The organism is Pseudarthrobacter polychromogenes (genome assembly GCF_014644495.1).
GTDB lineage: Bacteria > Actinomycetota > Actinomycetes > Actinomycetales > Micrococcaceae > Arthrobacter > Arthrobacter polychromogenes.
Map to the genome: position 1 here is coordinate 323,195 of NZ_BMKU01000005.1, position 53,397 is coordinate 376,591.

General features: G+C 66.9%; 50 protein-coding genes (1 of these 50 running past the window's edge). 25 read left to right on the forward strand and 25 right to left on the reverse strand.

Annotated features, from left to right (window positions below; genetic code table 11):
- The 6 genes from IEX43_RS10775 to IEX43_RS10800 all read left to right on the forward strand — a co-directional run.
- Positions 1 to 891, forward strand: partial view of a PTS mannitol transporter subunit IICBA gene (locus tag IEX43_RS10775; RefSeq protein ID WP_188810872.1) — the end only. Its footprint begins 1,218 nt before the window's first position; the window shows 891 of its 2,109 coding nt (coding positions 1,219-2,109); its start codon lies beyond the left edge, outside the window; its stop codon occupies positions 889 to 891.
- Positions 891 to 2,054, forward strand: coding sequence for a mannitol-1-phosphate 5-dehydrogenase (locus IEX43_RS10780; protein WP_188810873.1), 1,164 nt, complete (start codon positions 891 to 893; stop codon positions 2,052 to 2,054). Before IEX43_RS10775 ends, IEX43_RS10780 begins: the two co-directional genes overlap by 1 nt.
- 257 nt (positions 2,055 to 2,311) lie before the next feature.
- A complete protein-coding gene (locus IEX43_RS10785; protein WP_188810876.1) occupies positions 2,312 to 3,259 on the forward strand; it encodes a siderophore ABC transporter substrate-binding protein in 948 nt (315 codons plus the stop codon).
- Positions 3,260 to 3,285: 26 nt separating this feature from the next.
- Positions 3,286 to 4,293, forward strand: coding sequence for an ABC transporter permease (locus IEX43_RS10790; RefSeq protein WP_188810878.1), 1,008 nt, complete (start codon positions 3,286 to 3,288; stop codon positions 4,291 to 4,293).
- Positions 4,286 to 5,341: an iron chelate uptake ABC transporter family permease subunit gene (locus IEX43_RS10795; RefSeq protein WP_308422229.1), complete on the forward strand. Its 1,056-nt coding sequence runs from the start codon at positions 4,286 to 4,288 to the stop codon at positions 5,339 to 5,341. The genes IEX43_RS10790 and IEX43_RS10795 overlap by 8 nt, the downstream gene beginning before the upstream one ends.
- A gap of 40 nt (positions 5,342 to 5,381) precedes the next feature.
- Complete coding sequence (locus IEX43_RS10800) at positions 5,382 to 6,140, forward strand: iron ABC transporter ATP-binding protein (RefSeq protein WP_066272388.1); 759 nt, start codon at positions 5,382 to 5,384, stop codon at positions 6,138 to 6,140.
- On the opposite strand, the gene IEX43_RS10805 is transcribed toward IEX43_RS10800, so the two are convergent.
- Positions 6,128 to 6,412: a hypothetical protein gene (locus IEX43_RS10805; RefSeq protein WP_188810880.1), complete on the reverse strand. Its 285-nt coding sequence runs from the start codon at positions 6,410 to 6,412 to the stop codon at positions 6,128 to 6,130. The genes IEX43_RS10800 and IEX43_RS10805 overlap by 13 nt on opposite strands.
- Positions 6,413 to 6,561: 149 nt before the next feature.
- Between IEX43_RS10805 and IEX43_RS10810 the strand changes: the two genes are divergently transcribed.
- Positions 6,562 to 7,050 (forward strand): GNAT family N-acetyltransferase, encoded by a 489-nt coding sequence (locus IEX43_RS10810; RefSeq protein WP_188810882.1) that lies wholly within the window; start codon positions 6,562 to 6,564, stop codon positions 7,048 to 7,050.
- Between the two features lie 81 nt (positions 7,051 to 7,131).
- Here IEX43_RS10810 and IEX43_RS10815 read toward each other — a convergent pair whose 3' ends face one another.
- The 3 genes from IEX43_RS10815 to rraA all read right to left on the reverse strand — a co-directional run bounded on the left by IEX43_RS10815 (position 7,132) and on the right by rraA (position 11,035).
- Complete coding sequence (locus IEX43_RS10815) at positions 7,132 to 8,571, reverse strand: sugar porter family MFS transporter (RefSeq protein WP_188810884.1); 1,440 nt, start codon at positions 8,569 to 8,571, stop codon at positions 7,132 to 7,134.
- Positions 8,572 to 8,774: 203 nt separating this feature from the next.
- On the reverse strand, positions 8,775 to 10,427 hold the full coding sequence (locus IEX43_RS10820; RefSeq protein ID WP_188810886.1) for an MDR family MFS transporter: 1,653 nt from the start codon (positions 10,425 to 10,427) through the stop codon (positions 8,775 to 8,777).
- Between the two features lie 107 nt (positions 10,428 to 10,534).
- On the reverse strand, positions 10,535 to 11,035 hold the full coding sequence (rraA, locus tag IEX43_RS10825; protein WP_188810888.1) for a ribonuclease E activity regulator RraA: 501 nt from the start codon (positions 11,033 to 11,035) through the stop codon (positions 10,535 to 10,537).
- Between the two features lie 119 nt (positions 11,036 to 11,154).
- On the opposite strand from rraA, the gene IEX43_RS10830 reads away from it, so the two are divergent.
- The 6 genes from IEX43_RS10830 to IEX43_RS10855 all read left to right on the forward strand — a co-directional run bounded on the left by IEX43_RS10830 (position 11,155) and on the right by IEX43_RS10855 (position 16,718).
- Complete coding sequence (locus IEX43_RS10830) at positions 11,155 to 12,459, forward strand: MFS transporter (protein WP_188810890.1); 1,305 nt, start codon at positions 11,155 to 11,157, stop codon at positions 12,457 to 12,459.
- Between the two features lie 138 nt (positions 12,460 to 12,597).
- A complete protein-coding gene (locus IEX43_RS10835) occupies positions 12,598 to 13,206 on the forward strand; it encodes a TetR/AcrR family transcriptional regulator (protein WP_188811008.1) in 609 nt (202 codons plus the stop codon).
- A 279-nt stretch (positions 13,207 to 13,485) separates the two neighbouring features.
- Positions 13,486 to 14,685 carry an NAD(P)-dependent malic enzyme gene (locus IEX43_RS10840; RefSeq protein WP_188810892.1) on the forward strand — a complete coding sequence of 400 codons (1,200 nt, stop codon included), beginning with the start codon at positions 13,486 to 13,488 and terminating at the stop codon, positions 14,683 to 14,685.
- Positions 14,686 to 14,783: 98 nt separating this feature from the next.
- Positions 14,784 to 15,287 (forward strand): DUF456 domain-containing protein, encoded by a 504-nt coding sequence (locus IEX43_RS10845; RefSeq protein WP_188810894.1) that lies wholly within the window; start codon positions 14,784 to 14,786, stop codon positions 15,285 to 15,287.
- A 41-nt stretch (positions 15,288 to 15,328) separates the two neighbouring features.
- The gene (locus tag IEX43_RS10850) at positions 15,329 to 15,703 is read left to right on the forward strand and encodes a nuclear transport factor 2 family protein (RefSeq protein ID WP_188810896.1); all 375 of its coding nucleotides are present in this window, start codon (positions 15,329 to 15,331) and stop codon (positions 15,701 to 15,703) included.
- Positions 15,704 to 15,740: 37 nt separating this feature from the next.
- Positions 15,741 to 16,718 carry a hypothetical protein gene (locus IEX43_RS10855; protein WP_188810898.1) on the forward strand — a complete coding sequence of 326 codons (978 nt, stop codon included), beginning with the start codon at positions 15,741 to 15,743 and terminating at the stop codon, positions 16,716 to 16,718.
- Positions 16,719 to 16,724: 6 nt separating this feature from the next.
- On the opposite strand, the gene IEX43_RS10860 is transcribed toward IEX43_RS10855, so the two are convergent.
- Positions 16,725 to 17,381: a LysE family translocator gene (locus IEX43_RS10860; protein ID WP_188732457.1), complete on the reverse strand. Its 657-nt coding sequence runs from the start codon at positions 17,379 to 17,381 to the stop codon at positions 16,725 to 16,727.
- 105 nt (positions 17,382 to 17,486) lie between these two features.
- On the opposite strand from IEX43_RS10860, the gene IEX43_RS10865 reads away from it, so the two are divergent.
- Positions 17,487 to 17,942, forward strand: a complete 456-nt coding sequence (locus IEX43_RS10865; protein WP_188810900.1) for an Lrp/AsnC family transcriptional regulator — start codon at positions 17,487 to 17,489, stop codon at positions 17,940 to 17,942.
- Positions 17,943 to 17,992: 50 nt separating this feature from the next.
- Here IEX43_RS10865 and IEX43_RS10870 read toward each other — a convergent pair whose 3' ends face one another.
- Positions 17,993 to 18,451, reverse strand: coding sequence for an Lrp/AsnC family transcriptional regulator (locus tag IEX43_RS10870; RefSeq protein ID WP_188811010.1), 459 nt, complete (start codon positions 18,449 to 18,451; stop codon positions 17,993 to 17,995).
- Between the two features lie 340 nt (positions 18,452 to 18,791).
- Here IEX43_RS10870 and gluQRS point away from each other — a divergent pair, with 340 nt between their 5' ends.
- Both gluQRS and IEX43_RS10880 read left to right on the forward strand, forming a co-directional pair.
- Entirely contained in the window at positions 18,792 to 19,673 is an 882-nt protein-coding gene (gene gluQRS / locus IEX43_RS10875) for a tRNA glutamyl-Q(34) synthetase GluQRS (RefSeq protein ID WP_188810902.1), read from the forward strand.
- A gap of 9 nt (positions 19,674 to 19,682) precedes the next feature.
- Complete coding sequence (locus IEX43_RS10880) at positions 19,683 to 20,357, forward strand: HD domain-containing protein (RefSeq protein WP_188810904.1); 675 nt, start codon at positions 19,683 to 19,685, stop codon at positions 20,355 to 20,357.
- Here IEX43_RS10880 and IEX43_RS10885 read toward each other — a convergent pair.
- From IEX43_RS10885 to IEX43_RS10895, 3 genes are all read right to left on the reverse strand, one after another.
- Complete coding sequence (locus IEX43_RS10885) at positions 20,335 to 21,594, reverse strand: low temperature requirement protein A (protein ID WP_188810906.1); 1,260 nt, start codon at positions 21,592 to 21,594, stop codon at positions 20,335 to 20,337. The two genes, IEX43_RS10880 and IEX43_RS10885, sit on opposite strands and share 23 nt — an antisense overlap.
- Before the next feature lie 45 nt (positions 21,595 to 21,639).
- Positions 21,640 to 22,965 carry an ATP-binding protein gene (locus tag IEX43_RS10890; RefSeq protein WP_188810908.1) on the reverse strand — a complete coding sequence of 442 codons (1,326 nt, stop codon included), beginning with the start codon at positions 22,963 to 22,965 and terminating at the stop codon, positions 21,640 to 21,642.
- Between the two features lie 138 nt (positions 22,966 to 23,103).
- Positions 23,104 to 24,051: an L-lactate dehydrogenase gene (locus IEX43_RS10895; RefSeq protein ID WP_188810910.1), complete on the reverse strand. Its 948-nt coding sequence runs from the start codon at positions 24,049 to 24,051 to the stop codon at positions 23,104 to 23,106.
- Between the two features lie 166 nt (positions 24,052 to 24,217).
- Between IEX43_RS10895 and ggt the strand changes: the two genes are divergently transcribed.
- Positions 24,218 to 26,065, forward strand: coding sequence for a gamma-glutamyltransferase (gene ggt / locus IEX43_RS10900; protein ID WP_188810912.1), 1,848 nt, complete (start codon positions 24,218 to 24,220; stop codon positions 26,063 to 26,065).
- Positions 26,066 to 26,156: 91 nt separating this feature from the next.
- Here ggt and IEX43_RS10905 read toward each other — a convergent pair whose 3' ends face one another.
- The 5 genes from IEX43_RS10905 to IEX43_RS10925 all read right to left on the reverse strand — a co-directional run bounded on the left by IEX43_RS10905 (position 26,157) and on the right by IEX43_RS10925 (position 32,637).
- A complete protein-coding gene (locus IEX43_RS10905; RefSeq protein ID WP_188810914.1) occupies positions 26,157 to 27,671 on the reverse strand; it encodes an amino acid permease in 1,515 nt (504 codons plus the stop codon).
- A gap of 33 nt (positions 27,672 to 27,704) precedes the next feature.
- Positions 27,705 to 29,144, reverse strand: coding sequence for an aspartate ammonia-lyase (locus tag IEX43_RS10910; protein ID WP_188810916.1), 1,440 nt, complete (start codon positions 29,142 to 29,144; stop codon positions 27,705 to 27,707).
- 6 nt (positions 29,145 to 29,150) lie between these two features.
- Complete coding sequence (locus tag IEX43_RS10915) at positions 29,151 to 30,221, reverse strand: asparaginase (protein WP_188810918.1); 1,071 nt, start codon at positions 30,219 to 30,221, stop codon at positions 29,151 to 29,153.
- 27 nt (positions 30,222 to 30,248) lie between these two features.
- Positions 30,249 to 30,950: a FadR/GntR family transcriptional regulator gene (locus IEX43_RS10920; RefSeq protein ID WP_188810920.1), complete on the reverse strand. Its 702-nt coding sequence runs from the start codon at positions 30,948 to 30,950 to the stop codon at positions 30,249 to 30,251.
- Between the two features lie 130 nt (positions 30,951 to 31,080).
- Positions 31,081 to 32,637, reverse strand: coding sequence for an alanine/glycine:cation symporter family protein (locus IEX43_RS10925; protein ID WP_188810922.1), 1,557 nt, complete (start codon positions 32,635 to 32,637; stop codon positions 31,081 to 31,083).
- Between the two features lie 382 nt (positions 32,638 to 33,019).
- Here IEX43_RS10925 and IEX43_RS10930 point away from each other — a divergent pair, with 382 nt between their 5' ends.
- Positions 33,020 to 33,247 carry a type II toxin-antitoxin system Y4mF family antitoxin gene (locus IEX43_RS10930; RefSeq protein WP_229666406.1) on the forward strand — a complete coding sequence of 76 codons (228 nt, stop codon included), beginning with the start codon at positions 33,020 to 33,022 and terminating at the stop codon, positions 33,245 to 33,247.
- Positions 33,244 to 34,494, forward strand: coding sequence for a type II toxin-antitoxin system HipA family toxin (locus IEX43_RS10935; RefSeq protein ID WP_188810926.1), 1,251 nt, complete (start codon positions 33,244 to 33,246; stop codon positions 34,492 to 34,494). Before IEX43_RS10930 ends, IEX43_RS10935 begins: the two co-directional genes overlap by 4 nt.
- Before the next feature lie 21 nt (positions 34,495 to 34,515).
- Here the strand turns inward: IEX43_RS10935 and IEX43_RS10940 are convergent, their stop codons facing one another.
- Positions 34,516 to 35,448, reverse strand: a complete 933-nt coding sequence (locus tag IEX43_RS10940; RefSeq protein ID WP_188810927.1) for a hypothetical protein — start codon at positions 35,446 to 35,448, stop codon at positions 34,516 to 34,518.
- 18 nt (positions 35,449 to 35,466) lie between these two features.
- Positions 35,467 to 36,084, reverse strand: coding sequence for a uracil-DNA glycosylase family protein (locus IEX43_RS10945; protein ID WP_104189932.1), 618 nt, complete (start codon positions 36,082 to 36,084; stop codon positions 35,467 to 35,469).
- A 143-nt stretch (positions 36,085 to 36,227) separates the two neighbouring features.
- On the opposite strand from IEX43_RS10945, the gene IEX43_RS10950 reads away from it, so the two are divergent.
- On the forward strand, positions 36,228 to 36,734 hold the full coding sequence (locus tag IEX43_RS10950; RefSeq protein ID WP_188810929.1) for a hypothetical protein: 507 nt from the start codon (positions 36,228 to 36,230) through the stop codon (positions 36,732 to 36,734).
- A gap of 14 nt (positions 36,735 to 36,748) precedes the next feature.
- On the opposite strand, the gene IEX43_RS10955 is transcribed toward IEX43_RS10950, so the two are convergent.
- From IEX43_RS10955 to IEX43_RS10980, 6 genes are all read right to left on the reverse strand, one after another.
- Positions 36,749 to 38,155, reverse strand: coding sequence for an amidohydrolase (locus tag IEX43_RS10955; RefSeq protein WP_229666407.1), 1,407 nt, complete (start codon positions 38,153 to 38,155; stop codon positions 36,749 to 36,751).
- Between the two features lie 53 nt (positions 38,156 to 38,208).
- Entirely contained in the window at positions 38,209 to 38,592 is a 384-nt protein-coding gene (locus IEX43_RS10960; protein ID WP_188810934.1) for an RNA-binding S4 domain-containing protein, read from the reverse strand.
- 79 nt (positions 38,593 to 38,671) lie between these two features.
- Positions 38,672 to 39,799, reverse strand: a complete 1,128-nt coding sequence (locus tag IEX43_RS10965) for a sulfite oxidase (protein WP_188810936.1) — start codon at positions 39,797 to 39,799, stop codon at positions 38,672 to 38,674.
- Positions 39,800 to 39,960: 161 nt separating this feature from the next.
- The gene (locus IEX43_RS10970; protein ID WP_229666408.1) at positions 39,961 to 40,830 is read right to left on the reverse strand and encodes an SDR family oxidoreductase; all 870 of its coding nucleotides are present in this window, start codon (positions 40,828 to 40,830) and stop codon (positions 39,961 to 39,963) included.
- A gap of 9 nt (positions 40,831 to 40,839) precedes the next feature.
- A complete protein-coding gene (locus IEX43_RS10975; RefSeq protein ID WP_188810938.1) occupies positions 40,840 to 41,844 on the reverse strand; it encodes an aldo/keto reductase family protein in 1,005 nt (334 codons plus the stop codon).
- Between the two features lie 27 nt (positions 41,845 to 41,871).
- Positions 41,872 to 42,660, reverse strand: coding sequence for a hypothetical protein (locus IEX43_RS10980; protein WP_188810941.1), 789 nt, complete (start codon positions 42,658 to 42,660; stop codon positions 41,872 to 41,874).
- A gap of 132 nt (positions 42,661 to 42,792) precedes the next feature.
- On the opposite strand from IEX43_RS10980, the gene IEX43_RS10985 reads away from it, so the two are divergent.
- Positions 42,793 to 43,191 (forward strand): YchJ family protein, encoded by a 399-nt coding sequence (locus tag IEX43_RS10985; RefSeq protein ID WP_188810943.1) that lies wholly within the window; start codon positions 42,793 to 42,795, stop codon positions 43,189 to 43,191.
- On the opposite strand, the gene IEX43_RS10990 is transcribed toward IEX43_RS10985, so the two are convergent.
- The 3 genes from IEX43_RS10990 to IEX43_RS11000 all read right to left on the reverse strand — a co-directional run bounded on the left by IEX43_RS10990 (position 43,192) and on the right by IEX43_RS11000 (position 46,499).
- Complete coding sequence (locus IEX43_RS10990) at positions 43,192 to 44,028, reverse strand: TIGR04086 family membrane protein (RefSeq protein ID WP_188810945.1); 837 nt, start codon at positions 44,026 to 44,028, stop codon at positions 43,192 to 43,194.
- Positions 44,029 to 44,092: 64 nt separating this feature from the next.
- A complete protein-coding gene (locus IEX43_RS10995) occupies positions 44,093 to 46,135 on the reverse strand; it encodes an acyl-CoA dehydrogenase family protein (protein WP_229666409.1) in 2,043 nt (680 codons plus the stop codon).
- A gap of 61 nt (positions 46,136 to 46,196) precedes the next feature.
- Complete coding sequence (locus tag IEX43_RS11000) at positions 46,197 to 46,499, reverse strand: hypothetical protein (protein ID WP_188810946.1); 303 nt, start codon at positions 46,497 to 46,499, stop codon at positions 46,197 to 46,199.
- A gap of 240 nt (positions 46,500 to 46,739) precedes the next feature.
- Between IEX43_RS11000 and IEX43_RS11005 the strand changes: the two genes are divergently transcribed.
- The 4 genes from IEX43_RS11005 (at position 46,740) to IEX43_RS11020 (ending at position 53,321) form a co-directional block, all read left to right on the forward strand.
- Complete coding sequence (locus tag IEX43_RS11005) at positions 46,740 to 48,197, forward strand: DUF3375 family protein (RefSeq protein WP_188810947.1); 1,458 nt, start codon at positions 46,740 to 46,742, stop codon at positions 48,195 to 48,197.
- Positions 48,190 to 48,948: a DUF4194 domain-containing protein gene (locus IEX43_RS11010; protein WP_188810948.1), complete on the forward strand. Its 759-nt coding sequence runs from the start codon at positions 48,190 to 48,192 to the stop codon at positions 48,946 to 48,948. Before IEX43_RS11005 ends, IEX43_RS11010 begins: the two co-directional genes overlap by 8 nt.
- Positions 48,945 to 52,448, forward strand: coding sequence for an ATP-binding protein (locus tag IEX43_RS11015; protein WP_188810949.1), 3,504 nt, complete (start codon positions 48,945 to 48,947; stop codon positions 52,446 to 52,448). Before IEX43_RS11010 ends, IEX43_RS11015 begins: the two co-directional genes overlap by 4 nt.
- Positions 52,449 to 52,640: 192 nt before the next feature.
- Complete coding sequence (locus IEX43_RS11020) at positions 52,641 to 53,321, forward strand: hypothetical protein (RefSeq protein ID WP_188810950.1); 681 nt, start codon at positions 52,641 to 52,643, stop codon at positions 53,319 to 53,321.
- The last annotated feature ends 76 nt before the right edge of the window (positions 53,322 to 53,397 follow it).

Here is a 53,397-nt window from a genome sequence, read left to right on the forward strand (position 1 = left end):
AACATCGTGTTCGCGTGCGACGCCGGCATGGGCTCCAGTGCCATGGGCGCCTCGGTGCTGCGCAACAAGATCAAGGCGGCCGGCTTCCCGGACGTCAAGGTCACCAACGCGGCCATCGCCAACCTCAGCGACACCTACGACGTCGTGATCACCCACCAGGACCTGACGGAACGGGCCAAGCCCGCCACGTCCAGTGCCGTCCACTACTCCGTTGACAACTTCATGAGCAGCCCGCGCTACGACGAAATCGTGGAGCTGGTCAGGGAGAGCAATACCGAGGGTGCTGTGACAGCGGAAGGTCCGGACACCGGTGCCGGAACACCCGGCGGAGCATCCGCCTCCGGGCCCGCAACTGCCGCTGCAGCAGGGGCCGGGGCAGGGGCTGCCGCCGCCAGCCACGGCGCCCACGCGGCCGACGCCCCCGTGGACGCGGCTCCCGCCGCCGGAACCGCCGGCGCGCCGGAGATCCTGGCCCGTGAGAGCGTGGTGCTGGACGGTTCAGCCACAACCCGCGACGCCGCAATCGACGAGGCCGGCAGGCTGCTGCTGGCGCGCGGCGCCGTGGATGAGGGCTACATTGCCGCCATGCACGAGCGCGAGGAATCCGTGTCCACCTACATGGGCAGCTTCCTGGCCATCCCGCACGGCACCAACGCCGCCAAGGACCACATCCGGAAGTCCGCGGTGTCCGTGATCCGCTACCCCCAGGGCATCGACTGGAACGGTAAGCAGGTCAAGTTCGTGGTGGGCGTGGCAGGGGTCAACAACGAGCACCTGCACATCCTGTCCTCCATCGCGAAGGTCTTCACCAGCAAGGAGCAGGTTGCCCGGCTGGAGGCAGCCACCTCGGTGGATGAAGTCCTGGAACTCTTCGGAAAGGTCAACGCATAGTGAAGGCTGTTCATTTCGGGGCCGGGAACATCGGCCGTGGCTTTGTGGGCCTGCTCCTACATGATGCCGGGTACGAGGTGGTGTTCGCCGACGTGGCGGAGGAACTCATCGCCCAGCTGGCAGCGGCGGACGGCTACTCCGTGCACGAGGTGGGGGAGAACCCTGCAGTGCGGACGGTCAACAACTTCCGGGCGATGAACTCCACCACGCAGGAAGCGGAGCTCATCGCAGAGATTGCGACGGCGGACATCGTCACCACCGCCGTGGGCCCCCACATCCTGAAGTTCGTGGCCCCTGCCATCGCCAAAGGCATTGCGGCGAGGGACTCGGGCCTGGCCCCGCTGCAGGTCATGGCCTGCGAGAACGCCATCAACGCCACGGACATCCTGGCCAAGGAGGTGGCCTCCCAGCCGGGGGCTGCCGCCAGCGCGCTGGACGGGAAGGCTGTGTTCGCCAATACCGCCGTGGACCGGATCGTTCCCAACCAGGAAGCCGGGCAGGGCCTGGACGTCACCGTGGAGACCTTCTACGAGTGGGTCATCGACCGCACCGCCTTTGCAGGGGCGGCACCGGCCATCCCGGGTGCCACGTTCGTGGACGATCTCTCGCCGTACATCGAGCGGAAGCTGTTCACGGTGAACACCGGCCATGCCTCGGCAGCGTACTTCGGGTTCGAGGCGGGCCTGGAGAAGATCTCCGAGGCCATGGCCGACCAGGACGTGGCCGAGGATGTTCGGGCGGTGCTGGAGGAGACCAAGCAGCTGCTGGTCTCCAAGCACGGCTTCAGCAACGACGAGCAGGAGGCCTATGTCCAGAAGATCCTGGTCCGGTTCTCCAACCCCTACCTTCCTGACACGGTGAACCGGGTGGGCCGCGCTCCGCTGCGGAAGCTGAGCCGGCATGAACGGTTCATCGGTCCGGCCGCTGAACTGGCGGAACGGGGCATTGTGCCGGAGGCGCTCCTGGGCGCCATCGCCGCGGCCCTGCGCTTCACCGATCCGGCCGACGCCGAGGCAACGGAGCTGGCCGGCATCCTGGCCTCCTCCAGCCCGGCGGACGCCACTGCCCGCATCACCGGGCTGGAGCCCGGCCACCCACTGTTCAACGCGGTGGCAACCCTGGTGGAGGAGCGGCAGGCGGAGGCTGCCAAGGCCCCGGCCTAATCCTCCCGCACTGACTGCACCCTCTTGCACTTGCTGCAGCCTTTTCGGGAACCCTCTCGCAGTTGATGCGGTTTTTTCCCCAACCCTCCTGCAATCACGACGCCGGCACTCACCTGGGTGCCGGCGTCGTGCGTTGTGATGTCCCCCACTTGTGACGGAATACTGCCCCTCCCGCTTTGAAGTTAGCCTTCCCTTACTTATAGGCTCTGGGCTATTAGGCAACGAACTTGTGACGTATTATCCGAGCGGAGAACAAAGTGAAGAAGAGGCTGTCGAGCTACCTGGGGGCACTTGCGGCGGGAGCGGCGCTCCTGACCGTCACGGCGTGCGGCGGGAGCGCGACGGCGACGCCCGCTGGTGAGGCGGCCACCATCACCGTGGAGCACGCCCAGGGCAGCACCGCCAACGTTCCCGTCAACCCGGAGAGGGTCTTCACGTTCGACCTCGGCGTCCTGGACACCCTTGACGCGCTGGGCGTTGAGCCCGCCGGCGTGCCCGAGGCTGCCTACCCGGACGCGCTCAACAAGTACGCCGACGCGAAGTACACCAAGATCGGTTCCCTGAAGGAGCCCGACTTCGAAGCCGTCAGCGCCGGCGACCCCGACCTCATCATCATCTCCGGCCGGACCGCCGGAGCCTACGAGGAACTGAGCAAGATCGCCCCCACCATCGACCTGTCCATCGACGCCGCCGGGCCGATGGAAAGCTTCAAGGAGCAGGCCGGGAAGCTGGGAACCATCTTCGGCAAGTCCGCCGAGGTGGAGGAGAAGCTGGGCGCGGTGGACGCCACCATCGAAGAAACCAAAACCAAGGCGGCCGGCGCCGGCAAGGGTCTCATTGTCCTGACCTCCGGCGGCGAGGTCACCGCCTACGGCGCAGGCTCCAGGTTCGGCATCATCCACGACGTCCTGGGCGTCCCCACCGCGGCAGACGTCAAGGTTGAGGGCAGCCACGGCGAGGCTGTGTCCTTCGAGTACATCAAGCAGGTCAACCCGGACATCCTGTATGTCATCAACCGCGACACCGCGGTGGGCACCGAAGGCGCCGACGCCAACCCCATCCTGGACAACGAACTCGTCCGGTCCACCAACGCCGTCCAGAACAACAAGGTCATCAACCTTGACCCTGCCGGCTGGTACATCGTGGGCTACGGCCTCAACAACGTCGAAGCAATGGTGGACGCCGTTGCCGACTCCGTGGCCTAGAGCCTCCAACCGGGCTCCACACACCCATGACCGCCACCGCCGTGCGCCCGCTTGCGCCGGCAACCCGCAGCCGGGCCCGCCACAGTGCCGGCCTGGCTGCGGCCGCAACTTCCGTCCTTGCCCTTGCCATCGCCAGCATGTTCGTGGGCGTCAGCGACGTCTCCCTGCCGGGCCTTTTATCCGGCGATCCCGCGACGACTGACGTTTTCTGGATTTCCCGCGTTCCCAGGACACTTGCCGTGGTCCTGGCCGGGATGGCGGTGGCGGTTGCCGGGCTCATCATGCAGCTCATGGCCCGCAATCGCTTCGTGGAGCCTTCCACCGTAGGTACTGTCGAGTCCGCCACCCTGGGAATCCTGGTAGTGACGGTTTTCGCACCGCAGGCCCCGGTGCTGGCCAAAATGCTGGTGGCCAGCACCTTCGCGATGCTGGGGACGGCCCTTTTCCTGGCCATCCTGCGCCGCCTGCCGGCACGCAACACCCTCCTCATCCCGCTGGTGGGCATCATGCTGGGTGGGGTGATTGCCGCCGTCACCACCTTCTTTGCCTACCGCTATGACCTGCTGCAGACCTTGAGCAACTGGATGATCGGCGACTTCTCCGGTGTCCTCCGGGGCCGGTATGAGCTGCTGTGGATTGTCGCCCTCCTGATGCTCCTGGGGCTGCTGGCCGCGGACCGGTTCACCGTGGCCGGGATGGGCCAGGACTTCACCACCAACCTGGGACTGAACTACGGCAGGACCATGAGGCTGGGGCTCATCATCGTCTCGCTGATCTCTGCCGTGGTGGTCACCACCGTGGGGGCCGTACCCTTCCTGGGACTCGTGGTGCCCAACATCGTGTCCCTCATCTTCGGCGACAACCTCCGCCGCGCCGTTCCGTGGACAGCATTGTTCGGGGCCGCTTTCGTGCTGGTGTGCGACATCATCGGCCGCACCATCCGCTACCCCTACGAGGTCCCGGTGGGCATGGTGATGTCCGTGCTGGGCGCTGTCCTGTTCCTCGTCCTGATCCTGAGGAAACGCAATGCCTGACAGCACAACACTGCGGCCGCCGGAAGATCCTGCCGCCGCCCAGCTGCCGGCCGCAGTGCAGCGCCCGGTTCCCCGGAAACTCAAAGCCGCCATCCGCAATGCCCCGCCGCGCATGGTGGCAGGCATCCTGCTGGCGGTGGCTGCCGCCGTCGTCTGCTTCTTCCTGTTCTTCGACCTGAAGGGCAACGTGGGCTACATCCTGCCGCGCCGGGCCATCAAGCTGGCCGCCATGCTGCTGGTGGCCGTTGCCGTGGGCGTATCCACGCTCCTGTTCCAGACCGTCACGGCCAACCGCATCCTGACGCCGTCCATCATGGGCTTCGATTCGCTCTACATCCTGGTCCAGACGGTGCTGGCATTCACCCTCGGAGCCGCCGCAGTGGTGGCCGCCCCGCCCACGCTGCAGTTCGGCCTCGAAGTGCTGCTGATGGTGGCGTTCAGCGCGCTGCTGTACCGCTGGATGTTCACCGGTGCCACCCGTTCGCTGCATCTTCTCCTGCTGGTGGGGGTGGTCCTCGGCAGCCTCTTCCGCGGCCTGTCCTCCCTGCTGCAGCGGCTGATGGAACCCAGCGAGTTCATCATCCTCCAGGACCTGTTCTTCGCGAGCTTCAACAACGTGGATCCGGCACTGCTGGGTGTCTCGGCGGTGATCGTTGCGGCTGTCTGTGCTGTGGTGTGGCGGGCACGGCACACCCTGGACGTGCTGGCGCTGGGGCGGGACGTAGCCATCAACGTGGGCGTCGACCACCGGAAGGTGGTGATGCGCGTGCTGCTGGGATGCTCGCTGCTCGTGGCCGTGTCCACCGCGCTGGTGGGGCCCGTTACGTTCTTCGGCCTGCTGGTGGTGAGCCTGGGCTACCAGCTGTGCCGCGGGTTCAGCCATGCCTGGCTGCTGCCCATCGTGGTGCTGATCGGCGCTGTGGCCCTGGTGGGCGGGCAGCTGCTGCTGGAGCAGGTCTTCGGCTTCAGCACCGCCCTCAGCGTGGTCATCGAGTTCGCGGGCGGCATCCTGTTCCTCTACCTCCTTTTGAAAGGCTCCCTGAAATGACCCGCCCAACTCCTGACACCGTGGCCGGGGGAGTCCGGCCATGATCGACGTCCGGAACGTCTCCAAGAGCTACGGCAGCCAGGCCGTCCTGGACGGCGTCAGCTGCGTCATCCCCGCCGGCGGCATCACTTCCATCATCGGCCCCAACGGGGCCGGGAAATCCACGCTGCTCTCGCTCATCAGCAGGCTCCAGCCTCTTGAGTCCGGTTCCGTCTCCGTTGCCGGACTGGATGTCGCCGCCACGGACAGCCGGGAACTCGCCCGGACCATGGCCATCCTGCGGCAGGAGAACCACCTCACCATGCGCCTCACGGTCCGGGACCTCGTGGCCTTCGGCCGGTTCCCGCACTCCGGCGGCCGGCCCACCGTGGAGGACCTGGCCAAGGTGGAAGAGGCGATCGGCCACCTGGACCTGGCGGCCATGGCGGACAAGTTCGTGGACGAGCTCTCGGGCGGCCAGCGCCAGCGGGCCTTCATTGCCATGGTGCTCGCGCAGGACACCCGCTACCTGCTGCTCGATGAGCCGCTGAACAACCTGGACATGAAGCACTCCGTGGAGATGATGCGGCTCCTCCGGCGCCTGGCTGACGAGTTCGGGAAGACAATCGTCCTGGTGGTCCACGACATCAACTTCGCATCCTGCTATTCGGACACCATCCTGGCCATGAAGGACGGGCGGCTGGTCCATCAGGGCAGCCCCCGGCAGATCATGCAGCAGGCCATGCTCCGCGACGTCTACGACATCGACATCCGCATCGAGGACATCGACGGCAACCGGATCGGCGTCTACTTCGCCTGACCAGCCGCTGCGGCCCCGGTGAGCACTGAGCCCACGTACCGCATCACCAGGGATCCGGCGATCAGCGCCGCGGAGAACGGCAGGAAGAACAGGGTGACCAGCTGGAACACCACACTGAGGAGCGTGCCCACTGCCTGCGAGTAGGACGGCCCCAGCTGCAGTGACTGGAGGATCTGGGGAGCAAGGATGACCGCGACCGCGCCGGCCGCACCAATGATGATTCCTGCCCTCAGGGTTGTTTTAGGCAGGGCTGACAAAGTTTTCTGATCCATGGCGAACCTCCCCCAATCAGGTAATTCATTCCAACGCTCGTCCCCAAGCCAAACATGGGGCGCGGCTGAGGGCAGGGACGCAGGCGAGGCCGTGGAATGCTGGTTCCGTGACAACGCAACCCACTTCTTCCGGTACCCCGCCCTTTTTGATGACTGCCGACGTCGGCAGCGGAACCTTCCGCCTCCGCCCCGCCACACGCGGAGACCTGCCTGCCATCGTGGAGCTCCTTGCGGACGATTCCATGGGTGCCGCGCGCGAAAGTCATGGGGACATGGAACCGTATGAGCGGGCCTTTGAAGCGATCGACGCCGACCCCTGCCACCTGCTCGTCGTGGGGGAGTTGGTGCGTCAAGGGTCAGCGGACAGTCACGTGGTGGCCACCTTCCAGGTCAGCTTCCTGCCCGGCATTTCGCGGCGGGGCGCCTGGCGCTCGCAGATCGAGGGCGTTCGGGTGGCGGCCGGCGTCCGGGGCCAGGGCCTCGGCAACCTCATGGTGCAGTGGGCCATCGACGAGTCCCGGCGCCGCGGCTGCACACTGTTGCAGCTGACCACCCACAAATCGCGGACGGCGGCGCACCGTTTCTATGGGCGCCTCGGCTTCACGGCGGACCACGAAGGCATGAAGCTTCCGCTCTGACCGCTGCACCCACAAACGGGCACTGCACCCGGGAGTTCCGGGGTGCAATGCCCGTTGAAGGGTGCAGAACGGAGGCGGGCGCTAGGCCTTCTTCGAGCCCTTGGCCACGAACAGCGTTTCGGCCTGCTCCAGGGACATCCCGTTGGTCTCCGGCACCTTGAACATCACGAAGAAGAAGGACGCCGCGGCAAACAGGGCGTACATGGCGTAGGTGAGCGGCAGCGAGCCGGCGGCCATCACCGGGAAGCTGAGCGTGATCACAAAGTTGGCCACCCACTGGGCTGCCGCGGCCAGGCCCAGGGCCCGGGCACGGATCCGCGACGGGAAGATCTCACCCAGCAGGACCCACACCAGCGGACCCCACGAGGCGCCGAAGCTGACCACAAAGACGTTGGCCGCCACCAGTGCCACCGGACCCCACGCGCCGGGCAGGGAAATGTCCTCACCGGAGCCAACGGCGGTGGAGAAGGCTACGGCCATGGCTCCCAGGGACACGGCCATGCCCACGGAGCCGGCCAGCAGGATGGGCCGGCGCCCGATGCGGTCCACCAGGGCGATCGCCACCAGCGTGACCAGGATATTGGTGACGGACGTGGCCACGGAGATGGTGAGCGAGTCCTTCTCCTGGAAGCCCACGGCCTTCCAAAGGGTGGTGGAGTAGTAGAAGATCACGTTGATGCCCACGAACTGCTGCAGGACGGACAGGGTGATGCCCACCCACACCACTGCCTGCAGGCCGAACGTCTTGCCGCGCACGGAGCCTTTTTGGCCGGCCAGCTTGTCCTCTTCGATGGCGTCCTGGATTTCCCGGATGTGGCGGTCCGTTTCTCCGGCGGGGACGATGGAGTCGAAGACCTTCCGGGCTTCGTCTTCCTTGCCCTGGAACACCAGGAAGCGCGGGGATTCGGGAAGGGTGAAGGCGATCCAGCCGTACACCACTGCGGGCAGCGCTGCGGCCAGGAACATCCAGCGCCACGCCTCGATCCCCAGCCAGTAGGCCTGGTCGGCGCCGCCGGCGCTGGTTGCCAGGAGCGCGTCGGACAGCAGCGCGGCAAAGATGCCTGTGGTGATGGCCAGCTGCTGCAGCGAGGCCAGTCGGCCGCGGACGTGCCGCGGCGAAATCTCGGAGATGTAGGCGGGGGCGATAACCGAGGCGAGGCCGATCCCCAGGCCGCCCACCAGGCGCCAGAAGACCAGGTCCCAGACGCCGAAGGCGAAGCCCGTGCCCAGGGCGCTGACCAGGAAGAGCAGCGCACCCAGCTTCATGGCAGGGATGCGCCCGTAGTGGTCTGCCACCTTGCCAGCGAGGTAGGCGCCGGCAGCGCAGCCAAGCAGCGCGACGGCCACCGCGAAGCCGGTCACGGCCTCTGACAGCGCGAACTCGTCCTTCATGGCATCCACGGCGCCGTTGACCACCGACGAATCAAAGCCAAACAGGAATCCGCCCACCGCGCCCGCGAGCGCCAGCCAGATCACCCGCTGCGGTATTTGGGCGGTTGTCTGCTCCTGTGCAGTGGGCATGGGTCTCCCTAGGTCTGGGTTTTGGTGGATGCGGTGCGGACGTCGTCGGCTGCGGAACCGGCCCTGGGCCGGCGCACACGCGTTACACAGTGTTCCATGCCACGGAGCGCCGTTCCAGTCGGGCGGGACCGCTTGGCAGCAAACAGGGGACGACGACGGCGGGAGTCGCCGCCGTCGTCGTCCCCTGTTTGGAGCGGGCTGGCTTAGTGGGCCGGCACCGGCTCCTGGGAGGCCGCCTTGGAGTCCGTGAGCTTCTTGTTGGGCAGCGCGAAACTGATCAGGAACGCCAGTCCGGTGAGCACGGCCGCCGTGAGCATGACGGCGTCGATGGCGTACGCGAAGCCCTCCGTGATGGGGCGCGTCAGCGTGCTGTTGGCTGTGTGGAGCCAGCTGGTGTCATTGAGGGATTCGTTGGAGGCGCCGTTCTGGAAGAACTCGTACAGCTTGGCGTTGGCCGGGTCCGTTGCAACGGCCGGGTCCTGCAGGACGGCCTGGTACTCCGGGCTTCCCATCGCCGACTTCATGGTGTCGGCAATCCGGGCCGCCGCCAGGCTGAACAGCATGGAGATGAACACGGCCGTGCCCACGGCACCGCCCATGGAGCGGAAGAACGCAGCTGAGGAAGTGCCCACGCCCATGTCGCGGCGCGGCACGGACACCTGCATGGCCAGGGTGAGCGGCTGCATGCAGAAGCCCAGGCCCATTCCGAAGAACACCGCGATCACGCCGGGAACCCAGAGGCCCGTGTCCACGCCCAGGGAGAGCCCCATGGCGGTGGCGGCCGCCGTGAGGATGGCCGTGCCCATGATGGGGAAGATCCGGTACGTGCCGGACGCCGAGATGATGCGGCCCGCCGTGATGGAGCCGGTGAGGATGCCCACGGTGAAGGTGATCATCATCAGGCCCGCTTCCGTGGGCGTGAGGCCCTTCACCAGCTGCAGGTACAGCGGGAGCATGGCGATGGCCCCGAACATGCCGATGCCGATGATGAAGTTCAGCAGCGAGGACAGGCCGAACGTGACGTTCCGGAAGAGGCGCAGGGGAATGAGGGCGTAGTCGCCGGCACGTTTCTCGGCCAGCAGGAACCAGGCGATGCCCACCACGCCCAGGCCATAGCAGAGGAAGGAGTGGAAGGACGCCCAGCCCCAGCTGCGGCCCTGCTCCGCCACCAGCAGCAGCGGCACGATGGCCAGCGTGATGGCCGCCGCGCCAAAGTAGTCGATCTTCTGCTTCACGTGCTTGGCTGGCAGGTGCAGGAACAGGAACACTACGGTGAGCGCGGCCAGGCCGATGGGGAGGTTGATGAAGAACACCCATCGCCAGCCTTCAAAACCGAGGATGTTGGCGGAACCGGCAAACGCGCCGCCCACCACCGGGCCCAGCACGGAGGAGATACCGAACACGGACATGAAGTAGCCCTGGTACTTTGCCCGGTCCTTGAGCGATACGATGTCGCCGATGATGGTCAGCGCGAGGGCCAGCAGGCCGCCCGCCCCGAGCCCCTGGACGCCGCGGGCCAGCGCCAGTTCGGTCATGGAGTGCACCGACCCCGCATACAGCGAGCCCGCAAGGAAGATCACGATGGCGGTCAGGTACAGCGGGCGGCGGCCGAAAATGTCGCTCAGCTTGCCGTACAACGGGGTGCTGACCGTGGAGGTGATCAGGTAGGCAGTGGTTGCCCAGGCCTGGAGCGAGAGCCCGTCCAGGTCGTTGGCGATGGTGTAGATGGACGTGGACACGATGGTCTGGTCCAGCGATGCCAGGAACATGCCCAGCATCAGGCCCACCATGACGGTGACGATCTGGCGCTGTGTCAGGGTTTCTCCGGCAGGGCGCGCGGCAGGTGCTGTGGACATGGGTACTCCAGGGGGAAGGAAAGGGATCACGCGTTGATAGTTGCTTTCAGTAACTATCCTAGGTGCAGTCCTATTCCTCCCCCCGGAGAAATATTCCAGGCGGGGGACTACCGCTCCACGAGGATCCCGTCCGGGTCGCACCAGATCATGGACCCGGGGTGGATGGTCACGCCGTCGATTTCCACGTCAACATCCACCTCGCCGGCGCCGGCCTTGGCGCTCTTGCGGGGGTTGCTGCCCAGGGCCTTCACTCCGAGGTCCAGTGCGGCGATTGCCTCACGGTCGCGGATTGCGCCGTTGATGACGACGCCGGCCCAGCCGTTTGCCACGGCGCTTTCGGCGATCATGTCCCCCATCAGGGCGGTGTCCAGCGAGCCTGCGCCGTCCACCACCAGCACGTTGCCGTTGCCGGGCGTGGCCAGCGTGGACTTCACCAGGGCGTTGTCCTGGAAGCAGCGGATGGTCCGCACCTGTCCGCTGAAGTGGGAGCGGCCGCCCAGGGTCTGGAACTGCAGCGATACGGACGCCAGTTCGTCTCCGCGTTCGTCGTACAGGTCCGCCGTGTTGACGGCGGCGGTGCCCTCCGCCGGCGTTGGCGCTGCGCTCATGGTGTTCTCCTCGGTGCTGGTGGCCGTCCTGGTGACCGCGGCCGTCTTACAAGCCGGCACGGTACCGCCCACGATAGTCTGACTCCGTCGCCATTTAGCCGCAGCCGGGGGAACACGTCATGAGTCTGTCCGATACGCCCGCACCCCTTGGCCCCTCACCCCAGGGCCACAGTGCCGTTCCCCCGGACGGTCCGGCGGCGGCGCTCGCCGAACCAACGCGGCAGGTCAGCGCGCGGTGGGTGACCGGGCTGGTCCTGGTGAACGTGGGCATCAACGCCGCCTTCTTCGGCCCCATCAACGTCTTCATTGGGCAGCAGGCCATCAGTATCGACGAGCCCAGCAAGGAAGCCATCCTGTCCCTTGCCACGGCATGCGGGGCTGCGGTCTCGCTGGTGGCAAACCCCCTCTTCGGCGCCCTCTCGGACCGCACCACGTCCCGCTTTGGCCGCCGCTCGCCGTGGGTACTGGCGGGTGCCGTGCTGGCGGCTGTCGCCCTCCTGGCCATGTCCGGGGCGGGCACCGTGGCCCTCATGGTGCTGTTCTGGTGCCTGGTCCAGTTGGGGGCAAACGCGGCGTACGCTGCGATTACCGCCGCGGTCCCGGACAGGGTGCCCGTGCCCCAGCGCGGGAAGGTAGGCGGACTGGCCGCCATGGGCCAGACGCTGGGTATCCTCACGGGCGCTGTCTTCGGAGCCGTGGTATCCGGCAACTTCATGGTGGGCTACTGGCTCTGCGCCGCCGCCCTTCTTCTGTCCGTGCTGCCATACCTCTTCCACCGGGACGATCCCGTGCTCCACAGGGGCGTCCTGCCCCGCTTCCGTCCGGGGCTGTTCCTCCGGGGATTCTGGATCAGTCCGCGGCGGTACCCTGATTTCGCGTGGGCCTGGCTTACCCGCTTCCTCGTGAACGTGGGCAACCAACTGACCATCGTCTACCTGCTCTTCTTCCTCCGCGACATCCTGAAGCAGGAGGATCCCGCGGTGGGCGTGCTGGTCCTCACGGGCATCTACGCGGTGATGGTGATGATCACCGCGGTGGCTGCCGGCCCGTGGAGTGACAGGGTTGGCCGCCGCAAGCCGTTCGTGATCGGCTCCTCGGCCACCATTGCCATGGCGGCGCTGATCATGGCGTTCTTCCCCGTGTGGCCCGGAGCCCTGGCGGGCGCAGCCGTCCTGGGGATCGGGTTCGGCGCATACCTGGCGGTCGACTTCGCCCTGCTGACGCAGGTCCTGCCCCTGGCGGCGGACCGGGGCAAGGACATGGGCATCATCAACGTGGCCAACTCCCTTCCGCAGGTGGTGGCCCCGGCGCTGGCCCTGGCCGCCGTCACCTACTGGGGCGGGTACCGCTCCCTGTTCATCACCGCTGCCGTCATCGGCCTGCTGGGTGCCGTCTTTGTGGTGAAGATCAAGAGCGTCCGCTGACCTGCCGGGCGCCCGGAACTAAGGCCGCTGACTAATTACGCCACACTGCCGTGCCGTATAGTTGATCCGGATTTGGCGGCGGTCCGGCAGGGGACGATCGTGGCTGCTGCACCATTGGAACACAACCCCGGAACGCTGATGCCCGACACCATTTCAGACCATCCGCCCATGGCCCCGAGGCCCTCCGCACCGCGCCAGAGGCACCGGTATACCAAGATCCTGGAGGCTGCAGGAGGGGTTGCGCGCAAGGGGCTGGAGTCCGTGGACATGGCGGAAGTGGCGGCGAGGGCGGACGTGCCGCTGGGGACGCTCTACCGGTACTTTCCTTCCCTGGTGCACCTGATGCTCGCGCTCTACCGCCACCAGCTGGAGGAACTCCAAGGGACCGGACGGACCACGGCGGCCCGCTTCCGCGGCAGGGCCCTCGGGAACCTGGTGATGGAAATGTTCCATATGCGCGTGATGCAGCCTGCCGTGGAACAGTGCCTCAGCCGCGGCGTCTACCTCCCGGACCGGGACACCACCGTACTCCTGCGTGAAATCGACGCGCTGAGTGAAAAAGCGGTTGCTTCAGCCTCCGGTGACGCCACTGCCGCCCGTGTGCTGCTGCTGGCGATCACTGGTCTGGTCCAGTCCGTCCGGAATCGCCGGCTGTCCCTCTTCGAGGCGGAGGAAGACCTCAAAAAGGCGTGCGCGCGCCTCTCGCCGGCCAGCGAGCCCGGCTACACACTCCACCACAGCGCGTAACAGGTCTAGACCAATCCGGCCTTAAATCAGCCATAATGCCGTGACGTGGACCACATATCCGCACGGTAAAACGCTTAGGCAGCAGCTGGCCCGTGTCAAGCCGGAGGCTGTCCCGTGTGGCGGGCCCTACGATTGTCCAAATGGAGCAGCGGGGACCAATCCCCCAGGCTCCCACGGGCCCGCCACCCCTGGGTATCCGGCCGCACCCTAGCCACCGCCGAGCCATTGGCTCATGCCCCACGAGCCGTGCGCCCACGGCCAGCACCAGGAGACAACGACGTGTCCATTGACGCACTTGCAGCAACTGACAATTCCGCAGCCACCGCCCTGACCGAAGCCGAGATCTTTGACGCCCACCAGGGCGGCAAACTCTCCATCGCCAGCACCGTCCCGCTCTCCAACAAGCGGGATCTGTCCATCGCCTACACGCCGGGCGTAGCAGAGGTCAGCCGGGCCATCCACGCCAAGCCCGAGCTTGCCCGTACGCTCACCTGGGCCGAGCGGCTCGTCGTCGTGGTCAGTGATGGGACAGCTGTCCTGGGCCTGGGCAACATCGGAGCCAGCGCCTCGCTCCCCGTCATGGAGGGCAAGTCCGCCCTGTTCAAGACCTTCGGCGACCTCGACTCGATCCCCCTGGTCCTCAACACCACCGACGTGGACGAAATCGTGGAGACCCTGGTCCGCCTGCGCCCCAGCTTCGGCGCCGTCAACCTCGAGGACATCTCTGCGCCCCGCTGCTTCGAGCTGGAGGAAAAGCTGATCGAGGCGCTGGACTGCCCCGTCATGCACGATGACCAGCACGGCACCGCCGTCGTTGCCCTCGCCGCCTTGACCAACGCCGCCAAGGTGACCGGCCGCGGCCTGGAGGGCTTGCGTGTGGTGGTTTCCGGCGCGGGCGCCGCGGGCATCGCCGTCGCCGAGATCCTGCTCGCGGCCGGCATCACCGACGTCGTCCTGCTGGATTCCCGGGGCGTCATCAACAGTGCACGCGGGGATCTTGCCGCGGACACCGCCAGCAAGAAGGCGGACATCGCCGGACGCAGCAACCCCCGCGGCGTGGAAGGCGGCCCGGCCGAAGCCCTCGACGGCGCCGACGTCTTCATCGGCGTCTCCTCCTCCAAGCTGGACGAGGAGCACCTGAAGCTCATGAACCGGGACGCCATTGTGTTCGCGCTCTCCAACCCGGATCCCGAGGTGCTGCCCGAGGTCGCCGTGAAGTACGCCGCCGTGGTGGCCACCGGGCGCAGCGATTTCCCCAACCAGATCAACAACGTCCTGGCCTTCCCGGGAATCTTCCGCGGCGCCCTGGACGCCGGCGCCCGCCGCATCACCCCGGCCATGAAGCTCGCCGCAGCCTACGCCATCGCCGACCTTGCGGCGGAGGACCTGTCGGCGGACTACATCGTCCCCAGCCCCCTGGATCCGCGGGTTGCCCCCGCCGTGACGGCGGCAGTGGCGGCCGCGGTGGTAGCCGAGTAGCGCCCCTTCCCTCAAGGAACGTACGACGGCGGTGCCTCCCCTGCGCGGGAGGCGCCGCCGTCGGGGGTTAAGCGGGCGCCAACCATAGACTGGGACCCATGAACTCGGAAACCGTGGTGACCATCCTGTGCGGCCTGGCAATCCTTGTGGGCGTGGCGGGAACGGTGATTCCGGTCCTCCCGGGAAGCATACTCATCGGCGCGGGGCTGCTCGCCTGGGCCATCTGGGGCGGGGCCGGGACTGCGGGCTGGGTGGTGTTCGCGGTTGCCATGGTGTTCGTGGTGGCAGGCATGGCCGCCAGTGCAGTACTCACCGGCAGGAAGCTCAAGGAGCACGCCATTCCGAGCCGGAGCATCGCCGTTGCCCTGGTTGCGGGTGTGGTGGGCATGTTCATCATTCCCGTGGTGGGGCTCTTTGTGGGTTTTGCCGCGGGCCTGCTGCTGAGTGAATTCCTGCGCACCCGGAACATTGGCTCCGCAACAACCTCCAGTTGGGCCGCCCTCAAAGCCACCGGGCTTGGCATGCTTGCCGAGTTCGGCCTGGCCTGCCTGGCCGCCAGCACCTGGGTGATCGGCGTCTGGGTGGCCGCCTCCAACGGCTGAAAGTGCTTGCGCCTGCATGCCTCAGGGCGTACAACGGCACCATGACGGACCAACCTTCAGCCCGGGACCACGTGCACGCCTGGATGGAAAAATACCAGGCCGCCTGGGCCAGCAACCAGCCCGGGGACATCCGGGACCTCTTTACGGAGGACGCGCGGTACGAGAAGCGGCCGGGCGATCCGGAGGCGTGGATGGGCCAGGACGGCATCGTGGACGGCTGGCTTGCGGCCCGGGACGAACCGGCAGACTGGACCTTCATGTGGAAGCTCCTCGGAGCGGACGCGGACACCGCCTTCGTCCAGGGCGTGACCACCTACTCGGCCGGACGGCCCTCCTACGACAACCTGTGGGTTATCCGGTTCGACGGGGAAGGCCGTGCCGCCGCCTTCACCGAGTGGTTCATGGAGCGGGCCTAAGCCGGTCTGTGCTGCCGTGCACGGCTAGCATGGAAAGATGACCGCCGGGGACACTGCACCGATCTATTGGGACAGCCGCGACCTCACACCCTTCGGCCAGCCGCAGCTGCGTACGCCCGTCCATGACCTCGCCGGGGGAGTGGGCGAACTGCTCACCGGCGTGCTTGGCGGGCGCCACCCCTCGCTGCTCTCGGTGGACGGTGAGATCCCCCGCCTGAAGCGCATGATGCCCAAGCCGGCCAAGGCTGTGCACGACGCCGTGTTCACCAGCCGCCAGCCCGAGCAACTGATCACGCTCGCCAGGGCGTACCCGGGGTGGGCCGGGCTCTGCTACCTCATGTCCGGACTGCTGGTCTACAAGCAGGGCGGCTACCTCCGCGCATCGGAGCTTCTCCAGCGTGGCCTCACCACCAGGAACGAGGACGAAGCCAACCGCTACTCGTCCACTTACCTCACCAGGATCGTTACACGGATCGAGCTGGTCGAGCGAGTGGAAATCCCTGTCCTGTTCAGCGAGGAGTCGGTCTTTCTGGCACTGGCGCACTCGCTGCGGGAGACGGGGCGCACGGAAGCTGCACTGGACGCCCTCTCGGGACTGCCGCCGTCGCTTCCTATGGCCCTGGCGCGCTGTTCGCTGGCGCTGACCTTGGGCAGGAGCCGGACAGTCATCGACTGGACCGACGGGCTGCTCAACGCGGATGATCTCTCCGCCGCGCTGCTCCTGGTCCGGGCCCGGGCACTGCGGCGGGAAGGGCGCCTGGAGGCCGCGAACCAGACCCTCGCCGAGGTCCTGCGCCGGCGGAAGACGCACCTGACGCTGCGGAACGACGCCCTCACGGACAGGGCGCTGCTGCTCCTTGACTCCAGCCGGAGGTCGCTTAACCCACGGGACTGGGGACGGCGGCACGAGGACCCGGTGCCGCAGAGGGAGATCGCCGCGCCGGTGCCCATCCGCAAGGACGAGGAGATGCGCCGGATCTGGGAACAGGACTGGAAGAAGCTCAGCGACGACTAGGGTGGCCTACCCGGCTGCAGCGAAGTTGCTGGCCGTGAGGACCGGCAGCAGCTGCTCGGCAAGCAGCGCCAGCGCCAGGACCACCATGATGATACCGCTGGCCAGGGTCACCGTCCGGGCTGCGCCGGGGCGGGTCTGCAGCAGGGTGCGGGACAGCAGGGCGACGGCGGTGTACACGAGTCCCGCGAGCAGCACGAACGTCATGCCCAGCAGGCCCGACTGCACCGGGACCGGCAGGGAGGCATCCGCGCTGACGAACTGGGGAACGAGCGCCACGTAGAACAGCAGGCCCTTGGGATTAATGCCACTGGTGCCCATCCCCTGGAGGAAGGTGCGGAGCCCCGTGCTGCCGCCGCTGCCGTCCCCGGCCGTGAAGCTCGCCGCCCGCCAGGAGCGGAGGGTGCTGACACCGAGCCACATCAGGTACCCGGCGCCGGCCAGGGTGATCCAGCCGAGAACCCCCGGCGCGCCCGTGAGGACCGCAGCCAGTCCCGCCACCAGCAGGACCGTGTGCAGGACGTATCCGCCGCAGAGCCCCGCCACCGCCGGCACAAAGCTGCGCTGCCTGAGGCCGGCAGCGATGGAGTAGGCCCAGTCCACGCCGGGGGTGCAGGCAAGGGCGGCGGCCACCAGTACAAAGGCCAAAAAGAGCTCGGGGTTCATGGTTCCTCCTGCTGCGCGATCCAACAGGGGAAACACTAGATACTTTGGGTGCGGAAGTGCTGTCCTTTTTCGCTGGTCGGACACCCTGAACGGTAAGATTCTTGCGTGATTGACCATGTTGACAGAAATATCTTGCGGCACCTCAAAGAGGACGGCCGCATGACCGCCACTGCGCTCGCCGGAAAGGTGGGCCTGACGGTTGCTCCCTGCCACCGGCGGCTGCGCGAACTGGAACGGGCAGGCGTCATCCGGGGCTACAAGGCGGACATCGACCCCGCAGCCGTGGGCCTGGGGTTCGAGGCGATCGTTTTTGTCACGCTCCGCCAGGTGGACCAGGCAACCATGGAGATCTTCGAGAACCGCGTGGCGGACAATCCCAACATCGTGGAGGCCCAGCGGCTCTTCGGTTCCCCGGACTACCTGCTGAAGGTCATCGCCGAGGACCTGCCCGCCTACCAGCGCTTCTACGACGCCGAGCTTACGTCCCTGCCCGGCGTCGAGCGCCTGACGTCCACGCTGGTGATGAAGAACCTGAAGTCCAACGCGGGCCCTCCTGTCTAGGCCTGGGCCGGGATGTTGCCGGGGACCTGATGCGCAGCCGCTCCCGCGCCCTAATCCTTGAGCAGCCCCGTGGTGCGGTACGGAATGACCTCGCGCAGGAACATGCTGGTGGAGGTGCGCACGATGCCCGGGCAGAGCCTGATCTCCTCTGACACCCGGTAGAGGTCGTCAGGGCTGGTGGCCACCACACGGATCAGCAGGTCCGTGTCGCCGGCGGGAGCGTGGCATTCCAGGACCTCCGGGATCTCCCGGAGGGCGGCAATGGCCTCGTTGAGGTGGCTCTGGTCCAGTTCGGCGCTGACGGAAGCGGCTACCCCGCGTCCGAGCGCGGCGGGAAGCACCCTGCTGCTGTTGGGGCGGAGGGCGCCCGACGCCGTCATGCGTTCCAGCCGGGACTGGACGGTGCCGCGGGCCAGGCCCAGCCGCTGGGCCAGCACCATGATGGGAACCCGTGGATCCTCGTCCAGCGCCCCGAGGATCCGCTTGTCGGTGGGGTCCAGTTCCTGCAATATGATCACTTCCTGCCGTTCTGCGCCGTTCAGAGTAGTCAAACTGATCAACGGCGACTGCGCCTGTTGCACCAACTGTACGGATGCTGGTGAAATATTGGCAATGAGGGCAAAGCTACCGCTGATCCCCGCAGGCTCACAGGCTACCGGCACACCACCCGGACACTGGACACCGCTTCCCGCAAGGAGGCTGCCCTGATTGACTCTTGTTCACACCATGGTCTTTCTGTAAACACGGCAAGGGCCCCTGAACTACCGGCGTCGGATGTCCGAAGTCATCGGTAGCTGAGGGGCCCTTGTGTTGTCCCCGGGCCCCGGGTCCCGCGCATAGTGTTGAACCATGAATTCCGCCGGCCGCTTCGCCCCGAGTCCCTCCGGGGAGCTCCACGTAGGAAACCTGCGCACGGCAATCCTCGCGTGGCTGTTTGCCCGCTCCACCGGCCGGACGTTCCTGCTCCGCGTGGAGGATCTCGACCGTGCCCGGTCCGGCGCAGAGGCCGGGCAGCTGAGGGACCTGCACGCCGTAGGGGTCACCTGGGACGGCGGCGTGGTGCGCCAGACCGCCCGCGGCCCGCTGTACGCCGGGGCGATCTCGCGGCTGGAGGCGGCAGGCCTCACCTATGAGTGTTTCTGTACCCGGCGCGAAATCCAGGAGGCGCCGTCCGCTCCGCACGCGCCCCAGGGTGCCTACCCCGGAACGTGCCGGAACCTCGATCCCGCTGAACTGGAGTTCAAGCGCTCCACCAGGCCGGCCGCCATCCGGCTCCGCGCTGAAGCCGCCGAGTACACGGTGCGGGACCTCCTGCACGGGGAGTTCACCGGAGTGGTGGACGACTTCGTGCTGCGCCGCAATGACGGCGTGACGGCCTACAACCTCGCAGTGGTCGTGGACGACGCCGAGCAGGGCATCGACCAGGTGGTGCGCGGCGACGACCTTCTTCCGTCCACCCCGCGGCAGGCTTACCTGGCATCCCTGCTGAGTATTCCTTCTCCGGAATATGCGCATGTTCCCCTGGTGGTGAATAACGACGGCGCCCGGCTGGCAAAGCGCGACGGAGCGGTAACGCTGCAGGACCTTGCGGACGCGGGGTGTCCCCCCACTGCCGTGCGGGACCGGCTGCTGGAATCGCTGGGGCTGCCGGCAGGGCCGCTCGGGAACGCGCTGGCTGCGTTCGACCCGGATGCCCTGCCGAGGGAGCCTTGGGTGTGGAGCGGCCCGTAGGCTTAGGGCATGTCAGACCAGCATGCTGCGGAGCAGATCCCGGCGCCCTCATTCACCGTAGAGACCGCGAAGGTCCTCGCCGAGGTGGCCCACAACCGCCAGAAGGACAAGCTCAAGAGGCCGTACAAGGACCACGTCCTCGCCGTGGGGGACGCGCTGGCCGATTTCGACGACGACATCCGGATCGCCGGCTACCTGCACGACATCGCCGAGGACACCCCGATGACCCGGCAGGCCCTGCTGGACATGGGAGTTTCCGAGCGGGCCGTTGAAATCATTGAACGTGTCACCAACCGGCTGCACAGCAACCCGGACGACTACCAGGCCGGGATCCGCGAGATCGCCGAGGACCACGATGCCGCCCTGGTCAAGATCGCGGACAATGCCCACAACTCGCTGCCTGAGCGCGTCCAGGCGCTGGCGGACAAGTGGCCGGACAGGCCGCCTGTCACCAAGTACCGGGACGCGCGCCCGGTGCTGTACGCCGCCGTCGAGGTTGAGGAGATCCGGAAGATCCTGGCCCGCGTGAATCCGTGGCTGCTGGAGGAACTGGACGACCGGTTGGACGAGGAGGACACCACGGACTACGAGAACCTGTCCTACGGCGACGGCGGTCCTGCTGCGCCGGAGGGGGATGATGCCGGCGGTGAGGCTCCCGGCGCTACATCGCTCGGGGAGCGGTAGCGCCTGCTTCCAGCTTCTGTAGGGCAAGATGCAGCCGGCTGGACGCGCGGCGTTCATCGATCACGATGGAGGCGCCGAGCGCCAGCACAATGACCAGGAGGCAGACGGGGACCGATGTGCCCGCCGCAGCGAGGCCGACTGAAGCGGCCATGGCGGCCAGTACGCCGCCGGCAACCGTGATCACCGTGCGGTCCCCGCCCACCATGATGCTGTACAGCCACGTCACGGAGCCCTTGAACAGTGCCACCGGGATGGCGATGCTGGCCACCGCGGCGGCTGCGCTGATGTGGGCTTCGTGGTCAATGTAGTACGCGGCGACGTGCAGGCCCGCGCCGGTGGCCGCAATGGCGGCGAAGATGGGGATGTGGCCGTAGCCGAAGAGGAAGGACCGGTGCCGGCGCAGGTGCAGGGCCCGTCCGGCCGGCAGCATGAAGTAGATCCACCACATGGCAAATGCCAGCGCCGTCCCGCCGAAACCCACCAGCGCCGCGTCAACGCTCCAGCCGTGGTTGGCCACGATGGCCCGGAGTGTCTCGATGGCGCCGATCAGGCATTCACCCAGGGCGATGATGGCCAGCAGGCCGTACCGTTCGGCGATGTGGTGCGCGTGCCAGGGCGTCCGGGTTTTCCGTTCGGCGGCGAAGGGGGTGACCATTTCGAGGATGATCAGCGGCGCAATCATGAGGAGCGTGGTGGGCACGTCAGCCTCGATCACGGCTACCGCGATCCACCCCAGCTGCACCAGCGCGAGGTACCGCGCGTAGCGGAGGCACGTTTCGCGGCGGGCCGGGTCCTGCCGGGCTGCCCTGATCCACTGGGATACCAGGGCGAGCCGCATCACCACGTAGCCGCCCACCATCACCGCGTTGTCCACATGGTCGCCCTCCACCAGCGAGTGGAACATGGGTTCGATCCCCATCGCCAGGACCAGGACCCCCACGATCTGGATCATGGTGACCACGCGGAAGATCCAGTCGTCCGTGTCATAGGCGCTGGCGAACCACGTGAAGTTGATCCATGCCCAGATCACGGCGAACATCGCGAAGGAGAAGCCCAGCAGCCCGGCCAGGACGTGGGCTTCCGCGATTTCGTGGGCGAACTGGCTGCCGGCAACCCCAAAGGCGATGACGAAGGTCAGGTCGAAGAAGAGTTCAAGCGGAGTGGCGGCCCGGTGTGCCTCGTGCGGGTCTCGGCCGCCCATGCGCGCCATGGCATGGCGGAGGGGATTGGAGGACATGCGTCAAAGATTACGCCCCGCCGTTCCCACCCCGAAAGTTATGTCCTAGACGCGGCCCAGGGCGTCGATGTCCTCCAGGAACTCCTGGTGCACTTCGGCGCTGACGGTGGTCCTGGTGTCGCCGATGGCGTCCAGGTAGTCTTCGGTGGACGGGCCCTTCCGCACCGCCTCCCGGACGGAAAGGCTGCCTCCGGAAGCGAGCCCGCCGTCGTCGTCCTTGCCGTAGACCACGTTCTCCAACGCCCGCTGCGACGCACTGCGCGCGGCGTACTCAATGTCCGCTGGGGAAAAGCCCTCGGTCCGCTCCACGAGCAGTTCCACGTCCACGGTGTCTACCACGGGCGCGGGGATGAAGCGCTGCCACATGGCTTCGCGGGCCTGCCTGTCCGGAAGGCCGATGGGAATGACGTAGTCGAAGCGGCCATGGCGCAGGAAAGCTGAGTCCAGGGCGCGGATGAAGTTGGTGGCGCAGACCAGCAGGCGGCCGGGCTGTTCGCGGAAGGCCGGGATGATCTTGAGCAGCTCGTTGGTGACGCCCTGCAGCGGGGACGGCGGCTCACCGGAGCGCTGGGACGCGATCTCCTCCACCTCGTCGATGAACACCACGGCGTGCTCTAGTTCGGCAATCTCCAGGAACGTCTCGCGCAGGGCCCCGGCCAGGCCCTGCGGGTCGGCCGCGAGCCGGGACGGGAACACTTCGACGAACGGCCATTCCAGGCGGGAGGCGATGGCTTTCGCGAAGGTGGTCTTGCCGGTGCCGGGCGGGCCGAAGAGGACCACGGCGCGCGGCGGGACCACACCGAACTCGTCGGCGAGGTCCGCTTCGGCGAGCGGAAGGACCAGGCGGCGTTCCAGGAGTTCCTTTTCCTTGCGCATGCCGGCCACGTTTTCCCAGAGGTCCCGGGCCAGGACGCGTCCGCCGAGCTGGCCCAGCGCACCGAGTTCCTGCCGCTGGACGGGGATGGTGCGTTCGAAGTAGCGCAGGTTCTTCTTCAGGGCGAAACCCCGGCTGAGGAACGCTTCCACCCGGGTTTCGGACTCCGGCATGAGGGCTGAGAGCTTGTTGAGGCCGTGGGGTGCCATGCGGTTCTCGACGGCGGCGAGCAGCGAGGTGCCGATCCCGCGGCCGCGGTATTCGGGCAGCGTGGCCAGGAAGACGATCCAGCCCTGGTCATGGGCGGCGCGTCCGACGGCGGCCCCCACCACCTGTTCGCCCTGCACGGCCACCACGGCATGGTCCTTCTCGCAGGAAGCCAGTACCTCGGAGAGGGCGTAGACGGGTTCCACGTTGCTTGCCTTGAGGCTTTCCCAGAGGTGCAGGATCCCGTCCAGGTCCGCCGAATGGAAATCCCTGATGCGCCAGTTGGTCATGGGTCTACTCCTGTGGTGGTTCGTCGTTGAACTGTTAGAGCAGCGGTGTGCAGCGCTCTGCTGAGCATATGCGAACCGCGGCGGCCCGGGGGTTGCGGGGGCGTTGCATGACGGCTGGCCGGGCGCCGGCGGAGGCGCTCAGATGCCCAGGGTGCCCAGCGTGTGCCGCAGGGTGTCGGCGGAATGCTGCAGGGCTGCCAGCTCGCCGTCATCCATGGGCATTTCCAGCACAGTGTGGACCCCGCCCCGCCCCACGACGCTCGGCAGGGAAAGGGCCACCCCGGAGATCCCATGCTGTCCGTCCAGCACCGTGGACACCGGCAGCACCGCTTTGTCATCGCGGAGCAGGGCTTCCACGATGCGTGCGCCGGAGAGGCCGATCGCGTAGTTGGTTGCGCCCTTGCCGGCGATGACCTTATACGCCGCCTGCGTCACTTCGAGTGCCGTCTCGGCCAGGTATTCGGGGGTGAAGACGCGCTCCCCGTCCACCGTCCAGTCTCGGACCGGGATGGGGCCGATGGTTGCCGTGGACCATACGGGGAACTCGGTGTCCCCGTGCTCGCCCACGATGCTGGCATGGACGCTGGGCACGGCCACTCCCGCCCGGCGGGCCAGCAGCCAGCGCAGCCGGGAGGTGTCCAGGACCGTGCCGGAGGAAAAGATGCGCCCCGCCGGGAGCCCGGAGATCTTCTGCGCTGCCACGGTGAGTACGTCGCAGGGGTTGGTGACCAGGACGTAGACAGCATCGGGGGAGTGCTTGAGGAGTTGGGGCATGAGTTCTTCCAGGATCCGCACGTTGGTTCCGGCGAGGTCCAGCCGGGTCTGGCCGGGCGCCTGCTTGGCTCCGGCCGTGATGACAACGACGTCGGCGCCCTCCGTCACGGCGATGTCGCCGCCGCCGGTCATGGACGCAGCGGCGGCAGCGAACTGGGTGCCGTGGGCGAGGTCCAGCACTTCGGCGTCAGCCTTGGCGGTATTGACGTCGAACAGGGCGATGTTGCTGGCCGAACCACGGATCAGGGCGGCGTACGCAAGGGAGGTTCCCACACTCCCGGCTCCCACAACGGCGAGTTTGGATCCTGACATGAGGTACCTCGTTTCCCTGGCCCGGACGGGGCCCGTGTTGGTGGTGCAACTGCCGGCAGTGGCTTTCATGCTACCGAGGCAGCAAGGGTAGGCGGGAGCGTTGAGTGTCCATTACGGGAGGAGTAGCGTGTGATCCACCTCACTCGCACCCTTTTCAGGAGCAACCATGCCATATCTGGGACGCCGGTTCGCTGCGGTCACTGCAGCGCTGGCGATGAGCGTGACAACCGGTGCATTGACCAGCCCGGCATCTGCTGGTACCGGGCAGGGCGACGACGCTAAAAAGACCCCGGTAGCGACCGGCTACGGCGGTGCCGTCAGTACCGTCGACCTGGACGCATCCGCGGCCGCCATCAAGATCCTCCGCAAGGGAGGCAACGCGGTGGACGCTGCCGTCGCCGCGGCCGCAACACTGGGCGTGACCGAGCCGTACAGCGCCGGGATCGGGGGCGGCGGCTACTTTGTGTACTACGACGCCAAGAAGGAGAAGGTCAGTACTATCGACGGGCGTGAGACTGCTCCGGCGGCGATGCCAACAGACGCGTTCATCAATCCGGCCGACGGCAAGCCGTATGCGTTCAAGAAGCAGGCCACGAGCGGAATTTCCGTGGGTGTCCCGGGAACGCCGGCCACGTGGGAGCGGGCTCTGGAGCGCTGGGGACGGTTCAGCCTCGACGACGTCCTGGAACCCGCCATAGAAGTGGCCACGGACGGGTTCCTGGTGGACGAGACCTTCCGCCAGCAAACGGCGGACAACCAGGACCGCTTTGCTCCGTTCGAGGCAACAAGGGAGCTGTTCCTGCCCGGTGGCGCCCCTCCGGCCGTCGGAACTGTCTTCAAGAACCCGGACCTGGCCGAAACGTACAAGCTTCTTTCCCGCAAGGGCATGGACGCCTTCTATGAGGGCAAACTGGCCGAGGACATTGTGCGGACAGTGCGGAACGCCCCCTCAGCGCCCGGAACGGATGCGTTGCCCGGCCCCGCAGGCGTGATGACAACCGAGGACCTGGACGACTATGAGGCGCTGGACCAGGACCCCACCCATGTGAACTACCGGGGCTACGACGTCTACGGCATGGCGCCCTCCAGCAGCGGCGGCACCACCGTGGGAGAGGCGCTGAATATCCTGGAGGTCTTCGACCTTCCCGGCCTGAAGAAGGACCAGCCTGCCGCCCTGCACCACTATCTCGAGGCGACTGCGCTGGCGTTCGCGGACCGCGCCAAGTACGTGGGGGACCCGGCCTTCGTCAAGGTTCCCACCAAGAAACTCCTGGATCCGGTCTTCGGCAAGGAGAGGGCCTGTGAAATCGACCCGCTTCAGGCAGCAACGAAGCCTGTGGCGGCAGGTGACGCAGCGGACTACGACGGCACCTGTGACATTGAGCCCGCGGCGCTCGCCGATGAGAAGGACACCGAGAACATTAACACCACCAACCTCACGGTCTCGGACAAGTGGGGCAACGTGGTGGAATACACCCTGACCATCGAGCAGACCGGCGGATCGGGAATCGTTGTGCCGGACCGCGGGTTCATCCTGAACAACGAACTCACCGATTTTTCGCCCGTGTTCAGCGAATCCGATCCCAACCGGATCCAGCCCGGCAAGCGGCCGCGGTCCTCCATGTCACCCACCATCGTGCTCAAGGACGACGAGCCGTTCCTGGCCCTTGGCTCTCCGGGTGGCTCCACCATCATCACCACGGTGCTGCAGACGCTGATCAACCGCATCGACCTCGGCATGACCATCGAGGAGGCGCTCGCCGCCCCGCGCGCGTCCCAGCGGAACACCGCGAACGTAACGGCCGAGCCGGCGTTCATCGACGCCTTCCCGACGCTGGGGACGCAGTATGGCCACAAGCTCGTGCCGGCCGGTGATGCGTTCACCTCTGCAGCGGAGATCGGCGCAGCGACGGCCATCGAGTTCAGCGAGGACGGGAAGAAGGTCACTGCCGTCGCCGAGCCGACGCGCCGCGGCGGGGGCTCGGCCCTGGTGGTCAAACCTTCGCGGAAGTAGCCAACGCCGGATTTTTCGTTAAACCCCGACGGCGGCACCCGGGTTCTGCAGCCACAGAACCCGGGTGCCGCCGTCGAGCGTTAAAGCGGGGCTATTTCATGAAGGTGTTGGCTGGTGGGTTGGCGATGACGGGGGAGAGTCCGGTGTGGCCTTCGCGGGTTTGGGCGATGTCGCGGATGCGGGTGCGGCAGGCGTACCAGCCGATGACCATGAGGATGGAGGCGATGGCGGTGACGAGCATGGTGAGGGGGGATTCGATGAAGACCATGATGAGGACGCCTGTGAGGAAGAGGAGGGAGAGGTAGCCGGTGTAGGGGGCGCCGATCATGCGGAAGGAGGGGCGGGTCAGCCAGCCTTTGTTGGCCCAGCGGTGGAGCTGGATCTGGCACAGGACGATGGTGGCCCAGGTCATGATGATGCCGACGGAGGCGACGTTGAGGACGATTTCGAAGGCTTGGGCGGGGACGAGGTAGTTCAGGGGGACGCCGAGGAGGGAGACGCCGGCGGTGATGGCGATGCCGCCGTAGGGGACGCCGGCTTTGTTCATGCGGCCCGCGAATTTGGGGGCGGAGCCGTTGACGGACATGGAGCGCAGGATCCGGCCGGTGGAGTAGAGGCCGGCGTTGAGGGAGGACAGGGCTGCGGTGAGGACGACGAGGTTCATGATGACGTCCACGCCCTGGATGCCGATGGAGCCGAAGAAGGTCACGAAGGGGCTGACGCCTTTTTCGTAGGAGGTGTAGGGCAGCAGCAGGGCCAGGAGGATGACGGAGCCGACGTAGAACACGGCGATGCGGAAGACGACGGAGTTGATGGCTTTGGGCATGATTTTTTCGGGGTTTTCGGTTTCGCCGGCGGCGGTGCCGACGAGTTCGATGGAGGCGTAGGCGAACAGGACGCCCTGCATGAGGATGACCATGGGGAGTAGGCCGTTGGGGAAGATCCCGCCGTTGTCGGTCAGGAGGCTGATGCCGACTTGTTGGCCGTCCACGGGGGTGCCGAAGATGATGAAGTAGGTGCCGACGATGAGGAAGATGACCAGGGCTGCGACTTTGATCAGGGCGAACCAGAATTCCATTTCGCCGAAGACCTTGACCGAGACGAGGTTCAGGGCGAGGACGACGACGAGGGCGGTGAGGGCCCAGGCCCATTGGGGGACGGCTGCCATCCAGGGGATGTAGTTGCCGAAGAAGTTCATGTAGAGGGCGGCGGCGGTGATGTCCACGATGGTGGTGGTGGCCCAGTTGATCCAGTAGAACCAGCCGGAGACGAACGCGGCTTTTTCGCCGAAGAATTCGCGGGCGTAGGAGACGAAGGAGCCTGAGGAGGGCCGGTGCAGGACCAGTTCGCCCAGGGCGCGGAGGATGAGGAACGCGAAGAACCCGCAGACGGCGTAGGCGATGACCAGGGATGGGCCTGCGGCGTTGAGCCGGCCGCCGGCGCCCAGGAACAGGCCGGTACCGATCGCGCCGCCGATCGCGATCATCTGGATCTGCCGGGGCTTCAAGTTCTTGTGGTAGCCCTGGTCCTCGGCATGCAACGCCGACTCAGAAGCATGGGCATGACCGCCGTCGATCACGTGGTCAGGGAGCGTGGAATTAGACATGGGGGTCCTAGGGGTATCCGTTGGCATGGGGGATTACTTGCTCAGGTTGGCGAGGCGCTCAGGGCTGAGGAGTTCCTGGAGCTGGGTGTTGGTGAGGAGTCCGTGTTCCAGGACGAGTTCGGCCACGCCCTTGCCGGTTGCCAGTGCTTCCTTGGCGATGGCGGTGGCGGTGGCGTAGCCCAGATGGGGATTGAGGGCAGTGACCAGGCCGATTGACTGCTCCACTGTGCGGCGCAGGTGCTCGGTGTTCGCGGTGATGCCCCGGATGCAGCGCGCCGTGAGGGTGCGGCAGGCTGCTTCCAGGTGGGAGATGCTCTTGTGGAGGCTGTGGACGATGACCGGCTCGAACGCGTTCAGCTGGAGCTGCCCGGCTTCGGCCGCCATGGTGATGGTGACGTCGTTGCCGATGACCTCGTAGGCCACCTGGCTGACCACTTCCGGGATCACCGGGTTGATCTTGCCGGGCATGATGGACGAGCCGGACTGGACGGCCGGCAGGTTGATTTCGCCGAAGCCGGCGCGCGGTCCGGAGGAGAGCAGGCGAAGGTCGTTGCAGATCTTGGAGAGCTTCACGGCCACCCGCTTGAGCACGCCGGACAGGTGCACGAAGGCGCCAACGTCCTGGGTGGCTTCGATCAGGTCCGGCGCGGTCACCAGCGGCAGGCCGGTCACTTCGGCGAGGTGCCGGCAGGCAGCTTCCGCGTAGCCCGCGGGGGCGTTCAGGCCGGTGCCGATGGCGGTGGCGCCGAGGTTGATCTCGTGGATGAGCAGATCTGCTTCAGCCAGGCGGAGCCGGTCCTCGCCGATGGTGATGGCGTAGCTGCCGAACTCCTGGCCCAGGGTCATGGGTACCGCGTCCTGCAGCTGGGTACGCCCCATCTTCACCACCGTGCGGAATTCCAGCGCCTTGGCTGCGCAGGCTTCCTCCAGTTCGGCCAGCGCCTCCAGCAGTTCCCGCGCGGCGAAGATGGTGCCCAGCTTCACCGCGGTGGGGTAGACATCGTTGGTGGACTGGCTGAGGTTCACATGGTCGTTGGGGTGCAGTCGGGCGTAGTCGCCCTTGGGGTGGCCAAGGATTTCGAGGGCGCGGTTGGCAATGACCTCGTTGGCGTTCATGTTCGACGACGTCCCGGCACCGCCCTGGATGACGTCCACCACGAACTGGTCGGCGAGCTTGCCGTCGAGTACGTCCTGGCAGGCCTGCTCAATGGCGTCCGAGCGTTCCGCGTCCAGCAGGCCCAGTTCCCGGTTGGTGCGGGCGGCGGCCAGCTTGACCGCAGCGAGGCCGCGGACCAGGTGCATGTTGGAGGACAGCTTCTGGCCGGTGATGGGGAAGTTCTCCACGGCCCGGAGCGTGTGCACACCCCAGTAGGCGCCGGCGGGGATGTCGCGGTCGCCGAGCAGGTCGTGCTCGGACCGGGTGTGCGCAGGTGTGGTTGCAGCTGCGGAGGCGGGGGTATCGATGATGGTCATGTGTCCTTACAGGGCTTCGTTGACGGGTGCGGACGGGAAAGTGTGGGTCAGGAAATCGGTGGCCTGCAGCAGGCCCACGTGCTGGCCGCCGCCCAGGACGGGCGCCGTTCCAATGCCGGCGAGCGGGGCGGTGTCCACGCCCAGCGCCTCCAGCAGCTTGACGGTGGCGGGCATCCGGGCGCGGTCGCCGCCGTCGGAAATCTTCACGGCTGCCGAGCGGCCGTCCGCAAGGCCCACCAGCTGGACGCCTTCAAAGCCGTCCTTCGCCACCGCGCCCGGGAGCAGGCGCATCAGCTCGGTGACGTCACGGCCTTCCCCGGCCACCATGTCCGGGTGCTGCTGCATGGCGAGGCCGACGGCGGCTTCCGCGCCGAGCGGGGCCGGCCCGCCGTCGTCGTTCCTGCCGCTGCTGTCCGCGGCGGCGCGGGCGATCGCACCGAAGGCGCGGGCCATGCCCGGCAGGGTCAGGGCATACAGGGGAGTGCCGCAGCCGTCGGTGCTGAGGGCGTGGGGTTCTTCGCCGGTGAGCTCGGTGACGGTCGTGGCCACGAGCCGCTGCAGCGGGTGCGTGGGATCCAGGTAGCCCTTGACCGGCCAGCCGTTGATGGCGCAGGTGGCGGCCATGGCGGCATGCTTGCCAGAGCAGTTCTGGGTGAGCTGGGTGGAACGGCCCCCGTTGCGCAGCCACTCCTCCCGTTCGCCCGGGCCGTAGGGGAGGTCCCTGCTGTTCTCGAAATCGCTGACACTGAGTCCGTGCAGTTCCAGGATCCGCAGGGCTCCCTGGCGGTGCTTTGCGCTGCCGGAGTGGCTTGCGGCAGCCAGGGCGAGGAGCTCAGCGGGAAGTTCGAGCCCGGCCCGGACCATGGCCACGGCCTGCAGCGGCTTGAGCGAGGAGCGGGGGTAGAACGGTGCCAGCGGATCACCTGCGGTGGCCACTGTGGTGCCGTCAGCGTCCAGGGCAATGGCTGACCCGTAGTGGATGCTCTCCACCATTCCGTCGCGGGTGGCAGCGACCAGGGGTGTGTGCTGCGGGAGGGCGGCAGCACTGAGGGCAGGTGAGAGGGCAGGGGAAAGCATGGATTCCTTGGCTGGGTTGGGGCGGGGCTATTTGTTGAGGATGGAATCGAGGGCCAGGCCCACGGCCTGCAGGTGGTGGGCCATCGCAGCGCGTGCATTCTCGGCGGAGCCTGCCTCGATGGCGGCGAGGATGTCCTGGTGTTCGATGTCCGAGGCGTGCTGCCTGTCCGCCACCATGTTCAGGGTTTCGGACTGGTGGGCCAGGGCGCCGCGGATGTCCGCCACCACGCTGGCGAACACCCTGTTGCCGCTGGCCCGGGCGATGGCTGCATGGAAGCTGGAATCCAGGGCAACCCAGGATTCGGGATCGGTTTCGGTGCGCATGGCGGCCACGAGGTGGCGGAGTGTTTCCAGCTCCCCGTCACTGCGCCGCTCCGCGGCCAGGCCGGCTGCGGGAACCTCGATGTGGGGGCGGGCTTCCGTGAGGTCCCGAGCTGAGTACTGGCCGAGGGAGAGGTCATTGGCCACCTTGTCCGCCACAACGAACGTGCCTTTGCCGGTTTTGGTGACGGTCAGGCCCAGGGCCGTGCAGGAGCGGAGGGCCTCGCGGATCACCGAGCGGCTCACCCCGTACTGCTGGGAAAGCGTGGACTCGGAGCTGAGCTTGCTGCCAACGGGAACGGCACCTGACTCGATGTCCTGCCGGATCGCATTGAAGACCGCTTCGGCGGCACTGAGCCGCGCGAGGGGTGCAGGCTGTCCTGCTGTCCGGCTGTCTGACAGGTTCACGCTTTAAATATGGCAGGCGTCACACGCGGTGTCAATGCGGATCAGCGCAAAAGGGAGGTTGGCGCCGTGACGGCGCCAACCTCCCTGTCCTCCGGGTGGAGGGAAGAAGTCCTCTGCTGATGCTCCAGTGCTAGGAGCGGGGGCTCTCCACCTCGTCAATCTCAGCGCCCAGCTTGTGAAGGTCGCCGCGTTTGCGCTCCGCAAGATAGGCCTTCATCTCGCGCTTGATCACCGGCAGCAACATGTAGACGCCCAGCAGGTTGATGAATGCGCAAATGAACAGGGCAGCATCGGCGAAGTTCAGCACCTGTCCGAACGTCAGGACGGTTCCAACAACGGTGAAGAACAGGAAGGCGACCTTGTAGGAAATTTCAGAGGCCTTGCTGCGGCCGAACAGGTACTCCCATGCTTTCAGGCCGTAGTAGGACCAGGTGATCAGGGTGGAGAAGGCGAACAGCGTCACAGCTACGGCCAGGACTACGGGGAACCAGGGCAGGACTGTGGCGAAGGCGTCGGACGTGAGGATGACGCCGTCGGGTGCGCCCTCGCCGGCCTGCACCTGGTCGATGCCTGCCTGCAGGCTCGGTGCACCTGCGATAACAATCGCAAGGGCGGTCATGGTGCAGATGATGACTGTGTCAACGAGGGGTTCAAACATGGCAACGAAGCCTTCACTGACAGGGCGGCGTGTCTTCACGGTTGAGTGCGCGATGGCAGCAGATCCCAATCCTGCCTCATTGGAGAACGCTGCGCGCTGGAAGCCGACAATCATGACGCCCACGAGGCCGCCGGCCATGCCCGACGGGTTGAAGGCGCCGGTAATGATGGCGTTGAACGCGGCCGGCACCTGGCCGATGTTCACGAAGATCACGAAGAGGCAGGCAAGCACGTAGACGGCTGCCATCGCCGGAACGAGTTTGCTGGTGGTGGCGCCGATGGATTTCATCCCGCCGAGGATTACGGCCGCGACCAGCGCCGCGAGGATGAGGCCAAAGATCAGGGCCGCTCCGGCGCTGCCGAGGAAACCTTCGTCACCGCCGGTGACGTTCCGCATCTGGGCGAACGTCTGGTTGGCCTGGAACATGTTTCCACCGGCCACCGCGAAAATGAGGATGGAAACGGCGAAGATTCCGGTGAGGATCTTCACTGGCCATTTGCCAAACTTATGGAAGGCGACGGGCAGGTATTTGAACGGCCCGCCCGTTACCGTGCCGTCCTCATGGATCTGGCGGTACTTGACGCCGAGCGTGCACTCAGCGAATTTCGAAGCCATGCCCAGCAGGCCGGCCAGGATCATCCAGAAGGTGGCGCCGGGTCCGCCAAGTGCCATGGCGGCGCCCACGCCAGCGATGTTTCCCAGGCCGACAGTGCCGGACAAGGCGGAGGTCAGTGCATGGAAGTGCGGCACTTCGCCGGGATCGTGGTGGGCGGAGTACCGTCCGCGCACCACTTCGTAGGACACCTTGAGGCCGCGGAACTGGATCAGGCCCAGGTAGATGCTGATGATGACACCGGCGGCGATGAGCCAGGCCACCACTGCCGGAAAGCTGACATCGCCAATGGTGATGGGGAAGAAGACGATCGTCGAAAATACCTCAGCGACCGGGCGGAACACCGCGTCGATCGCTTCTTCTACTGATGCGAGCCAGCCGACGTCGTCCGTCACGGCCATAGGAATTGATTGCATTGGTTCCATACTCTTTTCGTTGAGGGCCTGCGTTCTGCCCGCCTCTGTTCCACGACAGCTGTAGATGCTGCCTGACCCCCCGCACGGATGTGAGCTGCGACATATGCGACCCAACTTATGTCAACTGGGCTGAAAACTCGACCTTGGGCTTGCCGGGCTAATCTGCTATGGAGCGCGCCTGCGCCGTGACGGGACTGCGCCGGAGGGCGCCGACTTTGGAGGCGCCTGGGATGTCCCTGCTGCGCCATCGGTAGGTTCGTGCCGATTCCCCACTAGTCTTTGGTCCTTGGCCGTCATTACACTTGCCATAGGGGTTGAAACGGCACGATCGTACCTAGGGGGTGCCATGGCCCAGGGCTTTTCAGCGGCGCTGGCGGGAGAAGTGCGCGCTCGCCGCGCAGTCCTTCGCCTGACCCAGCACGACCTCGCCCAGCTGGCCGGAGTCTCCGAGCGCTTTGTCCGCTTCGTCGAGCAAGGCAAGCCGAGCGTCCAGCTGGATTCCCTGGTCGCCGTACTTGAAACGCTGGGGCTGGAGCTGAAGGTCGCCGCCCGGACCAGCCAGGCGGCCCGCGCGGCCGGGCAGCCGGCTGAGAACAGCGCTGAACAATGAGGCACCGCATCGCGGACATCTACAAAGCGGGTGTCCTTGCAGCACGGCTCGAACGGCAGGACGGCGGTACCCGCTTCAGCTACCTGCCCGCCTACCTCCACACGGGAGGGCCCGCCGTCGCGACTTCCCTGCCGCCCAGCCTCGAACCGGTGCTGTCCGCCGCAGGGGCCGCGCCGCCCTATTTCACCGGGCTGCTGCCTGAGGGCCGCCGGCTTAATGCGCTGCGGCGCTCCATCAAGACCAGCGCCGATGACGACCTGTCCCTGCTCATCGCCGCCGGCGCGAATCCTGTGGGCGACGTGCAGATCGTGGGCCACGGGGAGCCGTTGGACCCGGATGATCATGCGGTCCGGCTCGACCCGAAAAAGCCGGTGGACTTCGACCAGCTGCTGGGGGACCCCGACCTGATTGACCCGGTGGCCCTGGCCGGCGTGCAGGACAAGCTCTCCGCCGGCATGATCTCTGTCCCCGTGACCGGTACCGGGCGGCAGTTCATCCTCAAACTCAACGCGCCCGAATTTCCGCATGTGGTGGAGAACGAGCTGGTGATGTTCCGTTACGCGGCCAAGCTCAGGATCCCGCTGAGCAAGGTCCGGTTGATCCGGGATGTTGCCGGCAGGCCCGGGTTGCTGGTTGAGCGCTTCGACCGCATTCCCAGGGCGGCGGGCCAACCGGGCGGGGTGGAGCGGCTGGCGGTCGAGGACGGGGCACAGGTGCTGAAGCTTTATCCGGCGGACAAGTACAACGTGGGCTACGGGCAGGTCTGCCATGCGTTGGCGGACCACTGCGCTGCGCCCCTTCCTGCCCTGAGGAACCTTGCCATCCAGGGAGCCTACGCATGGCTTGCCGGCAACGGGGACCTGCACGCCAAGAACGTGTCCATGGTCCAGCAGCCTTCCGGTGAGTGGACCATCGCGCCGGTCTACGACATTCCCTCCACAGTGGTCTACGGCGACAAGACGCTTGCACTGACTATGAACGGCAAACGGACCGGCGTCTCACGCCGTCATTTCCTGGGCTGGGCCACGGAGCTCGGGCTGACTGAGCGCGCGGCCGCCCAGGTGGTAGAGATTGCCCTGAAAGCGGCGGGTCCGCTGCTGGCGGACCTGGAGTCCGGGGCCGCCTTCCGTGGCCAGGGCGGGTCCGGGCAAAGGACTGACGACGGCGGCGGCTCTCCCTTCCCTGACATGGTCACCAGGGCATGGGTCAAGGAGTTGAAGCACCGGCGGCGGCTGCTTGAGGGCTAAGCCGGTTCAATGGCCGGCGGCCTATCGGCCCTCGTACCACCTGAGGGCCCGCAGTGCGCGGAGGGTGTTCCATCGGCTGGGTTGCCCGTCGCCGTCCTCCAGCGCGAAGTGCACCTTGCCGGGGTGGGTGTTTTCCAGAAGCCACGAGCCGTCCGGCTGCTGCCTGGCGCGGTCTGCCTCCGCGGCTTCTCCCAGCCGTTCGTCGGGTGCGCCGCCGGCGGAGCGGAAGTAGTCCAGCCCGCGGAGCACGTCGTAGAACCAGCGGGTGGGGTAGGAGAACTGCAGCCATTCGGGATTGACCTCGGCGCCCGTGCTTTTCCGCCGGTGCAGCCTGCGTTCCAGCAGGTATTCGTCGCCGCGGTGCCGGGCCGTCCGTGATGCGCCGGTCCCGCCGGTGGCGTGTTCGTGCTCGAGCAGTCCTTCCAGCACGCAGATGGTGGTGTGGAACGAAGAGCGGACGGATCCCCGTTCTGCTTCGCAGTTCCATCCGCCGTCGGGAAGTTGTTCACCGACCAGCCGTTCCACTACAGCGTCGACGTTCTCTCCGAAGTAGGCGCCCAGCCCCACCACCATGCCGTTGATGCAGGGCTCGGTTTCGCCGTCGAAGAAAGACTGGTTGCCTTCCTCCCAGCGGCTGTTGTCCCTGACCAGGCTGACCGCCCGCCGGGCTTCCCGGCTGGCAGGGTTCAGGCCGAAATCGCGCAGCAGCAGAAGGGTGTAGGTGGTTGCGGTCCAGGGCTGGCCGTGGGGGTCGTCGTCATGGACCGGCCAGTAGGTGCCGCCGTCCCATTGTCCGTCCGCTCCCTGCAGCGCAAGGAGGCGTGCGCCCCAGCCGCGGGTGGCAATGAGGTTCCGTTCGGCAAGCACTGCCTCGGGCGGCGCTCCGGTGAGGTCGCGCAGGACCTGCCAGCGGAGGGCTGGATCGGACTCGAGCAGCCAGGCGATGACATCCATGCCTTGGGCGGCGGAATATTAGAGGTGCTGGATCCCTGCCCGTTGCATGGCGTCCTTGTAGATGTCCACGTTCTTGGCCAGGAGCTCTTCCTGCTTCGCTTCCGAGACGGCGAAGGCCCGCCCTCCGAGTGCGGTGGCCTTGTACACCTTGATGCCGCTGTTCTTCAGCGACTGGTGGTAGGTCTTCTCGAAGAGGGTGAGGAAAGTGGAAGCGTCGGTGCCGTGGGCGATGACCGCCGACACCCGGGAGTTGATCTTCAGGAACTGCCGGAAAGGTCGGAGGCCGTCAGTTTTCTCCTGCACGTTCAGGGCGGACGGCATATCCGCGTCGCGGACCCAGGGGTAGGCGTGCCACGGCATCACGTAGCGGGGATCAAGTTCTGCCAACTCGTAGATCTGGGTGGCGCGGCGGGCGGCTTCATCGTCGTTGTAGTGCGAGACAAAGCCGGACACGGTGCCCTTGCCGGGGCTGACCTGCAGGCTGACGATCCGGCACTCATCCTCGTCGTGCACAGGGTCGATATAAGGGACGACAGACCCTGGCTTCTTCTCCATCAGTTCATCGCAAAGCTGGGTGACCTTCGCAATGTTCGGTTCCTGTAGCAGGGCCTTTTTCTCGTCCCAATCAATCGTCACGATTTCTCCCTCAGCAGCAAGGCGTCCAGAATCAGGCGTCTTAGGCCACTCTACGCTTCCACGCTGATGGGTGGGCAGGTGAAGTTCTCTCTCCCTTCTGCTGGACTCTGCTGGAGCCGTCAGGCGTGCTGTTGAATGAGGGAATGCAGTTCACCAGAAAGGGCCTGAAAGCCGAGGGGTTCGCGGGCTTCCGTCCCATCGGGTCGCTCGAGGCCATGCGGATACCGCAGGGTACAGGCGTCTTCGCCGTCCTGGCGCCGGAAGGGTTCCAGCCCCGCTTCCTGAAGAAGAGCACCGCGGGCGTCTTCAAGAAGAAGGACCCGTCGCTGCCCGGGCCCGCCCTCGCCGCCGAATGGGTGGACGCCGCCGTCGTCCTTTACCTGGGCAAGGCAGGTCCCGGCAGCAAGGGCAACCGCGGCCTCCGGCGGCAGGTCCAGGAGTTCCTGGACTTCGGGCAGGGCAAGCCGCCGGGGCACTGGGACGGCCGGCTGGTCTGGCAGCTCGCGGACGCGGACCAACTGCTGATCGCCTGGAAGGAACTGCCGCCGGAACACCTCCCCAGGGCAGAAGCGGACTACCACACGGCCTTCGTTGAGGAACACGGAAGGCTCCCGTTTGCCAACCTCGTGAGGGCACGCACAAAGGCGTGAGCCCGCAGCCGGACCTACGCCAGGCCGCCGTCGTACGTAAAACGCCCGGCGACCAGCGTGGCAGCCACCGGCATCGCAGCGAACACGTCGGTCGGCGCTGCAATGGAATCCTCGTCAAGAAGTACCAGGTCGGCAGGATCACCCACGCGCACCCGCGAACGCCCCCGGCTCGAAGCCAGCAGCGCCTGCCGGCGGGTAATGGCCTCCTGGGGATGCCACGGCCCGCGCCCGTCATCACGCGCCCGCACAGTGGCCACCGCCATGGCAGCCCAAGGATCGAGCGGGGCCACGGGTGCATCCGAGCCCAGCAGCAGCGATGCCCCCGCGTCGAGCAGGGAACGCAGCGGGAAGGCGCGGTCAGTCCGCCCGGACCAGTTGGTCTCCGCGGCATCGCGGTCATCCAGGGCATGGACAGGCTGCACACTGGCCAGCACGCCCAACGGACCGAAACGCGCCAGGTCCTCCCGGCGGACAAACTGGGCGTGCTCGATCCGCCCGCCAATCCCCGCCCGCTCAAAAGCGTCGAGGGCCACCTGGTTGGCCGCATCCCCTATCGCGTGGACGGCGGGGATGAACCCGGTATCCCTGGCCCGTTCCAGCAGCGCCAGGAGCTCCTCCGGCTCCACCGTCAGGAGCCCATGACCGCCAAAGGGGTAGGGGTCCACGCAATAGGCGGTGCGTGTGTTCAGCGCCCCGTCAATGAGTACCTTGAGCGGCCCCACCCGCAATAGTCCCTTGCCGCCGTCGACCCCCTGCCCCGTCCGCATGCCAGCCGCCACGGCGCGCTCAAGGTCGGCAGGGTAAACACCAGCGTCCACGCGGAGGGCATCAAAGCCGCCGGCAATGCGCCGAAGCCATGGGTCCCGGTTCCATGTCATCTCTAAATCCACCACGCCCACCACGCCGCGGGCAGCAGCCGCCTTGGCGGCTCCGGCCACCCAGGCATCCACCACGGCGTCGGGCAGGCGGCCCAGCTCCCGGGTCAGGGCAAAGGCCGGGTCCTCGCGCAGCAGCCCGGAGGCGTCCACCTGAACCGCGTACCGTCTGGCCGCAGCGGTATTGAGCCACACGCTGTGCAGGTCGTGGCTGACCAGTGCGGTGGGCTGGCTGCCGGCTGCCTCATCCAGCAGCGCCAGGGAGGGGGCGTCCGGCCACAGGGCGTCACGGAAGCCGACGCCAACGGCGGTCACCGCCGGATCGGCACCGGGCATCGAAGAACGTACGACGGCGGCAGCATCCTGGGCGCTGAGGGCACCGGAGAGATCAACGCGGTTCGCATGCAGCGCCCACTGGGTCATGTGGACGTGCTCGTCCCAGAGCCCCGGAATCAGGCAGCGTCCGCCGGCGTCGATGACGCGCGCCGCGCCCGGAGACTCGGCACCTGCGCCGAGCCGGCTTACGCGGCCGTCACTGATGTGCACGCTGTACAGTGCGGCGTCCCCGGGTATCCGAACGTTTGCAAGGACCAGGTCTGTCACGCCGGACCGCGGAGCCGTTCCATCTCGCGGCGGTCCTTCTTGGTGGGCCTGCCGGCGCCCCGGTCGCGCTGCGGCAGGCCAAGCGCGGGGGCGATCGGTCGCGGCGGCGTGTGGTCGGTGAAACAGTGCGAGGCCGGTTCAGCCCCGACGCGCTTGTTGATCAGCCGGCGCACCTCGAGGATGCGTTCGTAGCCTGACATCCGAACGGTGACTGTGTCGCCGGTGACCAGCGTCGCGGATGCCTTGGCCGGGCTGCCGTTGAGCCGGATGTGGCCCGCCCGGCAGGCAGCGGTGGCCGCGGAGCGGGTCTTGTAGGCGCGCACGGCCCACAACCACGCATCGACGCGGACACTGGCGGGGGAGGAAGGAAGGCTGGTCATGGCTGGCACCGAGTATAGCCCGGCCCGGTTTCCCGGCGCCGGACCTGTAGGCGGCTCCAGCACCAGCCGGGCCGCCCGGCTACCCAACCGTTACGCTGATGCGCTGCACCACGTTGTTGCCCATTCCCTGGTAGTTCCAGTTCTGCTCCAGGGGCTGGGTGGCACCGGTTGCGTCCGTGGCACGGCAGGACAGCACGTGCCCGCCCGGGTCCGCAACCCACGGCAGGGTCCACTTCCGCCACGCGTACCCGCCCGCAGGCTTGTCGAGCTGGGCCGGCAGCCACGCGCCGTCGATGCCCACCTCCACCGACGTGACGGCACCCCCGCCGGACCATGCCCTGCCCTGCAGCAGCACCGGCCCGGGTTTCAGCATTCGGTTGCGGGTAAGGAAGTCCGGGATGCCCGGCGGAACCATCAGCGAACGCACCCTGATCCGCGAAACCGGCGTGCCGGCGTCGTCCGCTGATTCCTGGTAGCGGTAGGCGACCTCCTGCTGGAAGCCTTTGAACGGGGTGGTCACCACTTCGATGGATTGCAGCCATTTAACGCTGGCCATGCCGTACCAGCCGGGCACCACCAGCCGCAGCGGAAAGCCGTGCTGGGGCGGCAGTTCGCTGCCGTTCATCGCGTAGGCAAGGACGACGTCGGGACGCAGCGCCTCATGGATCGGCAGGCTGCGCGCGTAGCGGTGGGGGACGCCGCCCTGGACGCCTTCGTCCACCCCCGTGAACACCACTTCGACGGCGTGCGGATGGACGCCCGCCTTTCCCAGGAGGTAGGCCAGCGGCACGCCGGTCCAGTGCGCGGTGCCCACGCCTTCCAGGAGCCACGGCTGGCTGACCGGCCGCGGATCCAGGAGCGACCGTCCGTTCCCGGCGCACTCCAGGGTGACGGGCACGGTGATGACGGGGTCCCTGCGGAGGGCGGCCATGGTCAGCTCTATGGCCATGTTCACCGCGCCGCTGATCCGCAGGTGCCACGAGGACTCGTCAATGTCCGGGATGTCGAAGTGGGTCAGGACGTAATGCAGCCCGGGTGGAGTGACGTCCCGGCGGAGGGCCTCCAGCGGCATGGAGTGGTTGCGGGCCCCCAGCTGGAGTTCCTCGCGGGTGATCGGGCCGGTGGTGGGCCCGGCCGTGTGCGCAGCAGGGCTTTCCGCCGCTGCGGCCGGACCGGCGGACTGCTGGTTCGTGTAGGTCTGTTTCATGGTGGTGCCACTCCTGCCGGCCGGCTCGAACGTCCCCTGTCCATAGGTCTACGCCAGCCCCGCAGCCCCGTCAACGCCCCTCCCAATTGGAGTTTTTGTCCAGATATGCAGGGTTGGAGGCCCCGGAAGCCTGCGTATCTGGACAAAAACTCCGGGGGAACTTAGAGGACCGGGCGGGAGAGGAACTCGCGCAGGCTGATAGGGTCCTCGCCGGTGAGCCCATGGACATCCGGTGAAATCCCCGCCATGTCCCCCGCCGCGATGGCGGTATACGTACTTACCCACGCGTCCACCTGCCAGGGAGGGGCGCCATAAGAGGCCCGCGAAGCGTACGCCTCCTCCACCGTCTCCGGCTGGTAGGTGACGGTGCGGCCCGTGCTCTCCGTGATGATGCCCGCCGCCTGCGTGAAGGTAAGTTCCTCCGGGCCCGTCAGGTTGTAGGTGGCGCCCTTGTGGATGGCGGGGTCGCGCAGGACGGCCACCGCACACCGGGCGACGTCCTCGCGGGCCACCCCCGAGAAGGCGCCGTCACCGGCAGGTCCGCGGATCACGCCGTCCTCCCCGGCCAGGAGCGGCAGGAAGTCCAGGTAGACGTTGTCCCGCAGGAACGTGAAGTCCATGCCGGACGCCCGGATGTGCTCCTCCGTGGCGTAATGGTCCCGGGCCAGGGTGAAGGTGGCATCGGGCGCCGCGCCGTAGAAGGACGTGTACACCACATGCTGCACGCCGGCGCCTGCCGCGGCGTCGATGAAGGCGGTGTGCTGCTGCACACGTTCCTGCGTTTCCGCGGCGGACACCATAAACAGGACTTTCACGCCGTCCAGTGCCTGCCGGGCGGCCGCGGAATCCGCGTAGCTGCACACGGCGGGCGTTGCGCCGTCCAGCTCGGGGGCACGCGCGGCATCGCGGACCAGCAGCCGCTGGGCGGAACCCAGCGCGGCCAGTTCCCGAGCCACCATCCCGCCCAGCCCGCCGGTGGACCCCGTGACGCCGAGGCCGGGGAAGTCAGGCAGTTCGGCTGCGGACGTCACCAGCCCGTCCTAGGCTTCCCGCGCGGCGGGGGACTTGGTCTGGGCAGGGTCCCGCTCCGCCAGCGATCCGATGGCGTCGTCGATCTTCTTCAGGATCTCCGGTTCAAGCTTCACGCCTGCCGCCGCAACACTGTCCGCGATCTGCTCCGGCCGCGAGGCGCCGACGATGGCCGAGGCAACGTTCGGGTTCTGCAGCACCCACGCCACGGCCAGCTGCGGCATGGACAGGCCCGCTTCCTCGGCGATGGGCTTGAGGTCCTGCACGCCGGCCAGGACGTCGTCGCGCATCCAGCGCTCGATCATCTTCGCGCCGCCCTTGTCATCCGTGGCGCGGCTGCCTTCAGGGGCAGGCTGGCCGGGCAGGTACTTGCCGCTGAGCACGCCCTGCGCCATGGGGGACCAGACAATCTGGGACACGCCCAGCTCCTCCGACGCCGGCACGACCTCAGCCTCGATAACCCGCCACAGCATGGAGTACTGGGGCTGGTTGGAGATCAGCTGGAAACCGAGCTCCCTGGACAGCTTGTGCCCCTCCCGGAGCTGGTCTGCCGTCCATTCGCTGACGCCGATGTACAGCGCCTTGCCCTGCCGGACGATGTCCGCAAACGCCTGCATGGTTTCTTCCAGCGGCGTCTCGAAGTCGTAGCGGTGGGCCTGGTAGAGGTCCACGTAGTCCGTCTGCAGCCGCCGCAGCGAGCCGTTGATGGATTCCATGATGTGCTTGCGGGACAGGCCAAGATCGTTCTTGCCCTTGGGGCCGGTGGGTCCATAGACCTTGGTGAAGATTTCCAGGGATTCGCGCCGTTCGTTCTTCAGCGCTGCGCCCAGGACCGTTTCCGCTGCCGTGTTCGCGTAGACGTCAGCTGTGTCGAACGTGCTGATGCCGGCGTCGAGCGCTGCCCGCACGCACTGGGTGGCGACGTCGTTCTCCACCTGCGAGCCGTGCGTCAGCCAGTTGCCGAACGTGATTTCCGAGACTTTGAATCCGCTGTTTCCGAGGTATCTGAATTCCATGGGTTTCACGCTAACCCAGATGGTTGCTCAGGGTAAGGGCTGTCTGCCCTTCGAAGCGGACCCTTTGGAACCCGCTTCCCTGGCTGCCTCCGCCGCGGCCCTGCTGATCTGCGCCGGGCCGGACAGGGACACCAGTGACCCGGTGTCCAGCGGAGCCAGGACGTGGGGGACCTGCGGCTTCTTGAAGGACCGGGGCAGCTCCCGCGAGGGGCGGCTGTTATCCAGAGCGGACTCCACCAGCGGGGCCACTTCCGCGACCTCTTCTGCCGGCACCTGGGGATCGGGCAAATCCCGCACTGAAACCTTGATGTCCGGCGAAGCCGCGCGCGCCTTGGCCGCCCTTGCCCGGGCGTCCGCGTCCGCAACGGCAGTGGCCCAGTCCTCCGCGAGGACCGGCGGCTCGCGGCGGGCGGCGGTCAGCGCGGGGTGGTGTTCGACGGCGGTGCGCAGCGTCGTTTTCATGTGCGCGGGCTGCAGCGCGGCGCGCCAGTCACGGGGAGTCTTCCCGGGCCTCTTGCGGAACGCGCGTGCAAGCAGTCCGGGGCGTGCCGAGCCGGCTGCGGACTCCGCGCCGGCGCCGCCGTCGGACGCCTGCTGCTGGCTCCCGGCAGGTCCGGTGAAGCGCACCAGGGGAAGGGATTCTTTTCGGGAGCGCCGGCCGAACAGGGCCATCAGCACCGCGGCCGCCAGGCGCCCAAGCCCCGCAAGGACCAGGGTGATGGCGCCCAGCAGGAAGAGGACCAGGAACATCAGGAATGCCACGCCCACGGTGCCCAGGAAGGTCAGGTTGAGGATGAGCGTATCCGGATTCTCCACGTCATCTCTCCTCTCTGCCAGGGCGCCGGCTCCCCCTCCACCTTACGGATTTTTGGGGTGCCGTGCCGCCGGACACCGGGGCGCGCCCCGGGTTGTAGCAAAGCTGTTACCGCGTGTGACAGCATCTTTTGCATGACGGTATCCCTCGACCAGGAAAACTGCCGGTGCCTGTCCGGGGAGCAGTACGGACAGTGCTGCGGACGCTTCCACCGGGGCGCGGCGGATGCTGCCACCGCAGAGCAACTCATGCGCTCCCGCTACAGTGCGTTCGCATTGCTGGACGCGGACTACCTGATGCGCACCTGGCACCCCCGGACAGCGCCGGCGGAGCTGGAACTGGATCCGGGGATGGAGTGGCGGCGCCTGGCCATCCTCTCCACGTCCGGCGGAGGACCGCTGGATACCGAAGGCGTGGTGGAGTTCACGGCGCACTACCGGCACGGCAACGGCCGCGGGGTCCTTCACGAGACCAGCCGCTTCGTGCGGGAAAACCGCCGCTGGTTCTACGTGGACGGGGACGTCCACGGCTGACTACTCGTTGTCGTAGGCGCTGTCCGGCGTGAAGCCGGCCCGGTCCACCTTGCGGTGGAACCGCATGCCGGCAAGTCCGCCGAGGACGGCGCCAACCAGGGCAACAGCGGCCACCACAACGGCGGCGATGATGCTGGTGGTGGTCAGCTGCCCTTCGTTGATGGGGATCCGCGGGAAGCTGTTGAGGTTGGCCAGCACGTTGAACTGCTGCCCTGCCACCAGGCCCAGGATGGACACAAGGATCGCCACGATCAGCGCCCAGATCCACACCATGAGGCCCTGTTTGGCGCCATTGAAGCGCGCCATCCTGCCTGCCACGTACCCGCCGGAGTAGTAGGACAGGAAGAGGATCACCAGCAGGACGATGATGCCCACCAGGCCCACCGTGCCCTGGTTCTGGGCTGCCTGGCTGACAGCTTCATTGACATCGGTGTTGGTTGCCAGGCCTACAGCCGTTCCTGCTGCCGCCACAAAGGCGGTGAGCAGGACGGCCATGCCGGTGGCGGTCAGCCAGCCGAAGAAGGCGGAGCCCACCTTGATGCCGCCGAACTGTTCCTTTTCCCGGGCCACGGCGGTCTGCCGGTCCGTCAGGTTGGGATCAACAGCCGGCGCGGGAGCTGTGGGAACGTACTCCCGCTCGGCGGAGGCACCGGCCCGCCCTGTGCGGTCCGGCACCCGGTCATAGGTGGAGGTCGGCGCGGCATCGCTTGCCGGCACCTGCGGGTAGGAGCGGGTTGGCTCGCCGCCAACGGCATCGTCGCGGCGGCTCCCGGTTCGGTCAACATCCTCGCGGGCACGCCTCGGGGGCAGGTTCTCTGGGTCTGTTGAGCTACTCATGGCTCCACTCAAGCATCACCCACCAGTGATAGCAAGGATGCTTACTATTTCGTGACCTGTGGCGTCACCGGTATTTACGGTGCAGGTTTTCCCGCCGGGAGGCTCCGGGGGAGGCGTCAGCGATCCACGGGCCGGTCCCTTCGGACTGGTCCAGGACGCCCTCCTCCAGCCAGGTGTAGTCCCCGGCGAGGACCTTCCGCGTGAGGGCGTGGTCGGCGTCGTCAGTGTTCCGCCACAGCTGGTCAAAGTACTCGTCCACGCGCACCCTGGCCTGCTCGCAGTAGGCCTCCGCGAGCTCATAGGCGCTGGCGGCCTTTTCGGGTGCGGTGTGCAGCAGCATCTCTGCCCGGGCGCAGCAGGCGGTCATGGCGAACAGCTCGGCGCCGATGTCCACCACCCTGCCCAGGAACGCCTGCTTCCGTTCGAGTTTCGCCTGCCAGCGGCCCATTCCGTAGAACGTCTGGCGCGCCAGGCGCCGTGACGAACGCTCCACGAAGCGCAGCTGCTTGGCCAGCCGCCCGAACTCACTGTAGGAGCGCGGGTCCATGCCGGCGCCGGCCACCAGCTTGGGAAGCCACCGGGCGTAGAAGCCGGAAGCCCCGACGGCGGCCCTCGCCTTGTCGGACAGGCTCGCGTCCAGCGACGCAAGGTCGCCCGCGGCGGCCAGGTGCGCATCCACCGCCTCCCGGGCGATCAGCAGCCGCATGATTTCCGATGAGCCCTCAAAGATCCGGTTGATCCTCAGGTCCCTCAGCTGCTGCTCGGCGGGAACCGCGCGCTCGCCGCGTGCGGCCAGGGATTCCGCGGTTTCAAAGCCGCGGCCGCCCCGGATCTGGACCAGTTCATCGGCAATCCGGCAGCTGATCTCCGTGGCCCAGAGCTTGGCCAGGGCGGCCTCGATCCGGACGTCCTTCTGGCCGGCGTCGGCAAGTTCGGCGGAGAGCTCGAACACCGCGTCCAGGGCGAAGGCGGAGGCGGCGATGAACGCGATTTTCTTGCCCACTGCCTCGTGCTCGCCCACCGGCCTGCCCCACTGGGTCCGGGCGTTGGACCATTCCCGGGCGATCTTCAGGCTCCACCGGCCCGACGCCACGCACAGCGCCGGAATGGAGAGCCGCCCGGTGTTCAGGGTGGTGAGCGCAATCTTCAGGCCCTGCCCCTCGCGCCCCAGCCGGTTGGCGGCGGGCACCCGGACCTGGTGGAACCGGGTCACGCCGTTTTCGATGCCCCGCAGTCCCATGAACGCGTTCCGGTTTTCCACCGTGATGCCCGGCGAGTCCATCTCCACAACGAAGGCGCTGATGCCGCCCTTGTGGCGGGTGCCGTCAGCATCCGTGTGCGCCGGCACCACGGCCATCACCACCACCAGTTCCGCAATCACCCCGTTGGTGGTCCACAGTTTGACGCCGTCCAGAAGGTACGCCTCGCCGTCATCCGTGGGCGTTGCAGTGCTGCCCAGCCGGGCGGGGTCGCTGCCCACGTCAGGTTCCGTCAGCAGGAAGGCGGTGATGGCGCCGGCCGCGCAGCGCGGCAGGTACTCCCGCTTCTGTTCGGGCGTCCCAAAAACCTTCACCGGCTCCGGCACCCCAATGGACTGGTGCGCCGAGAGGAGTGCGCCGAGGCTCGGGTGAACGCTGCCCAGCAGGGCCAGGGCACGGCCGTAGTACACCAGGGACAGTCCCAGGCCGCCGTATTCCCGGGGGATCTTCATGCCGAAAACGCCCAGGTCGGCAAGGCCTCGGATATATTCGTCGGGAATTCTGTCATCGCGCTCGATCACCCGCCCGTCCAGGGTGCCGGCGAACTCCAGCAGCCGGGCCATGAACGCTTCGCCCCGTTCCACGGAGGCCGGGTCCGGGGTAGGCCAGGGGTGGACCAGGCTGAGGTCGAAGCTGCCCAGGTAGAGGCCTTTGGCGAAGCTGGGCCGCTCCCAGCCGGATTCCCGCGCGGCCTCGGCCACGGCGCGGGCCTCATCAGCCGTGACGCCGGCGCCGATCTTGCCTGCGGGTACTGGGGTTTCCTCGGCGGGGGAGTCTGTTGCCGGTCCTGTGGAGGTGGGGAGGCCGGTGGCAGGGCTTGTTGCGGGGCTGTCAGTGGCGGAGCTCATGGGTCATCTCCTTGGCCGGATTGGCCGGTGTAGCCATGGATCCGCCGGGTTGGAGAACCCTTCAGCTGTCTCTCAAGATTACCCGCGGGTAGGTTCCGGTGCTAGGGGAAGCCTGCGCCTGGAAATCGCCTGCAACGTCCACCGTGGCGGCGTGGTGCACCAGCCTGTCCCACCCTGCATTAATGCCGTGGACCACGGCCAGGAGCGTTTTGGACGCCAGCGTCCAGCTCAATTTTCCGGCCCCCAATAGGACCAGGGCCACCAGTCCCGAGGCCAGGACGAAAGCGGCCAGGATAAACCCGAATACCAGCGTGCCCACGAACACCAAAGTGGCGTTGTCCACTGCTGTCAGATCGAACGGCATGAGTCCCCCTGCTGCGACGTTGCATGTGTTAAGAGTTGGTTGAGACCAGTAGCACGAGCGTAGGGGTAGCCTCCCTTTCCAGCCAGAGCCACAGCCGCCCGGAAGCCCTGTTGATATGGGATCGAAACACTACCGCCAAGTAGGTCACGGAGTGGTCGCGGCGCCTGCGTTAACCTTGTAGTTGGCGGTTTTCCGATCCAGGCCGCCGCCCAGCCCCCGCAAACAGTCCAAGGAGAGTGCGTGCCCCGCTCCGCCAGGTCATCCGCTGATGCCATCAGCGCCCGGCTTCGGGACCTCGAACTCCTCACTAAAGGACCTGCCTGGGCGCTGACGCGCTCGGCCCCCTGGGTGATCGCGGTACTGCAGGCCTCCTTTACCCGCACCCGGCCGCAGCTGCCGCTGGAGGAATTCCATGCCGACGTCGACTCCTTCCTTGAGGAGCTCCGCCGCCAGGACCCCGGGCTGGGTGGAGGGGCGAACGGGAAGTCCTTTGGCGACGAATGGACGCGCCGCCAGTTCCTGACGCGGCGCAACCAGTCCGGTCAGATCGTCTACGAGGTGACGGAACCCGCGGCACGCGTGCTGGCGTTCCTGGACAGCCTCTCCAGCGAACGGTCCACGCTCAACGGGTCCCGCCTGGGCACGCTGCTGGGGGACGTCGAAAAGCTTGCCAACGAGACCAACCCGGACCAGAGCGCCCGGCTGGAGTCCCTTGAAGAGGAGATCGAAGAACGCCAGCAGCTGATCCAGGACATCAGCAGCGGCGAGTTCGACGGACTGCTGGATGACGACGAGGCGGTGGAGGCCGCGGGAAACATCCTGGACCTGGCTGCAAGCCTGCCCGCCGACTACAAGAAGATGCGTGACAGGATCGAGGAACTGGTAGGCGAACTGCGCAACCAGATCATCGAGGAGTCCCTGACCAAGGGCGCCACCATGGCCCAGGTGCTGGAAGCGGACAAACGCCTCCGCCAAAGCCCGGAGGGCCGGACCTTCCGGTCCTTCACGGCGTTCCTGGAGGACCCCCAGCAGCAGCTGCGGTTCCGCTCCGCCATCGGCGAGGTCCTTGGCCGGCAGTTCGCGGACGATCTCTCTCCGGAGGACAGGGAAACCCTGAAGAACCTGGTGGCGGAACTGCGCCAGCAGCACAGCCAGATCCAGCGGATCTACGGCAAGCTCAGCGAAAGCCTGAACACCTACGTCCAGAGCGATGACTTCCGCCAGTCCGTCCGGCTCCGGCAGGTCCTTCGGGAGGCGGAGCAGGCCATCAGGTCCCTTCCCTATGAGCGGGAACGCCCCGGCCTGGTCCCCGGGCCGGTCCTCTTCAATGCGGGGTTCGAGTCACTGTCCATGGTGAAGCTCTTCGATCCCGACGAGTTTGCCGCCCCGCCCAAACTTGCCGATCCCATCGCCTTCAGCGACTCTGACCGCGTGCGCTCGCCGAGGACCGGCAAGGCCAAGCCGGAGGTGGTGCGCGCGGCCCTGGCCGGTGCTGCCACGCTTTCGGAGGCGTGGCAGCAGCTGCCGCCCGGGGAGCAGCACATCAACACCATCCGCGCGCTCCTCTCGCACGCGCTCCACGCCGGCGCCCGCTTCGACAACCAGGGCCTCGAGGCCCTGGACTACGAACAGATAGACGGCACCACGCGCAGGGCCTACCTGCCGCTGGTCACGCTTCCAAAGGATCCTGATGACTGAAGAGACAACCACGACGACGGCGGAGCGGCCTTTCGCCGTCACGCCACGCGACACTTTCGTTGACGGTGCCGCGCTCTTCCCCGGCGATACCGGGGTCCTTTCCATGAAGGTGCGGCAGGCACTGGTGAAGCTCCTTAAAGGCCCCTATGTGGACGGCGGCCGGGACGAAAAGCTCTGGACCGTCCTGCTGGACAACCAGGTGATCCTGCGGAGCCGGCTGTCCGAGCTGTTCCTCACCATGGAGCTGGACCACGAGCGCAAGATCGCCGTCCTGCGCCCGGTGGACCCCGACGCGATCGGCGGCAGCACCCGCTCCAGCATCCTGCGGCAGCAGCGTGCCCTCAGCCGGGTGGAGACCATCGTGCTGCTCCGCCTGCGCCTGCTGCTGGACCGCCACGTCACCGCGCAGACGGACCCCACGATCACCCGCGAGGAAATCGCCGACCTGGTGGCGCACTACCAGCCCGCCGGCCAGCAGGACGCACTGCGGGACTCGGACGTGGTGAACCGGGCCATCACCAAGCTCCTGGCCCGCCAGCTCCTCCTCCCCACAGGGCTGGACGACGTCTACACCATCTCCAACGCCCTGCCCCTGGCCCTGCCGTTCGAGAACATCGGCGACATCCCCGCCCAGATAGAGGCCCTGGTGGCAGCAACCACAGACCCCGCGGGCACGGAGGCGCTCCTGGAGTTCGACAACGGAGACGCCGTTTCCCCGGACAGCGACACGGACACGGAGGACGCCCAGTGAGCATCGCTTCCATGCTCCCGATAGGTGAGCTGACAAACCCAGGCCAAATGCGCCTTGCCCTGGTGCAGGTGGTCAACTGGGGCACGTTCCACGGAGCCCACACGATGCACGTGGACCGCAACGGCACGCTGCTGACGGGTAATTCGGGCGTGGGCAAGTCCACGCTGTTCGATGCCATGCTGCGGGTTTTCGATGCCCGGCCCAGGTCCAACGAGGCCGCTGCCCAGCGTTCGGGCGGAGCCGTCGAGGACAAGCGGACCACGTTCACCTACATGCGGGGCAAGGTGGGCGACAAAGCTGTTGGAGAGGGCTCAGCCAGCGCCTTCCAGCGGCCGGGTGCCACGTGGTCCGCTGTCGCCCTGACGTTCGATAACGCGGTGGGCACGCGGGTAACCGTCTCGGCACTGTTCGACCTTCCCAAGAACGGCACGGAGTCGAGCGTCGGACGTTTCTACGTCATCGACCACGATCCGCTGGACCTGGAGGCGCTCGAAGGCATCGCGGACAAGCGGTTCACCAAGGCTGCGCTGGAGACGATCTTTCCCGATGCGCAGGTTTTCGACGTCCACAAGGCCTTCGCCGAGCGGTTCCGCCGGCTGCTGGGCATCAACTCGGACCAGGCCCTTCCGCTCCTGCGCGTCATCCAGGCAGGCAAAGGCCTGGGCGGCAGCGTCAACACGTTCTTCCGCGACCAGGTCCTGGACGCCCCGGCCACTCTCGCGGCGGCGGACGACGTGGTGGAGGAATTCAGCAACCTGATGTCCATCCGGCAGCGGCTGGAGGACGTCCGGCAGCAGCGGGACCAGCTGGCCCCGGTTCCCGGGCTGAACCGGGAGTACGCGCAGGCTCTGCTGGATGCCAACAGGCTGCGGGACCTCGCCGGTGAGGAGTTCGAGGCCTACAAGCAGAAGCTGGCCGTCACGGTCCACCAGGGATTGCTTGAGCGCTTCAAGGGATTGGCCCAGGCGAAGGCCAAGGAGCTTGGTGCTGAGCGGACTGTCCGGGACGGGCTGGCCAAGGACCTGCGCCAGCTGGAAGCGGATTACAACAACCAGGGCGGCAACGCCATCTCCGCGATCGAGCAATCCCTGGAAAACGCCCGTGTTGGGTTGAAGCTCCGCCAGCAGGTGGAGGAGACGGCGCGCCAGGCCCTGGCCGACGCCGGCCTGCAGCTTGAGTGGACCGAGGAAGGCTGGGAGCAGGCGCACGAGCAGGCGGCAGCAAGGTCCGCCGAGCTCAACAGTGACTCCCAGGCCCTCCAGGAACTCCGCTTCGAGGCCTTCGACGCACACGCAACGAAGAAGCGCGAACTTGCCGCGGCTGAGCAGGAACTCGTGTCGCTGAAGACGCGCAAGTCGCTGCTGCCGCCGTCGAGCATTGAAAACCGGGCCGCGATTGCCGCCGCCACCGGCATCCCGGATGACCGGATGCCGTTCGCCGGCGAACTGATGGACCTCGCCGAGGGGCAGGAGAAGTGGCGCCCGGCCGCCGAGCGGGCACTCCGCAACCTTGCCACCACGCTGCTGGTGCCGGGCGAACACTTCGCCGCGGTCACCCGGTACCTCAACGATCACGCCGTGCGCGGCGCGCTGCGGGCGGTGGACGTCTCCAAGCCGCTTTCAGGCGGCGCGCTGGCGCTTGAGGACGTGCGCGACGGCGACCTGCTGACCAAGCTGGACATCCTCACCACGGGCGTCGCGGCCGAGGCAGGTTCCTGGATCCGTGAACGCATCGCACTGGACTTCGCCTACCCCTGCGTAGAGGACCCGGACGAGCTGGCCTCACTGGACCGCGGCCTCAGCCTGGGCGGCGTGGTGAAGCGCAACCGCCACACCGTGGAAAAGGACGATCGCTTCACCAGCCGGCAGGATTACGTCCTCGGGTTCGACAACGCCGCCAAGCTGGAACTTGTTGCCGGGCAGGCGGAGGACCTGCGGCAGGAAGTGGGCAAGGCGGCAGAGCTGGCGCAAAGCCGGGAAGACTCGCACCAGGGCATGGCCCGGCAGCTTGAGGCCCTGCGCCGCATCGTTGAGGACCACCGTTCCTGGGACCAGGTGTCGGCGGCGGTCGCGGCCGAGGAACTCGCACGGCTTGAGCAGCGGCTGAAAGACGCCCTCGCGGCACAGGCGGACCTGGAACCGCTGCGCGCCGGCATCGAGGAGGTGCGGCAGAACCACCAGTCCAGCACCGAGGCCGCCGCCGTCCTGCAGAGCGAGTACAAGGCACTGGACCGGCAACTGAGCGCTGCCGATTCCCTGCTGGAAGGTGCCCGCCAGCGCCTGGCCCAGGCGCCGCCGTCGGACGCCACCATCACTGCCCTGGAACCGTACTTTGCCGATTTCGGCGACGTGACAGAGATGCACGAGCTGGACAACCTTTCGAACCGGGTGCGCACCGCGCTGCTGGGGGAGCTGCACACGGCCGAGTCCCGCGGGCAGGCCGCCGCCGAGCGGCTCACCCGTATCTTCGAGGCCTTCGTCCGTGACTGGGGGAGCGCCATCTCGGCAGACCACGGCACCACGATCGGTGCTGCCGGCGAGTTTGAGACGCGCTATCACGCGATTGTGAGCGACGGCCTCCCCGCCCAGGAAGCGGAGTTCCGCCAGTTCTTCAACCAGCGCACGCACGAGTCCTTCAGCACGCTCCTGCACCTGCTGGATGAGGAGCGGCGCTCCATCACCAGCCGCATCCTGCCGCTCAACGGCATCCTGTCGCAGGTCAACTTCCACGAGGGGAGCTTCCTTGAACTGGACATCAAGCAGACGCTGCCTCCTACGGCCAAGCAGTTCAAGGACGCAATCCAGAACGCCCTGAAGGCCCGGCATACCCGCCCGGCCAAATCCGAAGCGTCCAGGAAAGTCGCCACAGGCTTGGAAACAGTCGTGGAAGCAGGCGGGGAAAGGGACGACGACGCCGAGCTCACCGCCCGCTACAAGTCGCTGGAGACGCTGGTAAAGCGGCTGGGCTCGCAGGCGCCGGAGGACCGGCGGTGGAGGGCCGAGGTGCTGGACGTGCGAGGGCACCTGTTCATCCAGTGCAAGGAGCACCGCGAAGTTGCCCAGCCGGCGTCCGGCAAGAAGGGTGAAGCGAAGAAGTCCGAGGTGTTCATGCACGCGGATACCGGATCCATGTCCGGCGGGGAGCGCCAGCGGTTCACGGCCTTCATTATGGCTGCCGCACTGAGCTACCAGCTGGGCATCGCGGAGCAGGGCTTCACCACGTACGGCACCGTGATGATGGACGAGGCCTTTGTGCTGGCTTCCGAGGAGTTCGCCGGCGCCGGGATCAAGGCGCTGCACGAATTCGGGTTCCAGCTGCTGCTGGCTGCCCCCGAGAACGTCATTGACCTCTCCCGGCACCTTGGTTCCGTCACCGAAATCCTCCGTGACAAGCGCACTAACCGCTCCGGAGTGCTCACAGCGCCGGTCATCACACCCCGGCAGGGCGAAGAGGGCGCATGGCGCTCGGAAGCGAACCCGGTGGACATCGTCCTGCGTTAGCACGCACCCGCCGGGCCGCTTTATAACAAATCGATGGAATTATTGTTGAAGCTCTGGTGAGGGGTATTTCTGCTGTGCCACTCTGGGCTTTACCAACTCACCTCGCCTGAGTAAATCCCATAGGTACTACGGAATGCTGGGTTCCGCCCTGTTCCCCAAGAGAATGATGGCGTCCTCTTGAAAGGCATTCCCATGCGCTTACCACAACGCGCGAAATTCCTCCTGGCAGCGGGCGCCGCAGCGGTACTGTTCCTCTCGGCCTGCGCGGCAGGCGGTCCGGCAGGGAGTGGGAGCACCCGGGAAAGCCCTGCCGTTCAGGCATCCACGGCGAGCCAGCCGCCGTCGTCCGCCCCCGCCTCCACTGCTCCCGCCGCCGCCCTGGCAACCTTCACCTTCCCGGATGGCCGGCTCTCGTTCCAGCACCCGGCCGACTGGCGCGTGGAGCTCTTCGAGGCATCCGCCTCGCCGTTCGTGGGGACTGCCACGGTTTACGATCCCGCCGGGCAGTTGCAGGTCAGCATCTACACAGGCGAGATTGCCGACGTCGTGGCCACCTCTGCTGCCCGGACCGTCCTCGAGACGGACCCGGTACCGGGACTGGTGGGACGGTCTGTGCCAACGCCCCATTCGTCGTTCTTTGTTGACCGCAGCGGTGACGCCGCACAGTACCGCATGGGGCTCACTCCAGGGTTGCCCGTCTCGCCGGACGGGAGGGTGCAGGACGGGCTCATCATGCTCGGCGAGCGCATCCTGACCGCGGACGTGGTGTTCGATGGTCCGCCGTTCGAGAATGACGACGCAGCGAAAGCCTGGTACTGGGATGCTGAAGGCCGAACCCTTAAGGCTCTGCTGATGAGCTTCTCCTACCGCTGACCACGACCCTCGTTACCTTTTTCGTAGCCCGTTTCCTGTTGCAGGATGAGGGTGTGCTGGCCTGCCGGTCCCGGGC

Excerpts from the sequence above, each read along its gene's own strand:
- IEX43_RS10790 (WP_188810878.1), top strand. The coding sequence starts at position 3,286 with ATGACCGCCACCGCCGTGCGCCCGCTTGCGCCGGCAACCCGCAGCCGG.
- IEX43_RS10795 (WP_308422229.1), top strand. The coding sequence starts at position 4,286 with ATGCCTGACAGCACAACACTGCGGCCGCCGGAAGATCCTGCCGCCGCC.
- IEX43_RS10800 (WP_066272388.1), top strand. The coding sequence starts at position 5,382 with ATGATCGACGTCCGGAACGTCTCCAAGAGCTACGGCAGCCAGGCCGTC.
- IEX43_RS10805 (WP_188810880.1), bottom strand. The coding sequence starts at position 6,412 with ATGGATCAGAAAACTTTGTCAGCCCTGCCTAAAACAACCCTGAGGGCA.
- IEX43_RS10810 (WP_188810882.1), top strand. The coding sequence starts at position 6,562 with ATGACTGCCGACGTCGGCAGCGGAACCTTCCGCCTCCGCCCCGCCACA.
- IEX43_RS10815 (WP_188810884.1), bottom strand. The coding sequence starts at position 8,571 with ATGCCCACTGCACAGGAGCAGACAACCGCCCAAATACCGCAGCGGGTG.
- IEX43_RS10820 (WP_188810886.1), bottom strand. The coding sequence starts at position 10,427 with ATGTCCACAGCACCTGCCGCGCGCCCTGCCGGAGAAACCCTGACACAG.
- rraA (WP_188810888.1), bottom strand. The coding sequence starts at position 11,035 with ATGAGCGCAGCGCCAACGCCGGCGGAGGGCACCGCCGCCGTCAACACG.
- IEX43_RS10830 (WP_188810890.1), top strand. The coding sequence starts at position 11,155 with ATGAGTCTGTCCGATACGCCCGCACCCCTTGGCCCCTCACCCCAGGGC.
- IEX43_RS10835 (WP_188811008.1), top strand. The coding sequence starts at position 12,598 with ATGCCCGACACCATTTCAGACCATCCGCCCATGGCCCCGAGGCCCTCC.
- IEX43_RS10845 (WP_188810894.1), top strand. The coding sequence starts at position 14,784 with ATGAACTCGGAAACCGTGGTGACCATCCTGTGCGGCCTGGCAATCCTT.
- IEX43_RS10850 (WP_188810896.1), top strand. The coding sequence starts at position 15,329 with ATGACGGACCAACCTTCAGCCCGGGACCACGTGCACGCCTGGATGGAA.
- IEX43_RS10855 (WP_188810898.1), top strand. The coding sequence starts at position 15,741 with ATGACCGCCGGGGACACTGCACCGATCTATTGGGACAGCCGCGACCTC.
- IEX43_RS10860 (WP_188732457.1), bottom strand. The coding sequence starts at position 17,381 with ATGAACCCCGAGCTCTTTTTGGCCTTTGTACTGGTGGCCGCCGCCCTT.
- gluQRS (WP_188810902.1), top strand. The coding sequence starts at position 18,792 with ATGAATTCCGCCGGCCGCTTCGCCCCGAGTCCCTCCGGGGAGCTCCAC.
- IEX43_RS10880 (WP_188810904.1), top strand. The coding sequence starts at position 19,683 with ATGTCAGACCAGCATGCTGCGGAGCAGATCCCGGCGCCCTCATTCACC.
- IEX43_RS10885 (WP_188810906.1), bottom strand. The coding sequence starts at position 21,594 with ATGTCCTCCAATCCCCTCCGCCATGCCATGGCGCGCATGGGCGGCCGA.
- IEX43_RS10890 (WP_188810908.1), bottom strand. The coding sequence starts at position 22,965 with ATGACCAACTGGCGCATCAGGGATTTCCATTCGGCGGACCTGGACGGG.
- IEX43_RS10895 (WP_188810910.1), bottom strand. The coding sequence starts at position 24,051 with ATGTCAGGATCCAAACTCGCCGTTGTGGGAGCCGGGAGTGTGGGAACC.
- ggt (WP_188810912.1), top strand. The coding sequence starts at position 24,218 with ATGCCATATCTGGGACGCCGGTTCGCTGCGGTCACTGCAGCGCTGGCG.
- IEX43_RS10905 (WP_188810914.1), bottom strand. The coding sequence starts at position 27,671 with ATGTCTAATTCCACGCTCCCTGACCACGTGATCGACGGCGGTCATGCC.
- IEX43_RS10910 (WP_188810916.1), bottom strand. The coding sequence starts at position 29,144 with ATGACCATCATCGATACCCCCGCCTCCGCAGCTGCAACCACACCTGCG.
- IEX43_RS10915 (WP_188810918.1), bottom strand. The coding sequence starts at position 30,221 with ATGCTTTCCCCTGCCCTCTCACCTGCCCTCAGTGCTGCCGCCCTCCCG.
- IEX43_RS10925 (WP_188810922.1), bottom strand. The coding sequence starts at position 32,637 with ATGCAATCAATTCCTATGGCCGTGACGGACGACGTCGGCTGGCTCGCA.
- IEX43_RS10935 (WP_188810926.1), top strand. The coding sequence starts at position 33,244 with ATGAGGCACCGCATCGCGGACATCTACAAAGCGGGTGTCCTTGCAGCA.
- IEX43_RS10940 (WP_188810927.1), bottom strand. The coding sequence starts at position 35,448 with ATGGATGTCATCGCCTGGCTGCTCGAGTCCGATCCAGCCCTCCGCTGG.
- IEX43_RS10950 (WP_188810929.1), top strand. The coding sequence starts at position 36,228 with ATGCAGTTCACCAGAAAGGGCCTGAAAGCCGAGGGGTTCGCGGGCTTC.
- IEX43_RS10960 (WP_188810934.1), bottom strand. The coding sequence starts at position 38,592 with ATGACCAGCCTTCCTTCCTCCCCCGCCAGTGTCCGCGTCGATGCGTGG.
- IEX43_RS10965 (WP_188810936.1), bottom strand. The coding sequence starts at position 39,799 with ATGAAACAGACCTACACGAACCAGCAGTCCGCCGGTCCGGCCGCAGCG.
- IEX43_RS10975 (WP_188810938.1), bottom strand. The coding sequence starts at position 41,844 with ATGGAATTCAGATACCTCGGAAACAGCGGATTCAAAGTCTCGGAAATC.
- IEX43_RS10985 (WP_188810943.1), top strand. The coding sequence starts at position 42,793 with ATGACGGTATCCCTCGACCAGGAAAACTGCCGGTGCCTGTCCGGGGAG.
- IEX43_RS10990 (WP_188810945.1), bottom strand. The coding sequence starts at position 44,028 with ATGAGTAGCTCAACAGACCCAGAGAACCTGCCCCCGAGGCGTGCCCGC.
- IEX43_RS10995 (WP_229666409.1), bottom strand. The coding sequence starts at position 46,135 with ATGAGCTCCGCCACTGACAGCCCCGCAACAAGCCCTGCCACCGGCCTC.
- IEX43_RS11000 (WP_188810946.1), bottom strand. The coding sequence starts at position 46,499 with ATGCCGTTCGATCTGACAGCAGTGGACAACGCCACTTTGGTGTTCGTG.
- IEX43_RS11010 (WP_188810948.1), top strand. The coding sequence starts at position 48,190 with ATGACTGAAGAGACAACCACGACGACGGCGGAGCGGCCTTTCGCCGTC.
- IEX43_RS11020 (WP_188810950.1), top strand. The coding sequence starts at position 52,641 with ATGCGCTTACCACAACGCGCGAAATTCCTCCTGGCAGCGGGCGCCGCA.